Raw genomic sequence first — 57,671 nt, forward strand, 5'->3', positions numbered from 1 at the left:
AAGCTAATATCTTGGATCGCAAGTTGTTGTCGGGTTTCATACCCAAAACTAACATGCTTAAATTCGATATCCCCTTTTACACGCTCAATGTTAAGTTTACCCATGTCTTTTTCGACAGGTTGCTCCAAAATGGAAAAGAGTGTTTGACATGCCGCCATACCTTTTTGAAAACTCGCATTCACACTGGTCAAACTTTTAATAGGTTGCATAAGCGCAACTAAGGAAGAAAAAACAACCGTAAACTCACCCGCTGTGATATTTAAATCTGGATTACTTGCCGTTAATAAGACAAAAGCAATTGCAAATGAAATAACTAACTGAACAATTGGGGTAGAGAGCGCTGAAATAGAGACAAGTCTCATACCGTCACGACGAAACTTATTACTTATTTTAACAAAATTGTTCGACTCTTCGTCTTGTGCACCAAATACGATGATCTCACGATGTCCTTTTAACATTTGTTCAACAGACATGGTGACATTACCCATTGAATTTTGCATGTTTTTAGCTAATCGTCGGAATTTCACAGAAATAAACGTAATTAAACCAATAACAATGGGAGTAATGATGATCAGTGACAATGATAATTGCCAACTGTTATAAAACATCGTATAAAATAATCCACAAATAAACGCTGATTCACGAATAATGATAATTAAAGCATCGGATGATGACGAGGCTACCTGATCGGTATCGTAAGTTATACGAGACAATAATCGACCATTCGAATTTTGATCGTAATAACTAACCGGCACATCGACAAAATGGTTAAATAACCTTTGTCTAATCCGCATGACAATTTTTCCAGAGATAAATGCTAACGAAACCGAATAGCCGTAGTTAGCTATACCTCGTAATAAAACCAACCCAAAAATATAGAGGGGAGCCATAAGTAAAAAACTTTTATCACCATCACTAAACCCTCTATCTAAAAGGGGTTTTAATATTGCAATGAGTGATGTATCGGCAAATGCACTTAAGAAAAGTAATAATACAGAGACAAATAAAATGAGTTTATGCTCAATAATATATGGCCACAGTTTCAAAAACGTTTGCCATGTTGATGAATCTTTATCGAGATCATGCTTTTCTTGTTGATGTTTTTTAGTCATATTGTTCTTCATAAATAAATTAATGATATTACGCATTAAATTGCATTTTATGCATTTGAGAATAAATACCATTCAGCGCTAAAAGTGATTCATGATCGCCATCTTCAACGATTTTTCCCTCATCAATAACTAAAATTCGATCGGCTTTTTCAATGGTTGATAATCGATGAGCAATAATGATAGATGTACGATTTTTTTGCAAAATTTCAATCGCTTCCTGTACCAATCGTTCGGATTCATTATCTAATGCTGAAGTCGCTTCATCTAAAATTAAAATCGGGTTATTACGTAACAGAACTCTGGCAATTGCAATCCGTTGTCGCTGTCCTCCTGATAGCAATACGCCGTTATCACCAATTTCAGTATTAATACCTTGTTCTAATTTGTCAATAAACTCTAAAGCATTTGCTAATTTTGCAGCGTGCATAATGGCTTCTTGAGAATGTTTTCCTTTCTCTCCATAAGCAATATTATCGGCTATTGTTCCATTGAATAAATGCACGCGTTGCGATACATATCCAATCTGGCTTCGTAACGATTTTAACGTGTAATCTTTTATATTAATCGAATCTAACAGAATTTCGCCGTTTGTTACATCATAAAAACGAGGAATTAAACTGGCTATGGTGGATTTACCGGCTCCAGACCGTCCAACTAATGCAACCGTTTGCCCCGCTTTTATCGTAAAACTGATATCATTGAGTGAGGGTGTATTTCGAGTAGGATAAGTATAGGTAACATGTCTAAATTCTATATTACCATTAACTTTATCTTTCTCAATTTTACCTTCATCTTCTTCTAATGGTGAATTTAAGATCCCAAATAATGATTCACAAGCTACCGCACCTTTTTGTAATTCAACATGTAAACTGGTTAATTCACGTAGTGGGCGCATAACCGCAACCATAGCAGAAAATACCACGGTAAAAGATCCAGGCGTGATATCCAAACTTTCACTGGCAACCAGATACAAGATGCCACCTAAACCTAAAGTTGCAATCAACTGGATGATTGGTGTTGACAATCTTGAAACAAATTCAATTTTTAATACGCCACGTCGCACAGTATCCGTTATCTGGCTAAAATTACGTTTTTCGTAATCCTTGGCATTAAATATTAATACCTCTTTATGACCGTTTAACATTTCATCGGCAGCGGTGGTAATTTCACCCATCCCTTTTTGCATCGATTTAATGGTTTCTCTAAATTTTTTGGCAATAAATTGTGCGATAAAAATGATTAAAGGAACAATGATAAATAGCACTAATGCTAATTTCCAACTACCATAAAACATGACACAACAAAGTCCAATGGCGTAGGTAATTTCTCGAACCAAGATAATTAATGCATCAGATGAAGCTTTGGATAAGAGTTGTGTATTGAATGTGATAACTGACACAAGGTCACCCACAGAACTCTTATCATGGAAGCTAACGGGGCTTTTAACAAGATGATTGAAGATTAACTGCCTAAATTTGGTGACAACTTTGCCCGACAACCACGATAGACAGTAGGTCGATGCGTAGTTTGACAATCCTCTTAACAGTATTAAACCAATGATCGAACCAGCAATGATCATCAATAACGAATAATTTTTTCCCATTAAACCATGATCCAATAACGGTTTTGTAAGAGAAATTAGCGTAGCATCAGTAGCGGCATTTAATAGCAATCCAAACACGGCCGCAATTAATGCTTTTTTGTATGGTGCAACAAAAGGCCAAAGCAGTCTAAGTGTTTTCCAAGAGGTATATTTGTCCGACATAAAGTTAATTAAAAATTATCAAAATAATAGGTATTATACTACAAATAACGATGTCTCGTTAGTTTAATAAATGCTTAAAAGAGTCTTAGTTAATTATTCCTACAATAAAACTTCGTTCATTTAAAATAGAATAGAATCTTCGCATCAAAAAAAATGCATATCTGCTCGATATGCATTTAGATCACCCAATCGTCGATTATTTTTTACATTTAGCGACTAACTGAGAGGTTGAATAACCTTCTATACGTTCAAGAATAATGGCCTCGCCACCATAACTGACTACTTTTTGCGCTTCAGGCCAATTATCAATGGTGTAGCCTTCTTTCGCAATCACATCAGGTCGAAGTTCTTCCACAATATGGCACGCATTATCTTCACTAAATACGATGACATAATCAACAAATTCGAGTGAAGCCAGTAACGTGGCTCGAGTGTTTTGATCTTGAATAGGTCTATCAGCACCTTTATATTTTTTTATCGAATCGTCTGAGTTCACTCCCACAATGAGAATATCACAAACATTTTTAGCTTGTTGCAAAGAACTTAAATGCCCTAAATGTAACAAATCAAAACAGCCATTTGTAAATCCAATTTTTTTACCTTGTTTTTTTAATTCATCAATAATTGGCTTAGCATCGGATAAACTGATAATTTTATTTGTTCGAGTACACTTAATTTCACATTTTTTTGTCGTTAATTTTGCTTTTAACTCATTAAAAGAAACAGTGGCTGTGCCTAATTTTCCAACCACAATTCCTGATGCAATATTGGCTAATTGCATCGCTTCGGCAATTGGAGCTTTTGCACCTAAAGCAATACCTAATGTGGCTAAAGAGGTATCTCCCGCACCAGAAACATCGAAAACTTCTTTAGCTTCTGTTGGTATTTTGACAATGAAATTTTTATTTTCACATGAAATATAAGCCATTCCATATTCACTTAAGGTCACAATAATATTTTTAATACCATATTGTTTTAAGAAAATATCAGCACCTTGTTTCAATTCATCATCAAATTGTGGACTATCAGGATTGAGTTTAATACCTGTTGCATCAAAAAATTCTTTGATATTTGGCTTAATTAATGTCGCACCACGATACTTAGAATAATCATTACCTTTTGGATCAACAATAACTGGAATATTAAACTTATTACAAAGATTAATAATCATCTGAGTGGTTTCTTGATTAAAAATACCTTTATTGTAATCCGATAACAAAACAATATCGGTCATCTTAATGGCTTGCTTGACTAACTTAGAAAATTTAGGGAGTAATTCAGGTACAAACGGAAGTAGCTTTTCAGCATCAGCACGAAGTAAATGATTATGATTAGCGATGAATCGTGTTTTGATAATAGTTGGATGATTTTTTAATCGATAAAGATGACTATGGCTTCCTGCATTTTTTAAAAGTGAAGTAACAAGCTTACCGTTTGTGTCTAAACCAACAAATCCTAAAAAAGTAGGTTTACAGCCAAGAGACGCTAAATTTGCCGCCACATTACCTGCACCACCTAACATCACCTCTTCATGATCCAATCTGAAAATGGGTACGGGTGCTTCAGGAGAAATCCGCTCTACCGTTCCATACAAAAAACGATCCAACATAATATCCCCAATGACCGTTACTTTAGTATTTCTAAATCTATCAAGGTAAGAATAAAATTGATTCATATAAATATTTCCAGTTTGTGCTATTTCAATATTTTTTTAATTTCTTCGAAAATCGAATTTGGTTTGATACTTTTCATACAGATATGATTGTTGTTTTTATTGATACAATATGATGCCCATTTATTATTTATCCATTCGCATGTTAAAGGACACGCACTGGAAGAAATATTGACATTATCTGAATAACCATAAAAGTCTGCAGAGGTCGGACCAAAAATCACGACTGAAACACCACCTTCTAAAGACTTTCTTAAATGAACCATTCCACCTTCTCCGTCAATATGTAACATGGAATTTTTCAAAATAGCTTTCAACTGATTTAACGTCGTTTTTCCAACTAAGTTTAAATCCGTACCTTTAATTAACTGACATCTATCTGTCGATACACCTAATTGAACAATTTTGTATTCTGGAAACGCTGTTTTTATCAGCCTGACTAATTCATCATAGTATTCAAGCGGATATAATTTTGTGGATTCACTTTGAGGATTTGTCCCATCCACCCCACGATTAAGCGTAATAAACTTTGTATCGGCTAATTTTAGATCTTTTAAAACTTTTTCATCATCAGATAGTGCTGGTAAAAATTTATAATTATTGCGATCAATATTTAAAAAACCATAAATATCTGGTTGTTGCAATCTATTTTGATTATTGATTATAGAATACTGAATACTTAATGAGTCAATTTTAGGTGGATCGTACACAATTTTACCATTTATTCGATAAAATTCTTCATACAATTTAACCAATTTTTTTAATTTCAAATTTACATTTGACGGGAGTAAAACTAAATTATTTTTAACTATTAGTGGAAAACGATCTATTTTAAAATCAAGTAAGTAAGCTACTCGATCTTGATTCCACTCATCTTTATGATAGATATTAAAAACTGATTCCCCAATCAATTCTTTAACTAATTTGGTATTCTTTACGAAAATATCGATAGTTTTAATTTCATCTTTCAAATAATCCAAAAGATAACTACAGTAATTAAGATTAATTAAGATATCACCGATTCCCCCTGTAATGAAAAAAGATAAACGATCTAAGCGATATTCAATTTCATAGGGTTCATTAGTAATCGGATCAAATTTTTGCTTGTTTGATTTAAAGTCAAAAAGTTTACACAAATTCCACCACAACAATTTGATTGCAGCTTTTTTATACTTATTGGAATAAAGTGATTTATATTTGTTAACTTTTTGCTGTAATTTATCAAAATAGTTCATAATTGATTTCTTATTTACTCATATAGTTTCAATATTAAAATATATTTACATTAACCTAGCTTTTGGGCGGGGTATTATACCCTAAAATAAAGGAAAATTTTTAGAAAAATTTCTAATAATTAAAATTATTTTTATAGCAAAAAAACTGAATAAATAAGTAATTATATTTATAACTTGAGTAAACAATCGTGTTATTTAACTATGCTAGTTTAGTCTTTGACCTTTCCAATAAAGCGACTATTGATAATAATTAATTTATACTTTCATCATGCTTTAAAAATTTTTTGACTTGTTCAAAAACAAAATTTGTATCTATAGATTTCATGCAGATATGGTTGTTGAGACTATTGATGCAAGTTTTTGCCCATGTTTCATTTAACCATTCGCAACTAAATGGGCAAGCTTTAGAAGCAATATTAATATTGTCAGCATATCCATAAAAATCGGCAGAGGTAGGCCCAAAAATCACGACAGATACCCCTCCATTTAAAGCCTTTCTTAAATGTACCATTCCCCCTTCACTATCAATATGTAGTACAGAATGCTTAAGTAATACTTTAAGGGCGTCTAATGATGTTTCGCCAACCAAGTTTATATCAACATTATCAATCAGTTGACATCGATCGGTTGATGCGCCTAATTGAACAATTTTATAATTTGGATAATTGATTTTAATAAGATTCACTAAAGCATTATAATTGTGTAAGCTCCACAGTTTAGTGGACTCAATCACATTACCTTGATTATCAACGCCCCTGTTGATAGTGATATATTTACCTGGCTTGAGCCTTAAATTGTTTAATATTCGGTTTTCGTGAAATATTTTAGGGGTATACTTAAAATTACGACTAATATTTAATAAATTAGCTATATCAGGTTGTTGTATTCTTTTATGTCCATTGATAAGCGAAAACTGATTAGTCATGCCGTCCATAAAAGGTAAGTAATCAAAAAAACGGGTATTTTTCTTGTAAAAATCTTTGTAAACGTCAATAAGTTTAAGCAATTTTTTATTTTTGGAATGCTTTGAATAAATGAGATTATTTTCTAAAATTTGTGGGTATCTAACTAATCCTATTTTCAACAGATATTTATCATTTATTGGCTCTAAAACGGGAAAAATATTAAATTCAGCCCCACCATCTAAAGATTTCACCATACCAGCATTATTAACAAAAATATCGATAATAATGTTGTTAGGCTTTAAATATTCTCGTAAATAACAAGCGTAATTAAAACCAATTAAAATATCACCAATACCCCCTGATAAAATTAGGGCTATTTTATTTAGATTTTTCTTAGATATTTTATCTTTACTGGTTTTTAAACTAATTATTTGAACAATGTTCCACCAAATTAATTTAAGCGCAATTTTCTTATCATTAACTTTGTATTTTGTTTTATATTTATTAACTTTTCTCTGTAACTCTTTAAGATAACTCATAATTAATATTACCCCATGTATTAATTTGAATTTTTCCAGCCATTACAATTCGTAATTTAATAAACGCTATCAATTAAATGGGTTGCTACATTACATGCTTACATTAGAACGTTAAAAGCATTGACAATTTACTGCTTTTCTAACTTTCTAATCACTATATTACGTACTATTTTGCAATTGGGTTGAAACATTCAATTATTCGTTTGGTAAAATTAGCTAATATTTTAGTTAAAGGTTTGATATATTTTAATCACGCAAAAAAGGGATACTGATCATACAAGTGCCATTTATCACAAAGCTGATCCCATTTTTTCTATACTGTATCGTTTAACATTATAATATAACGTTTAAAATGAGCTTATCAATCATATGTCAAATAACATCAGTCATGATTAAACACCAAAATCAGTCTTCAAAGCACAACCAAACTTGGAATTTTCTAATGTTATTTAGTTTATAGCCAATTATTTAAAACAAAATGCCTTATTTCAATTATAATTCTTAATTCAACATTCTGTATTTTTTTATGCCAATCTATAGAAATCACACTCTACTAAAGATTTTTAGATTATTTCACGACACAACGATTTTATTGACTCTTAATACTTAAATTTTATTACAGTGTTATATTTAATAATTGATAACTGGTCAACATTATTTTTATAAAAAAGTTAACTAATAATTCCAAACTCAATATTGGATGGCGGTAAGTTTATACTATTAGTCACTGAATTGGGAATGAAAGTTGGTAAATATTGATTTTTGAAGTTCGTTTGTATAAAAATTGATTCATTTACTTAACAATTTCAACCAACATGACCTAAATTTAAACGATTATCGATAGCGTAAATTATCCTACGCTTAAATTACACCAAAGGTCTGAAACTTTTTAATGTTTCTTTAATCTGTTCGATAATCAATTGGATATCTAATTCAGCAATCGGATCACCTGCCTTTGTAATCTTGTTTTGTTGTGTAAATAAAAGTTTAGCGTTCGTGCCGATAGGTGCCCAAACTTTATTCAGATTAAAACCAGCATTAAAACGATTATTATAAACGGCTATCATTGGTTTATTAAAAGTTGATGCAACATGCACAACTGATGTATCCACACTGATGACTAAATGACATAGCGAAACAAGCGCTGATGCCACAATAAAAGATGGATTTCTATTGAGATGAATATTCGGTAATTCATCAATAGCACAAATTTGCTTCTGTTCCCCAACAATAATGGTAGTACAATTTTTTTGTTGTGATAAAAAAGCGTTAATTCGTTTTATTTGTTCATGCGAAAAACTTTTCGCTTCAGACGATCCAAACGGATTAAAAACAATAATAAATTTATCCGATCCATTACACACATCGTCGATAAACTTTTTAGCTGCTAATAATTCATCATGATAGATATTAAGATGATATTGAACACAATTATAACTAATTTTCAGAAGATCTAGAATCATACAGCTTCGTTTAGTGATATGAGCGTTCACCTCGTTGAAGTCAATTGAAGTATCATATTGTAAGAATTTAGATTGATTAAACCCTATGGTATGCGTCGGGTCAAAAGATGAGATAAGTTCAACTCTTCTAAGACTATTATCACCTTCATCATAAAGATCAATGGCAAGATCTATCTTGATATTTTTTTCGGTTTTGCAAAATTTTTTTATCTCTTTTTTATTAAAAAAGTAAGCATTGTCGACTTCAATAAAACCATTAAATAAAAAGCTTAACCGTTCATCCACAACAACATTCACTTGATAATTTTTCTGTCTTAATTCATTAATAAGAAAAGAAGCAACGATTGCATCACCAATACCAAAATCGCACATGACTATTAATAATGAGTGATATTTTTCAGCATCAAAAACGGTTTGATTTAATTTTCGTTTGTTAAATTGATTTGTTTTAAAATTATTCTTAATCTTTTTAATTAGAAAATTTCTATATCGATTAAGGCGTTTGAAGCATTCAATCATTCTTTATTGTCTCGTCAGTTTTCCATAATAAATAGTTCAACAATTTTGTCTTATAAAACAAATCAATCGTTATTTTTCAATTGGATTTTTTTCAAAATTAATCATCGATTCATACCATAATCCCGTAATTTATTGGCGATTGCCGTATGTGATACGCCTAACCGTTTCGCCAGTTTACGGGAACTTGGATATTTATCGTATAACTGTAATAAAATCTCTTTTTCAAACTGTTTGGTCATTTCATCTAATGTCTTATTTTCGATATTATCAATGCTAGATATTCTTGATGAAGTTTGCACTGGTAACTCAATATCATTGACGGTCAATTTAGTTGATGTCAACTGAGATAGAGCGCAATACAGAATATTTTTTAGTTGTCTTACATTCCCTGGCCATGAGTAGCGGGCTAAATAGTCAAAAACTTCATTATCGACATAAGGAGCAGGTATGCCTTGTTTATCGGCAAATTCATTGACAAACATCATGGTTAGCGGAGCAATGTCTTCTTTGCGTTCACGTAATGAAGGAAGATGTAATGAAAGCACATTGAGCCGATAATAGAGATCTTTTCTAAATTTTCCTTGTTCGACTAAATCGGCTAAATCAACTTTTGTGGCACAAATAATACGTACATCAACATACACCTCGTTATCATCGCCAACCCGACGAAAATAGCCATCATTAATGAAACGTAATAACTTGGTCTGCATTTGAAAAGACATTTCATCAATACCATCAAGTAGAACCGATCCGCCATTAGCCTGTTCAAAAAAACCTTTTTTACTTTCTATTACCCCTGGGTAAGCCCCTGCAGCATGACCGTAAAGTTCGCTTTCAACCACTTCATCTGGCATTGCAGCACAATTTAACGCTAGAAAAGTTTGCTCCCCTCGAGGACTGTATTGATGACAGGCATAAGCAAGCAGATCTTTACCAGTACCTGTTTCTCCCGAGATTAATAACGGTTCACGTTGCATCGAAAACGCTTTAGCTTGGGCAATTAATTTTTGCATGGCATTACTTTGGGTCGCAAAAATGTCAAAAGCCTGACTTGCCACAACATGAATTTTGGATAATCTTTTTTTAAGATATTCTATAGGTTGGATGATAAAAATAGTTTTTGATGTTTCATTAACTTTTTGCAACAGATAATACTGTGCATTAAGTACAATAATAGTATCATTTAGCTCATCAACACTTTGCGTCTTATCCAGATGAAATATTGCCTGAAAGTCAAAAGGTTGTTGTAACGTTAACAAAGTCGATGAAAGTAACGCTTTAGCCTTGTCATTATATGCTATCAGTCGTTTATTATGATCAATTTCAAGGATGGCTATTTGCATTATAATCCGCCCATTTTTCGTTTAGTTTCATCAAATTATTATATCGATTTTGCCAATCAGCTGTTTTGATTAAATCGTCATAGCTAATTTTGTTTTTTGTTAACAGCGATTGCGCTTTGGTTGATCTAAGGGAGTGTTGTTTATCTAAACTTTCCAATTGTTCTAAAATCGCAAAAGTTCCTTGACGGTTATTACACGCTAACAACAGATCACAACCTGCTGCTAATGCATTTTTTGCTCGCTCAGCATAATTTCCCATGACAGATGCACCTTCCATCGATAAATCATCCGAGAAAATGACACCACCAAAATGTAATTGTTGACGAAGCACTGTTTTAAGCCAATAGCTTGAACCGCTCGCTGGTTTATCATCAAACGCTGGATAGATAACATGCGCAGGCATAATTGCATCAAGTTTTTTATCAGCAATTAATCTGGAAAATATCTGCATATCATGTTCAATTAATGATTGATTGCGATGATCAACTGGCGTTTCTTTATGAGAATCAGCAATAACATGACCATGCCCCGGAAAATGTTTACCAGTTGTTTTCATTCCAGCACTATGCATACCATCAATCATTGCTGATGCAATTTGGTATGCGATATCGACATCTTGATGAAACGAACGTGAGCCGATAGCCAAACATTCATGACCTAAATCCAATACGGGCGCATAACTCAAATCAATATCAAAGGCAATTAGTTCCATTGCTAACAACCAACCGGCATCAAAAGCTAAGGATTTTGCTTGTTCAATATCATTCAGCAACGCATACGATTGTGCAGGGGGAATTAATGTAAAACCTTGTCTAAAACGCTGAACTCGTCCCCCTTCATGATCCACTGAAATTAATAATCGTTCTGGGGATACTGAACGAATCTCTTTTATTAATTGTGATAATTGTTCTACATTCTGAAAATTACGGCTAAATAAAATGACGCCCGCAACTAAAGGATTTTGTAATAGCGTTTGATCTTCTTTGGTTAAGGTCGTCCCCTCAAAATCAATTAATAGCGGTCCCATTACTCATTTGCCTCAGTTTGATTATTATCAGTTTGCGTCTTTGGCTGAGCAAAATCTTTTGAAGCTACTCTCTCTAAAATTTCGCCATTTTGGGTAGAAAGTAATTCTATTGAAAGATCAGCATCTGTGCCATTATCATCATTAGGTAATTGATAAAGTGTGGTAAACAATACATATTGCGCATTTATTGATTTAGCTAACCCAATCATTTTTCCTCGAGACACAAATTTATCATCTGAACCAATACCGATTGCTTGTTTAGCTTGATTAATTGATTGCTTATTAACAACTGAAAAAATGGGTTGCTTACTCATTAACTGGTGTAGCGCTTCATCAATTTGATTATTTGCGACAAATTCACCTGTGCGATTTTGTATATCACTGATTAATAATACTCTATTGCCTTCAGGGATTGATGAGGATTGTAGTATTTTAGTAATAAATGGCGATAAAATACTTCGCCAATCTGTTTTTTTAACAATTTGCGGTGGAGTTTCAATAATGCCTATTGGTGAATTATCAATTGGAGGAGTATCGACTGTTTTTTTAGAATCAAGAAGATGACACCCGACCAATAAACTGACAAATGCAATAAATGCTAATAACCTTATAATTTTTTTCATATTAAATTAACCTATTAATCGCCCCAAATTTTTTCCACCTAATAAATGCATATGAATATGAAAGACTTCTTGTCCCGCATCTTTATTACAATTCATGATTAATCGATAACCACTTTCATCAATTCCTTCTTGTTTAGCAATGTTAGCGGCCACAATCATCATATGTCCAAGTAACTGTTCATCTTGTTCAGTCACATGATTAACAGTTGGAATAAGTTTGTTTGGAATGATTAAAATGTGAGTGGGGGCTTGCGGTGAGATATCTCGAAAAGCGGTCACTTTATCATCTTGAAATACGATATCTGCAGGAATTTCATGTCGGATAATTTTACTAAAAATAGTTTCTTCTGCCATTATATTTTCCTTATATAAAACCCGATAAAAGTTAAATTAGAGAAAGCATAACATATTTTTATTATAAAAGTGTATAGATAACGTTACAATTTACAGAAACAAAAAATCTAAACTAAATTGTTTACCATTTCAAAAAAACAGAGTATAACGCTAAGAAATCATTAATTTTAATGCTAATACCAGTAAGAACATCCCAAACAACTTAATCAGTTTATCCACTGAAATTCTTTGTGCAATTAATACGCCCACTTTTGCCATAGGAATACTAGCTAGCATAATGGCTAATACAGCAGGAACATAAACAAAACCAACGCAATATTTTGGTAAAGGCATGACATGCCAACCAGAAATGATGTAACCTATCGTGCCAGCTATGGCAACTGGTAGCGTAAAAGCCGCTGATGTGCCGATTGCTTTACGCATACCAATACCGCATTTTTTTAGAAAAGGCACGACTAATACGCCTCCACCTACGCCAACTAAAGCGGCAAAAAGACCAATAACACCGCCCATTGCGATATAAATACTAGTATTCAACTTTACCACTTCAGTAGCGTGATTGTGCGCAACTTGACGGGTTTTAAAAACAAATTGACTACCAACATAAATCATGAAAATGACAAAAATCCATTTTAACCAAACACCCGGTATCAAAGGCGTAATGTAGGATCCTCCGATAGTACCAATAATACAACCTAAAACCATTCTTTTTAAAATAGACCACTCGATATTGTGGTTTTTATTATGCATCCAGCTTGAAGACAAACTCGTCCCAATGATTGTTGCTAAAGATGTGGCTATAGCGATATGGTTTGTCCAAACACTATTAACGGTAAAGTGGTTGAGTGTAAAAATTAGCGCTGGCACAATCAAAGCGCCCCCACCGATACCAAACATGCCGGCTAACAGACCTGCTGCCGCCCCAATGCAAAGAAACAGAATAAATTCTAGTATCATAAAGCATCCTTTTGTTTTAGTAGCTAACATTAAAATCGAGATCATAAATTCAGATTTTAAATAATATTTCAAATAATCATTTGGTTATACATCGAAATTGTACGGTTTTACAGGATTAATATTTGACAGACCACCTAAGTTTAACATGACAATGTATTTGGTCATGATCAAATAGTGACAGATGACAAAAAATCGCTTATTTTAATAGAAAATCAATGAATAAAATAAATTTCTAAAAATTAAAATGGTAAGGAGTACATCATGAAAGATCGATTAAAATGGGTTGATGAATTTTGTTTTATGGGCGAAACAGCAAGCGGTCATGCCTTAATCATGGATGGTGGCATTGAACACGGCGGTCGCAATCGAGGTGCTCGTCCAATGGAACTATTACTGCATGGTGCTGCTGGTTGCATGGCTTATGATATTGTCGCTATTTTAAAAACAGCTAAAAAAGATATACGGGATCTGTGGATTGATATCGATAAAACTCAAGCTGATTCTTCCCCTAAAGTTTACACCACAATTAACTTTCATATTGTCGTCACAGGTAAGAATATTGACAACGAAGCCGTCGATAAAGCCATAAAACTTGCATCTGGAAAATATTGTAGTGCCTCAATTATGTTAGGTAAAACAGCAAAAATGAGTTACACCTATGAAATAAGAGAGCACCATTAATCGTATAGATCGAAAAGTTATATATAAATAACAAGTTGATCTTAGCTGTATAACCATTCATCCATTAACATATTGAATGTAGGCTTTGATTTTATATGAGAATGGTTATGCCGCAGTTAACAAAGAGTATGCGATTTCGAGATCTGGTCATTCTTGGATTGCTTTTTATTGGACCCGCAGCCCCAGTTGGATTATTTGGGGTATTAGATGCAACGAGTGATGGCGCCACTGCGTTAGTGTATATAGTAGCGACATTAGTTATGGGGTTTACGGCATATTCTTATGCCAGAATGGCAAATGCGTTACCCCATGCTGGATCGGTGTATGCTTACTGCTCAGCGGGAATTCATCCTCATGCTGGTTTTTTAGTCGGTTGGTTATTATTGCTTGATTATTTGTTTATTCCAGCTGTAGCTTATTTATTTAGTGGAATATCCCTTAATGCCCTCATGCCTGATATTCCTGTTTGGCTATGGACGGGTTTAGCGGTTATTGTGACAACAGCACTGAATTTAATAGGGATTAAAAAATCGATTAATATCACTTTAGTTATATTAATTCTGGAAGTCTTAATTTTATTAGCGATTTTAACTGTAGGAATTTGGGTATTATTAACAAGTGATATTGAACGAGACTGGTTAAGCCCATTTACAGGGGGACAATTATTTACTTGGGAAAAATTATTTACAGCGGTATCCATTGCCGTATTATCGTATTTAGGTTTTGACGCCATCGCAACTTTTTCTGAAGAAAATCGTGGTGAACGCAATTTAGTCAGTCAAGCTATCCTAACTTGTTTATTCATAGCAGGGTTACTGTTTGTTATTCAAATTTATGTCGGTTCTTTACTCAGTCCCTACTCTCCCGAATATCTGCAAACGCATACAGAATTACAAGGAAAAGCCTTTTACAATATTGTTAACCAAGAGATAAGTCTATGGCTTGGATGGGCATTAGGTTTAATGAAAGCAATAGGTGCATCATTTGCTGCCATGGTCGGACAAGCTGCTTCAAGCCGTTTACTATTTAGTATGGGTCGAGATAAACGCTTACCTGCAATGTTTGCAAAGGTCGGTAAGCAAAGCGGTGTACCTACTATCGCAATTTTATTTGCAGCAATTTTTAATTTAGGCTTGGCAGCGATTGCCGCAATCAGTCCAAAAGGATTGCCAACTTTAATTTCATTTGTTGATGTTGGTGCACTCACTGCATTTATTATGTTACATCTTTCAGTGATCGGCTATTTCAAGTTTAAAAAACAGAATTTCAACTATGGGATTTCTTCTTTTATATTTGATATATGTTTGCCTATTATCGGTATCTTGGTCTTAATACCGGTATTACTGCATATTGATAATCAAGCCAAAATAGTGGGGATTATATGGTTAACGATAGGCATTGTTGTTTTGATTTTTAATCAAGGAAAATGCCAATTAACGGCATTCACTAAAGCGAATATATAACCTAATCAACTTTAATTTATATCAACGATGCTATAGTGTATTGAATAATAGAATGGAATATATCAAAATAACAATTAAATACATTTAAAGGATTATTACACTATGTTGGCGGAAATATTACGGGGAGCAATGATCTCCGGTAGTCTTATTATTGCTATAGGCGCACAAAATCTATTTGTACTAAAGCAAGGTTTATTAAAAAATCATATATTCTTTGTATCAGCTATCTGTTTTATATGTGATTTTACCTTAATGTCTATTGGCATCATGGGAGTCGGAACATTTATTAGTGCCAATCCTTTTATTACCAATATTCTTGCCATTTTAGGGGCACTTTTTTTAATATGGTATGGATTTAACGCATTAAAAAGTGCGATTAAAGGCACAAGTAGTATGCAAATTGAATCTCAAGATACAAAAAACAATAGTTTACTTAAAGTCATACTTGCGACTTTGGCTGTGACGTTACTCAATCCACACGTTTATTTAGATACGGTTGTTATTGTTGGGGGAATTGCAGGCACGTTAACCAGTGAGCAGAAAATAGCATTTCTAATTGGTACTGTTTGTGTTTCATTTATCTGGTTTTTTGGTATTGGTTACGGCGCCAGACTTTTAACCCCCCTATTCAAACAAAAAAGAATGTGGGTCATTTTAGATTGCTTGGTCGGTTTGGTGATGTTTTATATCGCTTATCGATTAATTATGTATGTTTACCAAGGTATTTAATTGACTTAAACCATTAATATACCATTATTGACCAACAAGATCGTTTCAACACTTGTGATCATTATAATGATTGCAAGTTAAGTTGAAATATTTGCAAATCTCGTCAAATTTTATTAGCCCACCTGATTAATCAAGCCTTTTTAATCTATAGCATAGTGGTCTTTCATTTTAAACAATGACTATGTTTGTATTGAAAACCTGCACTAATGCGTTTTATTACCTAAATATCTGCAAAATTAAAATCTTTAGCTTATTTTGTTATTTAGATTAGTGGATTGATAATAAATTCAAATGAAATTTACATATTATGCATGTCAAATTCGTTCCAGACGAATTTGTCGAACGCTTGCGTTCTCATCGCTTAGGTTTACTTAAATTTATCTTGTTAATTATGTTGAAAAACGAGGAAAGAAAGTGGTGGGTCGTGAGCGATTCGAACGCTCGACAAACGGATTAAAAGTCCGCTGCTCTACCGACTGAGCTAACAACCCATAGAAAATTACTAAAAGTGGTGGGTGATACCGGGTTCGAACCAGTGACCCCCTCCTTGTAAGGGAGGTGCTCTCCCAACTGAGCTAATCACCCCAAATGTTTTATTGCTAAAACGTCACGGTAAAGATTGGTGGGTGATACCGGGTTCGAACCAGTGACCCCCTCCTTGTAAGGGAGGTGCTCTCCCAACTGAGCTAATCACCCTTACCGTGTGGATGTGCATTATAAGGCACGTCTTATTTCAGTCAACCTTTTTTTTCATAATTTCGCAAAATTAACTTTGTTCGATTTAATTTTAATCTTATTTTGCGTAATACTTCGCAAAAATCCCTTTTTTTCATTTTTATTTAATCAATCCTTATTATGCTTGGTCATAAGGTAATTTAAAATCATAAGTACACAATCGATCATGTTTATCCGAAAATGTCGTATTAAAATATATATTGAACCCCAATGGTTACGGTATCAAATTATCTATTTGGTTAACACTCAAACAGCAAAACAAAATGAGACTACCGTTAACTACCCTTATCAAAACTTGAGTGATGTTGAACAACTGATTCTTGAGCTGAAGAACCGTATTCCAACACAATCGGTTTTTGAACTTTATCTTAATGAAAATGATTTCCAAACCAAACAACTCAAACTTCCACCACTTAATTTAGCCTTAGGCGAACTAGCTTTATATGTTGAAGCATCGATTTATCAATTATTTGAACTCACCGCTACAAACGTCTGTTATGATTTTATTTATTCTGCTGACAAATCTTATCTTAATGTAACAATATGTAAACGTGATTATGTCAATGAGTGGCTGGATTTATTTAAAAAACACAATTTAAGATTACACTGTATTGGTGGAGTAATTAATGAAGAGATAATCAATTTTTTACCCTGGCGACAAGAAAAACAGAAAAGGCAGAAATTTTCGTTACTTGTTACTATGGTGTGCATAATGGGGATTGCTTGCTGTTCTATGGGTTATTTATGGCATCAAACGCAACTTAAACTCAGTCATTACACCCTATTAAATGTCGAACAACAACATAACGAAAAACGGTTAACTCAACAATTAGCAACTTTTATTCCTAAGCTGTCGGTTAGCCAACAACAAATTTATCACGTTTTAACACTACTTTCAGAACAATTACCACCTGTTATATGGTTAGAATCATTCCATTATCAACCGCAACAAGTGATGATTTCTGGTTATAGCTTTCGTCATATTGAGATTATCAATTTTAATCAAACGTTATTACGACAGGATAACATCATAAAAAGTCAGATTCATGACATAACCAGACAAGAACACAATTTGTCATTTAAAATGGAAATCACATTCAATGAAGAGTGATTTTTTTAATCGCCCACTTTGGCAGCAATATACTATCGGTTTTGTTACTATCATCACAATGATCATCATTAGCTATCTATTTTTTATTGAGGATATTGCTAATCAAGCCAAACAGCAATTTAAACAGCATCAAATTCAGAGTGAAAAAATAAAACAGCTACAAACCCAAATTGACCGATATCAAACCCAAATGAATAGATCATTCGTTTTACTTTCAGAAAAAGATTTGGCTCATGCGATTACACAAAACCAGTTAACTTTACATGCATTCAGATACTATCGAACGGATAACAAAACGATGTGGGATATTGAGCTTCATGGACAATTTGCTAATTTTCTAAACTTATTATCGACCTTTAACCACAATAGCTATTATCTTGATTTATCTGATTTTAGGATTCTTCGACAAAATAATCATCTAATCATATCGTTTACATTATCTTTCGATAAGGAAACAACATGAATCATTATTTATTATCTAACTTAATTTTTATCATGATGATTTGCTTTAATGCTGATGCAAATCACCGTTTGGCACGCGATCCATTCAATCTGACTGATTCGATATCGTGTACCGAACAAACTAACCAATTATTAGCACAGATACAAAGCTGGCAACTTAACGGAATCATACAATCACAGCACAATAATTATTATCAAATCTGGTTAACGTCAACACAGCAATGGTTAGCAATAATCAATAGTGAGATTCCTCCAATGTTATTGCCTTGGCAAATCAAAACGCTTACGAATGATAACGTTGTTTGGCAAGCAAATCTGGCTCAATATTGTCAAGATAGTATTGTCTGGATGATGCCATTAAACAAGTGATATGAAGGAATTAACGTATGGCTAACATCCGATATCTTTTATTAAAACACCTCAAAAAATGGCAAATTATTAGCACTGTTTTATTCCTTGCTCAAGTCAATACTAGTTTAGCAACTAACAATCCATTATCTAAAGTAAACCATTCGGAACTTATCACGTTAAATTTTTATCAAACTGATATTGGTATTATTTTGCAAGCATTAGCTGACAGTAAGCAACTTAATTTGATTATGACTGAAGACATTGCACAAAAACAGACTATTAAGCTTCAAAATGTCGATTGGCATAAAGCATTAATGATTATAATCAATAGCGCTAACTTACAAGCCAAAATTGAGGACAATATCTTATTTATTTCAAAAGCGGAAGATCCCGACCAGATTAATCAAAAACAACGATTAGATAAATTATCACTTGAACAGCGTTTACCCTTAGATACTTTACCTATACGTATTGAGCATGCCGATCTGAACACATTATTGGATATCATCCATAAGCAAGCGCTATTGTCAGAACGTGGTAAAGTGATTGTTGATAAACGGACTAACTTGCTAATCATCACTGATATTCCCCCCAAATTGACAGCGATTAAAAGTCTTATCACATTGCTGGATAAAGCAATACCACAAGTCCATATTGCCGCTCATATTGTCAATATGAGTGATGAAAGTATGTCAGAACTGGGGATTAAATGGGGTTATGTGGGGCAGACTTCGCAGTTAATCAATAAGTTCGATGTAAAATTGGGTGCTGCCAGTTCAACAGCTAATCTGGGCTTTAATCTTGCGAAAATGTCTGGCAGTTTACTCAATTTAGAGTTATCTGCACTACAGGCGGAAAATCAACTTGAAATTATTGCCAGTCCTAACTTACTGACCGCCAATCAAAATATGGCTTCAATTAAACAAGGCACTGAAATTCCTTACGAAGTATCGAACGGTAGCAGTAACTCGACTTCCATTGAGTTCAAACAAGCCGTTTTAGGATTAGAAGTGACGTCTAAAATCATTGGTGAAGAGAGTATGATTTTAGATCTCCGTATCACTCAAAACACCGCTGGGCAAGCGATTAAACGCAGTGATGGCGGTGAAGCCCTCGCTATAGATACGCAAGAAATCAAAACCCAAGTCAAGGTAAAAAGTGGCGAAACAATTATACTTGGCGGTATTTTTCATCAAATAAATAGCAAAAACGATCATAATGTACCTTATGTTAGCCAAGTCCCTATTATTGGTAGTTTATTTAAGTACAAAAATAAAAAGCAACAAAAGCGAGAATTAGTCATTTTTATTACACCGCAATTAGTTGAGTAAATGTGTACAGAGTTGTATCATACCCTATATTTTATATTTTTACTTTGAGGTCAATAAAGGATTCAAAGTATTGTTTTTTAAATCATTGTGATTTTCACTTTTTACACTAGTAGAGAATATTATGTTTCATGTTGTCGCTTCAGATTTAGATGGCACCTTATTAACGCCTGAACACAGTCTTTCACCTTATACCAAACAAGTTTTGCAAGCATTACGTCAAAAAGGCATTCATTTTATTTTTGCTACAGGGCGACATCATATTGATGTTGCGCAAATGCGTGAAAATATGGAAATTGATGCATTTATGATAACGTCAAATGGCGCCCGAGTTCATGATAGTCATGGAAACTTAATTTTTAGCCAAAATGTCGAACCGACGCTCGCCAGTCAAATCGCCCAAGAGTGCACTGACGATCCATTAGTGTTTACACATATTTACCGAGGTGATCAGTGGTTAATTAACAAAGAAGATGCTTATTCTCTTAGCTTTCATCAAGAAAGCCGCTTTACTTATGAGTTTTTTAATCCTTTTGACTTTGAAACAGATGACATTGCTAAAATCTATTTCACAACAAGTGATGATGCCCTTCATCCACATTTAGTCAAATTAAAAAATCGGCTTGATGAAAAGTATGGTGATCAAGTCAGTATTGCCTTTTCATCATTAAATTGCCTTGAAATTATGGGCGCTAATGTTTCCAAAGGCAGTGCGTTAAAAAAAGTGGTCGATAAATTAGGATTAGCATTAAACGATAGTATTGCATTCGGTGATGGCATGAATGATTATGAAATGTTAAAAATGGTTGGAAAAGGGTGTATAATGCAAAACGCCACGCCAGATTTACGACAAAAATTACCTGAATTAGAAGTGATTGGTTCAAATGCTGATGATGCCGTACCGCATTATCTTGATAAACTTTTTTCAATTAATCCCTAACCAAATTATTGATAAAAATGAAAGCCGACAAAGAACTTAACACAATTGGATTACGCTGTCCTGAACCCATAATGATGGTTCGCAAAACGATGAGAGAGCTTGCTGTTGGGCAAGTTCTTCTTGTGATTGCTGATGATTTGGCAACAACTCGTGATATTCCCAGCTTTTGCCGGCATATGGATCATGAACTATTAAGTTCACAAATTGAATGCCCACCTTTCTATTACTGGATAAAAAAAACGCATTAAATGCAGGTCAACATGTCACTAAAGATAGATATGTTTATCAATTAAAATCAAGTTGATATAGATAATATCGAAGTGTTCGCCAATCGCTAGTTGTCAAATTATCGCTCATCAAAAAAAGGGTACAGTGTTGCCCTGTTCGCCTTGATTTCAAATTCAAAAATAGACTATAACGAAGTATTAAGGGTTTTCGCATTAAATGCCATCGCTGATTGTGCCAATAAATCTGATTAATGTGATGAAATAAAGCTAATTCACCAGTTATTGTTTGAAAATAGCTAAGACTGCGCCACCACTCAACTATCAATAAAATGATCACCACAAATGTATAGGCGTTAAATGAGGTATCGGCAAATAAAAATAGGCTAGCCATTATTAACAATAAATAAAAACTTGATGAAATGATGATTTGCAAGTAAGATTGCTTAAGTTTTGTACTCCACATAATGATCACCCAAAAATAATAACGTCTAATTTTCTCATACTTTGCTAGAAATATTTTAGAATTTATCAATAATTGTGAAACAACACGCACATAGAATCGTATACGATAAATCGTTATTTATTTAATATGGTTAACTTCAAAATTACGATAGATACACTAAAATCAAATTTTTAAGGTGCAATTGAAAAGGATTGAATGATTTTTAGAAAGAGTATTTTATTGTGTTGTTCGATTAAATTGAGTGCTAAGTATTGAAAACGAACAAAGGGACTTATCACTTTTTGTTTTATGCAATTTACTATAATTAGTATATACTCATCGACCTAAAAAAAGTTAAAAACCTTACAGGAAATAGAGTTTTTTTAATTATTTCCAAATTTACCTTAAATCAATTAGGTAGGAATGATTAGTGATGTTAGTTAGAGTAATAAAGTTTTTTCTCAAATTTTTTGCTGGTTGCTTACTGTGTGGCTTAGTCATCGGTATAGCTGGTTACGCCTATTATTCAAAGGATCTACCAGATGTTGCTACACTAAAAGATGTGCAATTACAAACACCGTTACAAGTACTCAGTAAAGATGGTGAGTTAATTGCTATTTTTGGTGAACGTCGACGTACGCCTCTTAAATATGATGAAATACCTAAAACGGTTATTAATGCGGTTATTGCCACCGAAGATTCCCGATTTTATGAACACTTTGGTATCGATCCAATCGGAATTATTCGCGCAATGTATATTGGATTAAAACAAAAAGGATTTTCACAAGGTGGAAGTACCATTACTCAACAAGTTGCTAAAAACTTCTTTTTAACTTCTGAAAAAAGTATTTCTCGAAAAGTAAAAGAAATGATCTTAGCGATCCGCATGGAAAAAGAGCTGTCCAAAGATGAGATCATGGCACTTTACTTAAACATGATTAACTTTGGTTCACGAGCTTATGGTGTTGCCGCAGCTTCCTATACTTTTTTTGGTAAAACACCTGATCAATTAACTTTAGATGAGGCCGCTTTATTGGCTGGTCTTCCGAATGCGCCTTCTGCATATAATCCAATTTCGCATCCTAATAAAGCATTAACAAGACGTAACTGGGTATTGGGACGAATGTTAGATCAATCCTACATTACGCAAGCGGAATATAATGAAGCCATAAAAAAACCTTTAAATGTCAGTTACCATTCTCCACAGATCGCCTTTTCTGCTCCTTATATTGCTGAAATGGCACGGCAATTTATGTTTGAAAAATTTGGCGAAAAAGCCTATACGGACGGTTATAAAGTTTATACAACTATCTCAAAACAAGACCAAATTGCCGCAACAGAATCAATCCAAAAATCGATCATTGATTACGACAAACGACATGGTTATCGTGGTGCTAATAAAATTTTATGGAAAGAAAATGAAACAGCTTGGGATGACGCAAAGATCCTTGAAACATTAAATAAATACACTTGTTATAGTGGAATCTGCCCAGCTGTTGTGCTGAAGTCTACGGATAAACAAGCATCAATTGTATTAACTGATAATAGTCATGTTGAGATTTTGTTCGATGGCATGAAATGGGCAAGACCATTTATCAATGATAATAAACAAGGCGCTTATCCACATAAAGTATCAGACGTGCTAAAAGCGGGCCAGCTTATCTGGGTGAGAAAAGTTAACGACTTATGGGAACTGTCTCAACTCCCCACTGTCAATGCGGCATTGGTTTCATTGGATTCTGAAAATGGTGCGATAAAAGCGATTGTCGGTGGTTTTGATTTCAATCTCAGTAAATTTAACCGTGCGACACAAGCACTGCGTCAATTAGGCTCAAACATAAAGCCATTTATTTATACTGCAACGTTAGAACATGGCTTAACAATGGCAACACTCCTTAATGATGCACCGATTGTTCGAACAACAGGCAGCACGACCTGGAAACCCAAAAACTCACCACCGCAATACGCAGGCCCTTTACGTCTACGCATTGGTTTAGGTATGTCTAAAAATGTCATGATGGTACGAGCCTTACGTGCGGTTGGAATCGACTATGCCGCCACTTATTTAGAACGATTTGGCTTTCCTAAAGAAAATATTTCGCATAACGAATCGCTTGCTTTAGGTTCTGCATCATTTACGCCTTTACAAGTAGCAAGAGCGTATTCTGTTATCGTTAATGGCGGCTATTTGATTACCCCTTACCTAATTGAAAAGATTGAATACACAAGTGACAAAAGTATTATCTATCAACATCAACCTGTTATCGCTTGTCACGACTGTCAAGATGATCTCATTATTACTGACTCAACACCTCAAACTAATAACGATGTGGAAAATGCTACCAATGAATCTGGCAGTGAAGAGCCTGAACAAGCGAATCTCAAAGCGGATGATAATATCATTATTCCTGACATTGAAATTAATCATGAAAATAATAATAAGCCTATCACACCAATTTATGCACCACATACATTAAGTAGTGATATTGCCTTCATTATGAAAGATGGGTTACGTTCAACGGTATTTGGAGGTTCAGATTGGCAAGGAACAGCATGGCGTGTTAAAGCTTTAGGTCGACGAGATGTAGGCGGTAAAACGGGGACAACCAATGCATCTAAAGATGTTTGGTTTTCTGGATTTGGTGCCAATATTGTCACAACTGTATGGATGGGTTTTGACGATCATCGTCGTGAATTAGGAAAAACCTTCCGCGCTGAAGGCGGAGCCAATACGGCCAATCCAATATGGGTTGACTATATGAAAGAAGCATTAAAAGATGTGCCTGTTGTTACCGATGTTCAACCAGAAAACGTAATTAGTGTTACAATCGACCAAAAAACAGGATTATTACCACAATCTGGTGCAAACACCATGACAGAATATTTTATTAAAGGCACTGAGCCTACCCGTTATGCAACTAAAGAAGTCGGTACCGAAACAACAGATTCGGACGGTAACATTTCTGAACTATTCTAATTGAGGTATGATAATGAATGGTTCAATCAGAATAATTGGCGGAAAATGGCGAGGACGTAAATTAGCTGTACTTGACAAGCAAGGGTTGCGTCCGACCACAGATCGCATTAAAGAAACCCTGTTTAACTGGCTAATGCCAGTTATTCATGACAGCACCTGTCTGGATTGTTTTTCAGGTAGTGGTTCATTGGGATTCGAAGCCGCTTCACGCGGGGCTAAAAGCGTGACGTTACTTGAAAAAGACAAGCAAGTCGCGAGCCAACTCAACAAAAATAAACAGCTTATAGCAAGTCATGCTATCGATATCTACCATACGGACACTTTAAATTGGTTGAATAAACCCGCCCAAAAAAAGTTTGATATCGTGTTCATCGATCCCCCCTTTCATCAAGGTTTAGTTGCCAATACGGTAAACTACCTTGAGAAAAATAACTGGCTAAACGCCTCATGCTACCTCTACATTGAGACGGAAATCGATCACAATGTATTGAGTTACATTCCGAATAACTGGCATTTACATCGCGAAAAAACCGCCGGTCAAGTTCATAGTTATCTATTTATACGAGAAGAAATTTGATGTTCATATTATTTGGTAAGATATTTTATTCTATAGTTTGGCTATTTTTATTCGTCAATTTAATCCACCCCTACCCAACTCCAGCCAATGTTGTTGCCTATGTAGGTTTACTCATTTTTACGCTTTTGCACGGTTTACAAGCTTGGATTCTTTACTCAACGATGACCAATCAAGAAAAGCGAGAGGATAAATTTAAACCACTTAGACTATTTATTTTTGGTTTTTTTGAATCACTTAGCTGGAAATATAAAAAATAGTTAAAAAAAAATCTTGCGACCTCAAAAATTTTTTGTATAATGCTCACCACTTCTTACGAAGAATTCCAAAAAGCGGGAATAGCTCAGTTGGTAGAGCGCAACCTTGCCAAGGTTGAGGTCGCGAGTTCGAACCTCGTTTCCCGCTCCAATTTCATCCTTATAAAAACTCTATACATACCCGTTTATTATATTATTTAATTGTGTTAATACTTATTACCCATTATATTGTCTGTGTAATTCCCTTTTGATAATCGTAGATGTTTTACTTATTAGTAAAGTGAAATGTACTTTGTCTTTTCTCAAAAGACAAACAAAAATAAAGCAAAATAAAAACTCAATTTATTTTGCCCTATATATCGTCGTATGCCTGCAATGCCAAGCGTTTACTTTACTAATATTATCCTGTTTACTAAACAACTAAAAACTATTTGTTGTTTTAAAACCACCTCCACCAGATGAGGAACTCGATCTAAATCCACTACTTCTTGAAGAAGAACTCCTTGACGAAGAACGGCTAGAAGATGAACTACTTACTGACCAACCTGAAGAATGCGTTTCTTGTCTGACTACTCTATAGGCTAACAGTGTTTGAATGATGCTTTCAGGAAAAACACGACTATTGAATAAGTTATTCAATAAATCATCAAGTTTTGATGATGATAGATTAAATTCATAAAGAGAACTCGGAATATTATTTTCTTTAAATATATAAAGTGCTTGTTCAAAGCGATGATAAGTATTCTCCAGTTCTCTAATCGTTTTTAGTAACGTGATAAGATAGGCTTCCGTATCCTTAATTTTTTGGTTTAGCTCTAAAATTCTTTCTAACAAAGCATCATCTTCTTTCGATTGAGTCTGCAAAGTTAAATCCGTTAACTTATTAAAAGTTTGTTCTTGGAACAATTTAGCAAGTTGATTTGAAATTGTCCTAAACTGAAAACTTTCGCCTTTTCGAACTTCTTCTAAGGTATTTTCAGTCTCCAGTTTTTGTTTTTTATAATCTGCTAAATCTTGCTCAGTTTGAGCTAATTCCATTTTTGTCTCGGGTAATTTTAAGCTTTTTTCAACTTCATATTCTTTTTGTTCTTTCTGTTTCGAAATTTGTTCGTAGACGTTTTTTTTATTTTCAAAACGCAATTTAGACTCTTTTATTAACGCCTCAAGTATTATCTGATTTTTGTAGTTTTCAGAAAAATTGACAAATCTGGCTACCCAAGCATCTAACTTACGAAATATCCCAAAAGCTTTATAATTACTTTCGCCAAATCGGCGATTAACCAAATAGTTGTAATAACGATTCTTATGATATTGTGCTAATTTGGTTATAAATTCTTGTTTAGACGCATTATAATTTTTTGTTTCGGAGGTTAACGCTAGTTTAGCTTCGTTATAATGATTAAAAATTGAGACATAATCAGCATCACTTTCAAGTTGCATAATCTTCTTTGTTGTTAGCTCATCTAATCGCAACAGCACTTCTGCCATTTTTTGATTATAGTCTTCAATGACATGATCTAATTGACCCGATTTATCTTCTAAATTACGGCATAACTCTTGTAATTGTCGGATGAACTTTTGAATCTGAACATCATCATTTTTAGGCGATTCTAATAAATAAATCGTTGCTATCTTTTGATATATTTCGACCTGTTCATTTTTCATATCCACAATTTTTTGACGAGAATCTTGCAACTCTTTTTTCGCTTTTGTTAATGAAACATTTACACCCGAAAGTTTATCCTCAATATTTCTTTCAATCTTTTTAGGTTGCATTTTTTACCACTCCAAAATCCGTCCTGACTTAACCGAATTTGGGCAAATAAACATTAAACGTCCTTTCGGTTTATTGCATAATTGGTTATTATCAATATGCCCATCATCAATTTTATCTGCTCTGACACTATTATAGGCTTTTTCAGTTACCTGTTGACCAAACATATCCACAAATTCTGTTTCGCCCGTTTCAATACTTTTTACCCATAGCGAAGTGGTATCTCCATTAGGCAATGTAGGAGTAACAATAATGTACCAAGATTTTCCATTCGTGTTTTCATGTGTCCGCTCAACACCCGATTTATAATACGGGTTATCAACAATCGTTAACGTCAAATTAGTTTGAGCAAGCTTAAGATAATAAGCTATCATTTTTTGATAGTTTTCTACATTATCAAAACTGAGATTTTTTAAATCTGCTTGTAACACATCTTGTAATGCAAGCACAGGCCTCATATCCGAATCAGGCACATTAAGTGCTAAAAATTGATTATTATCAGCTTGGATTTTATTTGCTATCGCCTTTGCCCTATCAATAGAATTGTAGAGCATTTCAATTTGACTAAAATCGACAACCTGTTGTCCTTGATTCAGATTGTCAATAACTGAATCAACCGCATGTTGTAATACAGGATATTGCTTACTTTCCTTGATAAATTGGTCACTTTTAATTAATTCTGCTAATCGTCTATCATCTTCAAGCAATGTATTTAACGTTTTCATTTGCAAACGTATTTCAGATAATTTATCACTTACGGTAAGACTGGCTTGCTTAAATTTATTATATGTTTCTTGTTCACTTTCGGTAATAAAAGAACCAGCAACCGTTGGTTTAACAAACGTCGGAATTAAATCTTGATTAAGCAGACTTGCAATAGAAGCTTTTAATTTTTTGGCGGGAATCTGTGCATAATGAATAGGATAATTATCAATTTTGGTAAACTGATTTTTTAACTCAGTTAAGGTGTTTTTAGACGTTAAAATCTGACTATAATAGTTATCGATGTTGGCTTTGATATCTTTTGTCACACTTAATTTACTGTAAACCACTATGACAGATAAAAACAAAATAACACCGACAACTATTGATATCACCTTTCTTTTAATATAACAGCGTACCAACAAATGCTGAAACCAAGAACGCTTAGGAGCATTAAAACGTAACCGATGATCAAACCATCGATTAATGCCTTCTTCAATGATTTGATTATCGACAATTTGCCCTTTAGCTTGATAGTAGGATTTAATACTTTCTTTTAAATTACTCCGTAATTTATCACGATCCAAATGCTCAAGTAACAGTTGCTGTTTTTGGTAAAGCTCATCAATTATTGCCATTGCACCTAATTGATCACTCAGTTTAATATCCTGCATCAACCCTCAACCTTCAAAATGATATTATTAAAGCGTTGTTTTCCTTCTTCAACAATCCGATCTATTTCTTTGGCGTTATCAATCGACTCATTTCTGAGTTCGGCAATTAATTGTTGGCTTGATTCTTGGTAATTTACAATTGATTCGACCAAAGCTCGCAATGAATCCGCTTTAATGGTTGAGCCATAACCTGCTTTTAAACCTTCTTCTAGTTGTTTATTACCAGAAGTCGCAATGCTTTCAATACCTTTACTCATACCTTCTTTCATTGCCTCTAAGGTTTTCGTACTTTCACTTAATCCTGTTAATGAAGTAATTGAAGCACTTAAAGCAGTAAATACAATTTCGTTGGTTGAAAAAAAGCTAACACTTTGTTGATAAACACGTTCTTTCACAGAAGTGGTTTGCTGTAATCGGGCAAAGACTGCTTCGGCAGAATTATAAGAAACAGTTAAATTATTGGCGAGATCTAACACAATTTGATAACGACTATCTTCTTGTTGAACATTACGTAATGCTTCATCTCGTAAAAGTTCTAGACGAGCACGTGCGACAGGATCATCAACATTAAAATTATCAACTTCAGCAATAGCCTCTGTTAATTTTTGTTTGCAGTCATCAAGGCGAGCAGTAGCAATTTGCAATACTTCTTGCGCAACAATTTGAGCTTGTTTTAAGCCAAAACGGAAATCTTGATAAGCATTTAAAATAACATGTTCACGTTGAACCTGATTGCCAGTTTCTTTCGAAACCTCTAAATAGGTTTTCTTAATCAAGTTAAATCGATCTGGAATAGAACCGCGTTGAAAGGTCATCCAACCCATTTTGATTTTTTCGATAAAATCTAATTTACCGTCATCTAGCCAACCCAACATTTTTTCCATATCCGTACGAATACTGTCAAAATGGCTGACAATTTTGGTATAGCGATCTGAAACGTGTACACCGTCTATTTGCTCCCGAACCACTTCATTAAAAGCACTTTGCTGTTGAAGTGTTCGCGCAATGGCAATAATACGATTTTTATCAATTTCAGCAATATTATCTAATAGTTTTAAAATCGGCGCATCGGCTTGAGGTTTAATCATAATTCCGATTTTATTTAACAATTGTACAGCTCTATCTACATATGAAACAACCTGACTAGACATCCTTTTTATTCCTTTAACCATTTTATCTTTAATATTAATCGCTTAAGCGAGCTGATTGAATTATATCTTAATAAAAAACTAATCACAATTTGAGATTAGTTTTAATTAAAGGTTAATAATTCAAATTTAATAATAAAAACGCAACCCCCGTTTTTGGCATAATATTCCCAATATATTTCAAAAATATGAGCAAAGATGTAATTTCTGTTTTGACATATCGCCATTTTGAGAATGGGAGTAATTGGCTATCGCTGACAATAAGGTTGCAGTTAATTTTTTTATAAAAAAATGACTAAGAAAATGGATTCAATCTATTGGATAAAAAAATAAACTATTTAAATGAATATCAAAAGTAAACAATTTAACTCATCATGATTGCTTATTTTTTGATTGCCAATTTTATTGCTATATGGTAAAAAAAGCTTAGTTACTTCTTTTTTAGTTTTATTTTTTTAAGTAAAAAAACAAACAAATTACAATTTTACACTTTCCCATTTTTAGTAATATAAACTGTTTTCATATTTAGCATTAACAATAATCTGTTGCTAGTCAAAAAAATCGTTTCCAATTATTAGTTATATAAGTAGGTATATGTTCAAAAAATTAAGCTCTACTTTGTTTTTTAACATAATTGCCAGATTCACGTAATGAGTTCTCAGCTGTCATTTTCAACTATTTGCTCTGTCGATTCAGAGTTCTGTTTAATTGTTAATATAAATGAGAGATTACCATGAATAAAATATATAAGTTGGTATGGAATGCACAGCGTCAAGCTTTTATCGTAACTTCAGAAAAAGCACAATCTAAGAGTAAATTATTTTTCACCAATTTACTGTCAATAACAACATTAACGTTAGCCTCGATTTCCATAAGCTATGCACAATGTATTGATAATCTTTCAGACAGTAATACGAATTGCCAGCAGCAGAGTGATCAACAACCATACGACAATCATCAAGTTAGCCAGCAAACTCCAAAATATTTTCAATATCCTTACTCAATAACTAATTTAAACAATTCGGTGGAAATCACACTGCCAAATCATATTGAATCGAATGACGATGGTTATGATTACTCAAGTAGTTCTGATGTCGATAATTTAACTGTGAATCAGCCAGCGGGTGAAATCATTGGCGGTAAATTTGGCATTAACATCAATCATAATGGTAAAGGCTCTACAAATCTTACCATTTCTGGCAGTGTTATTGGAAAGACAAATGCGGGGATACAAGTCACACATGCAATTGATGCCCAAGATTTAAATATTACAGAATTAGTTGGTGCTAATATTCATGGACAAGAATTTGGTATCCAGGCAATAAATAACGGGCGTGGGGTAACAACAATTACCACCTCAGAATCCGTGATCGCTGATAAGGGGATTGCTATTAATGTGGAAAATAACGTTGATACTAAAGGTTTAAATATCACGCAATCGGCTGGCGTCATTCATGGTATATTAGCGATTAGAGCTATGCATAATGGTAAAGGTTCATTGAACATCTCAACGTCGGGAGAAGTCATTTCTGACTCAGGAGATGGAGTCTACGGAATCAACAATTCAAACGCAAGTGATATTACTATTGGTCAATATGGCGGTTCAATCAAAGGTGCTCTAAATGGGATTTTTGCTAATAATGCAGGCAACGGGTCAACTACAATCACAACGGCTGGAAACATAACAGCACAAACACAATATGGCATATTCGCTCATAATGATTACAATACTCATGACTTAACAGTTACCCAGTCTAATGGACATATCACTAGTCAATCCCACGGTATGAAATTGGAAAACTATGGTAATGGTTCAACAGTCGTAACCACGTCGGGGGATATTATTAGTCAGGAAGGAGATGGGATAATAATCGATAATTTAAGCAATACCAAAAAACTTACATTTAACCAATTAAAAGGCAGTATAACTGGCTATCATCAAGGTATTAATTTAATCCACACTGGTAATGATGCTATGTCAATTACCGCCAATGGGGATATTATTGGTCAACAATCAAATGGTATAGCCGCTTTTGGCGCTGCAAATACTCAAGAATTAACTATCAATCAATTGAAAGGCAATATTATTGGTTACACTATTGGTATTTTTGCTCAAAATCGCGGCACAAATTCAACACTGATAACCACTTCTGGTAACGTAACAGGACAAAATTTAAGCGGAATATCTGTTCAGAATGATACTAATACGCATGATATCACCATTAACCAAGCATCCGGTACAATCCATGGGAATTTAAATGGGATTGAAACTTTCAATATGGGTAATGGCACAACGCTAATTACAACTGCAGGTGAAATAACCTCAAGCTCATCAAGTGGTATCTATTCGATAAATTATAACAATGCGAAAGATATTAATGTGATTCAGTCACTTGGAAACATTTCTGGAAAAAACTATGGTGTTTATCTTGATAATAACGGTAATGGTTCAAGCTCTATCACTGTAGCTGGCAACGTTACTGGCGTTAGTAAAGATGGTTTATTTGTTAATAATCATACTAATACTAAAAATCTAACCGCTAAACAATCTTCGGGTATGATTCAAGGAAAAGAGAATGGTATCAATTATAACAATTCTGGTAATGGCTCAACCTATATAACAACTTCAGGCACTGTAAGTGGTGAAGAAAATGATGGTATATATGCAATTAACGATATTCATACACATGATTTGAATGTTATGCAAACGAAAGGTAGCATTAATGGATATCTAAATGGAATCAATATACAAAATAAAGGCAGTGGCTCAACATCAATAATTTCATCGGGTGATGTGGTTGGTAGCCAAAAAAATGGTATTCATGCATTAAATGATCAATCAAGTACTAACTTTGTTGTTTCGCAAACATCGGGATTGATTAAAGGGTTAATTTATGGCGTTTACATTGAAAATAATGGAACAGGATCAACATCAATTAATTCATCTGGAGATATTGTTGGCGGTCAAGAAGACGGCCTTTATGCAGTAGGAAATGATAATACACAAGAAATAAAAATTGGTCAATTAGACGGCAATATCACAGGATCAAATCATGGCATTAATATTTTAAATAATGGTCAAAATTCCAGTACCATTACCACATTAGGTAAGGTTAATGGATTAGAAGGTCATGGTATTAATGCTATCAATAATTCTCATGCTAAAGATCTGACTGTGATTCAATCATCTGGCGAAATTAATGGTAAATTAAATGGCATTAAAATGCTCAACAATGGAACACGTTCAACCCTAGTCAGTATAGCCAATAACGTTACCGGTAACTCGCTTGATGGAGTAGAAGTTATAGGACAGTCTTCAACCAATAATTTGATATTTGGACAGATAAAAAACAGTGAAATTAAGGGATATATTAACGGCGTTAATTTATTAAATAATGGACAAGGTTCAACAGGATTAAAAGTGGCAGGGAAAATAAATAGCCAAACCCGAGATGCTGTCCTTGTGGTTAATGATACCAACACGAACAATCTTTCGTTTAAACAAGAGAAAGAAGGCAATATAGAAGGCGCTTTAAATGGTGTTTACCTCACCAATCAGGGACGTGGATTTACGCATATTGTTAATGAAGGTTCAATTCTTTCTAATGGTGGTAATGGTATTTTCGTGGTAAATAAAAATTTGACACAAAACCTCAAAATTGAATCGTCTGGTAATATTAAAAGTTTTGATAATGGTATTAATACCCTAAATGAAGGAAAAGGCTTTACCTCATTATCATCTTCATCAAATATTACAGCTAACATGGGTTCAGGAATTCATTTAATTAATGGAGAAACAGCAACCGATATGACAATTACTCAATTAAATGGCGTAATCTCAGGTTTTGATAGTGGTATTAAAGCGATAAATAATGGTTCAGGCTTCACGCAAATTGATATATCGGGCAAAGTGATTAGCCAAGATAATGTATCTGGGAATGGTATTTATACTTCAGGTAAAGAAAACGCGAAAACCTATATTAATCTTAATCAAGGTGCTGATGTTTCATCAGCAAATAATATTGCGATAAGAAATGAATCAACCGATTCCATCGTCTCACTAAATAATGGTTCTAAAGTAAGTGGAGAAATCAGATTAGGTTCGGGCAATGATACCTTGATCATGAATCAAGGTGCCGATATTTCTGCACTCACTATCATTGATGGTAGCGAGAAAAAAAATCAAATCAGGCGCGCATCTGAACTTGATACGCTCATACTGAATTTACATCTTACAGGTTCTTCAACCTCTGATGGTGCCATTAATAATGTTGCTATTTATAATTGGGAAGATATTACACTTAAAAATACAGGTAGATTAACATTAACCGGTGATCTTAACACCAACAAGCTAACGCTTGAATCTGGTGCTGTAGTTGACCTGCACCCTTCTCTTCATCAAGTTAAAGTTAATGGTAACGTCTACAATGGTGGAACAATCACTTTAAGCAACACTATTGCCGGCGATAACATGACAATAAGTGGTGATTACATAGGTAATAATGGTAAATTAATACTCGACACCGTTGTTCAAGACAGTGATAGTCCAACAGATAAATTGATTGTAAACGGTAACACATCGGGCAATACATTTATCAGCATCAATAATATTAATGGATTAGGTGCGGATACAGGTAATACCAATGGCATTGAAGTCGTTCATGTTGATGGTACGAGCACGAATGATGCATTTAGCATTGAAAATCAACATATCGATGTGGGTGCTTACGAATATATCCTATATAAAGGCGATATTAATAAACAAAATAATAATTGGTATTTACGATCATTTCTGATTAAAGATCCAGAGCAACCAATCAATCCGGACAACCCAACCAACCCCGAAAATCCGACTAATCCAACTAATCCGGATAACCCGAACAATCCAGATAACCATACAGAACCTACCGACCCGATTATCGACCCTGACCCGCAAGATCCTAATGTAACCCCTGGAACAATAACATACCGAAAAGAAGTCCCAATGTTTGCTGCCATTCCCGCCCTATTACGTCAAGCTGATAATATAATGCAAGGCAATATGCACCAACGTATCGGCAATACGCCATTTTTAGATTCACCGATGACTTGGGGCCGATTCATCAATAAACGGATCAATTTACAACAGAGCGGTATAGCTAACGCACATAGCAAAGGGAATTATACAGGCTTACAGTTAGGTAGTGATATTTTGCAGAATAAAGAATGGCGTATGGGGGCTTATTTTGGTTATTTGCGTGGAGATTTAAGTGTTGATGGCTTTGCGAGTGGCAAAAATGGTCGAGTGGGAAGTAACAAAATCGATTCATACTTTTTAGGTGCATATGGTACCTATATGCAAGACAATGGCACATATGTGGATATTGTTTTACAAGGTGCACATCATCATACCGATGTAAAACCGAATGGAAATAAAAACAGCAAACAAAAAGGATACGGTTTCAGTGCATCGATCGAAACAGGCAAACCCTTTAACTTATCGGATAGTGGCTGGAAGTTAGAACCACAAGCTCAAATCATTCACCAATGGTTAAATTTGGATGATAGTCATGTGAGTGGAAACACTAAAATTAAACAAAGTCATATCAATAAATGGTTATTCCGTGTTGGTGGTCGATTTGAAGGTCTATTCCAAACTGAAACCGGTATTTTACGTCCCTATGCAAGGGCGAATTTATTCTATTCACCTAATGGTGCCGATCGTATTAACTTTGCCAGCCAGAGTGCATCAACAAAATTCAGTAATGGCGCAAAATACCTCAGCTCAGAAATTGCACTTGGTGGCAGTTATGAATTAAACAATCAAATGAGTATTTACACTGAAGTTGGGCATACGTGGACTAATGGCGGAAAAGCGAGAGTTAAAGCGCCATTCAGTAGTTCAATAGGTATTAAAGCCAACTGGTAATATTACTGAGCATCCTAATTCAAAAACAGATAAAACCGATAACGTTGTTGCTATCGGTTTTATCTTGAAATTTGTTTACTACTTTTATAATTTAGCCCAATCATTCATCCAATCACGCTTCCAAATCGATAAAAAATAAAAATACATTTTTAGACTTTGTGATATTAATTATCATCTTCTAGCAACGATTTAAAATCGCTTTCACATCACTGCGTAATTAATCTTAATAATTATCTCAAGCGCTATATAAAAAAACATTATGATAATGATTATTTTCTATAAAGATACTAATGAATTATGGTACTGTTTCGGCTTGTTATACAGATTTTGTTTCAAAATAGGAAAACAATTATGAGTCAATCATCCAATCCATTAGTTCGTTTCTATCTGAAAGTGGGATTAATACCACAGATACTATTAGGATTAATTTTAGGCATTATTTTGGCTGCCGTCTCAAAAGAAACCGCCTTAGATATGTCTTTGATTGGAGAACTATTTATCAATGCGCTTAAATCCGTTGCGCCAATATTAGTATTGATTCTCGTTATTGCCTCAATTGCCAATCACCAACAAGGCAAGCAAGCAAACATGAAACCCTTAATTGCACTTTATTTGACTGGAATGATGTTAGCAGCATTATTAGCCACGGTTGCCAGCTTTCTATTTCCGTCGCAAATCTCATTTGGTGATACACTTGAAAATTTAACCTTTACTCCACCTAATGGCATTTCTGCGGTATTAAAAACCTTATTAGAAAAGATGATCGATAATCCAGTTAGTGCCCTTATCAACGCCAACTATATTGGCTTAATTATATGGGGTGTGGGCATTGGTTTAGCCTTAAGGCACTCAAGTGAAACAACCAAAACCATGATGAGCGATTTATCTTATGCTATCTCATTTATTGTGAGAATTATCATCCGTTTTGCGCCCTTAGGTGTATTTGGACTTGTAGCATCAACACTGGCAAAAACAGGCTTTGGCGAATTATTAAAATATGCGCATTTACTGATTGTTTTAGTCGCTTGTATGCTGATTGTCGCATTAGTGATTAATCCCCTACTCGCATTTTTGGTTATGCGTAAAAACCCTTATCCATTAGTATTTACATCTTTAAAAGAAAGTGCGATCCCCGCCTTTTTTACCCGTAGCTCTGCCGCCAATATTCCTGTTAATATTGAAATCTGTAAAAAATATAAAATGGATGAAGATACCTATTCGGTTGCTGTGCCACTTGGTGCTGCGATTAATATGTCTGGGGCGGCAATCACCATAACCGTTTTGACACTTGCCACTGTCAACTCAATGCCAGCAAGTGCGAATATCCATGTCGATATCTACTCCGCACTTTTACTCTGTATTATTACTTCTATATGTGCTTGTGGTGCATCAGGTATTGCCGGTGGCTCACTGCTTCTTATTCCGGTTGCCTGTAGTATGTTTGGCATACCGAATGAAATTTCAGCAAATGTAATTGGTATTGGCATTGCAATAGGTGTCATTCAAGACTCCGTTGAAACCGCATTAAATTCCTCCAGCGATGTGGTGTTTATCGGTGCTGTATCATCAGCAGCGCAAAAGAAACAATCGGCATTAAATTAACATCTTATTTTTTAATGAAGGATTATTTAAACAATAAGTTAATCAAACAAAATACTTCACTGCTTCAATACCTCCCAAAAGCATGATAATCTAACCATTATCATGCTAAGCGGTGAAAGTCACATTTTAACAATGTTATGTGACACCATTCATTTTGGTGTCTATAACCCACATGCACAATAAGATTGCTTTTATTAAAACGACTCATTATTATGAGAATCTTTTTAACAATTTGACAACCCCCTATAAATCACTATGTCAACACAGTCATTCTCAAAAAAAGGTAACGACACTAAAGCAGCATTGATCCGTAGTGGCATGGCGTTAATGACAACTTATGGCTACCTATCCTCAAATCTAGAAAGTATATTGAAACAGGTTGGTGTACCCAAAGGGTCATTTTATTACTACTTCAAAAGTAAAGAAGATTTTGGGCGAGCCATTATCGCGTCTTATGATAGCTTTTTTAGTCATAAATTAGATAAACATCTAACCGACAGCTTGATATCATCACCACTCGCTAGAATCAAAGCTTTTTATGAAGATGCTAAACAAGGCATGGCAAAATATGATTTTAATCGTGGTTGCTTAATTGGCGAACTAATCCAAGAAGAATCGTTATTACCGGAAGGGTATGCACAACTACTTGAACAGATTTTACAAAATTGGCAGGCCAAACTAGAACACTGTTTATTACAGGCACAACAATGCGGAGAACTGAGTTCAGCGGTAAACTGTAAAGCCCTTGCAGAATTTTTTTGGATTGGTTGGGAAGGCGCCGTAACTCGTAGTAAATTAATAAAAAAATCGGCACCTTTAGATCTGTTTATTCAACTTTTTTTAGATAAAATAATTCAATAATACCAATGGTTAATTTTGATTTATTCCTTCCTAACCAATTCATGTTACGCACGCTTAAATAACCTTTAAAAGACAATTTATATTATTTTGATTGCCTATCACTAGGCAATATGATACAAATAATAGCGAATTATCGTACTATCTTTTCAAGCAAAAAATAATCGATAATTTCAATAGACAATCTTTCCACCTTGTACTTCGTTTCATCATTTTATTTGTAAATAACGCAATTTTATTTTTATTCATAAATATCTTTACATAATGCATTAAATTTTCATAAGTTTTTTGTATCTCGTTACAATAAAAACAAAATATTCGTTGGTTAATTTTCTATCAGCATTTTCATTTAAATTACAAGCTATATTTTACATAAATATAAATATCTCTGATTAAGTGAGAGGAAATAATGAACAAAATTTATAGGCTTATTTGGGATGCAGTACGTCAAAGTTATGTACCAACTTCGGAAAATACCCAATCAAAAGGTAAAAGTTTTTCGGTCAAATTGCTTACTGTTGTTAGTTTGAGTTTTGTATTAACACATTACAGTTATGCAAGTGACACGGCAAACGATTTAAATAATGCAATTGTTTCACAAAAACATTATATTAATCAATCATTAAACTTTCCATACAGCGGTAATCCTCTACAGAATTTTATTAATCACAGCGCTGGCATAAGTATTTTTGCCACCTCAAAAAACATCACTATATCAAACGATATTACCAACTCGAATGATGGATACGATTACACAACCGACAGTAACACCAGTGATTTTACTTTTAACCAAGCGGCTGGCTCCATAACTGGAGAAGCCAGTGGAGTGAATATTACTCACGGCGGTATTGGTTCAAGTAACATCATGCTATCAGGCGTGATTACAGGAAAAGCTGAGAATGGGCTCGCGGTAAACAATACCGAAACCACAAAAGATTTAAAAGTATCACAAATGGGTAACAGTAGCATTCAGGGTAAAAAAAATGGGATCAAAGTCGAGAATAAAGGTAACGGAACCACAACACTAACCACTTCTGGACGCGTTGTTGGTGAAGCAGCCAACGGAATACAAGCTGATAATGCGACAAGTGCAAAGGATCTTAAGGTTATCCAACTGATAGGAAGTATATCGGGCAGAACAAATGGTATTTATGCAAACAATAGCGGAACGGGCTCGACAACGGTCACTACCTCTGGCGAAGTCATTGGTAGCCAACATGAAGGAATTTACATATTTAATGATACCACAGCCAAAGACATCACCGTTACACAAATGAATGGCAGTAGTATTAAAGGCCACGCAAATGGTGTCAATATTATAAACAACGGTATAGGATCGACGTTGATTAATGCATCAGGAAGTGTTGAAGGTCAAACAGCAAATGGCATGTTTGTCGTCAACAAAGAAAATACAGAAGATCTCACCGTTAACCAATTAGAAGGCACGATTCATGGTAGTACAAATGGTATTAACATGACAAATAATGGTAACGGTTCAACACTGGTCACGACTTCAGGTGATGTCATTGGTGATCAAAATGACGGGTTATTCAATGCTAATCATGCCAATGCCCATGACCTCACACTTAATCAGTTATCCGGCAAGATTCAAGGTAAGCAAAACGGGATCAATATGGCGAATAATGGTAAAGGCTCAACCTTTATCACCACCTTAGGTAATATTATTGGTACTGAAAATGATGGGCTATACTCCTATAACGGTAACAATACGCATGACCTTACTGTGCATCAATCTGGGGGCTCTATAAATGGCAAGCTTAATGGCATCAATCTTGCCAACCAAGGAAACGGATCAACCACCATTAACTCAGTGGGTGATGTCATAGGCGAAAATAATGATGGCATGTATGTGGCGAATGATGTCAACACGCAAGATCTGACGATTAAACAAAACGGTGGCAAAATCAGTGGCAATATGAACGGGATTAATCTTGCTAATAAAGGAAAGGGATCCACATTCATAACCACACAAGGAAAAGTGTTAGGCAACCAAAATGATGGTATGTTTGCCCTTAATAATACTACCACTCAGCATCTTACCGTCGAACAATCAGACGGAAGTATTCAAGGTAATAAAAATGGCATAAACATGGCGAACAAAGGCAACGGTTCAACCCAAATTACCACATCGGGTGAAGTCATTGGGAAAAATAATGATGGCATGTATGCCTTTAATGATATCAACACGCAAAACATTACCGTCAACCAAAAAGGTGGAAAAATTTCTGGTAATTTAAATGGAATAAACATGGCCAATAGCGGTAAAGGTTCAACCACTATTACCACATCAGGCGAAGTATTTGGCAATAATAACGACGGTTTATATGCCGCGAATCAATCAAACACTCAAAATTTATCTATTACACAATCGGCAGGCATCATTAACGGGAATGCCAATGGGATCAACATTGCCAATCATGGCAATGGATCGACTTCTATTTCAACATCAGGTGTGATAAAAGGACAGAAAAATGACGGTATGTACGCCTTAAATGGCACCAATTCACATGATCTAACCGTTAAGCAATCATCAGGAAATATTTATGGTGCATTAAACGGTATCAATATGGCGAACAGTGGTCTAGGTGAAACCAACATTACCACGTCGGGAAATGTAATCGGTGCAAAATACGATGGGTTATATGCTGTTAACGATGTCCATACAACAGATATGAAGATAAATCATATACAAGGTAACATTACAGGCCAAAAAAACGGTATCAATATTACCAACAAAGGTAAAGGTTCATCTTATATAACATTAACCGGTAATGTAACCGGTTCAACTTATGATGCAATCGTTGCTTCAAATGATTCAACCGCTAATGATTTATCTGTAATACTTGATAATAATGCCACCATTACAGGACAACTCAATGGCATCAATTTAGTGAATAAAGGTCGTGGTTCAACCTCTATTAACATTAATGGATCTGTCCTAAGCCATTCTTTAGATGCAATCATTGTGGCTAATGATGTTACAACAAAAGATCTGATCTTTTCGCTCCAAAATCAGGCACATATTCAAGGAAGTAAAAATGGGATCAATCTGACTAACCAAGGATTAGGATCGACAAGCATTACTATCGAAGGTAACATTCAAGCAGGGCGTGGAGATGCGATCTCAGCGTCCAATAAAAATAAAGCTCAACATTTATATATTGAACAAAAGGCAACCAGTAGCGTAACCAGTTCAGATAATGGTATCAATGTGAGTAATTTAGGAACAGGAATTTCATCTATTACTGTATCAGGAAATATTAATGGTGATAACGGTTCGGGAATACTAGTTAAAAACGGCAATACATCAAGCGATCTCATCTTATCCCAAAAGGCTGGTAGCATAATTGGACTAAATAGTGGGATTAATGTCACCAATAACGGGACAGGCATAACTAAAATTGATATCGCAGGCACGGTAGTTGGTAAGGGGCAAAATCAACTTAACCTTCCTGGTGCTGGCATTTACTCATCAGGTAATGTTGGGACAAAAACCTATATCAATCTTAATGCAGGATCGGATGTTTCAGCCCTAATAGGCGCATCAATTAAAAATGAAATTAGTGATGCGATAATTACTCTTAATGATGGTTCAAAAATCAGTGGACAAATCCTACTTGGAACGGGTAATGATACCCTCACCATTCATAAAAATGCGAATATTACCGACCTCACGATTATTGATGGTGGTAGTGATACAATGCGCAGTTCACAATCATCGTCAACCGATACACTGAATCTTTACCAAGATCTGACAGGATCATCAACAAGTACGGGGCGTAGTGGCGATGTATCTGTGCTAAATTGGGAAAATATCAACGTAGGGCAAGGGATAACATTTACATTAACAGGCGATTTAGATACTCAAAACCTTAACTTAAACGCTGATTCTGTTTTGAAATTACAAACATCATTAAATCAAGCTACGGTAAACGGTACCATCAATAACGCAGGAACCATAACGCTGAGTAATTCAAAGGCTGGCGAAAATTTAATAATTAACGGTGACTATGTCGGCAACAATGGTAAATTAATACTGGATACCGTGGTACAAGGTAGTGAAAGTGATACCGATAGATTAAATGTGAATGGTCATGTAACTGGACAAACACAATTACAGATAAATAATGTCAATGGAATTGGGGCGGACACCACAAATACAAATGGCATTAAAGTGGTAAATGTGACCGGTAGTAGTACCAATGACGCATTCAATCTTCAAGGTGGACATTTAGATGTCGGCGCTTTCGAATATTATCTTTATAAAGGTGATCTCAATCATCAAAATGATAATTGGTATTTACGCTCCTATTTGGACAACCTATATGAAGATCAAAATACCGACAAGAATAATACTCATTCAAAGAATGAAGAAAATAATCCGGGAACAACTGATTCTAACAATGATGAAAATAATCACGATTTGAACCCTATTATTGATTCAAATCATCAAAAAGAAGAAAAGCATAATACCAACAACAAACGCTTAACTTACCGAAAAGAAGCCCCACTTTATTCAGCGGTGAGTGAGCAATTACGTCAAGCGGATATTATCATGCTCAGCAATCTACACCAACGCATAGGTAATACGCCAAGCAACGATGTCACTAACACATGGGGTAGATTCATTGCAGCACGCAAAGATATCAAACAAAACGGCGTATTAAATACTCACAGCAAAGGAAATTACACCGGTTTACAATTAGGTAGTGATATCTGGCAAGATAATGATTGGCGTATAGGCGCTTATTTTGGTTACCTATACGGTGACTTAAAAGTTAACGGGTTTGCTAGTGGTATAAATGGACATGTTGGAAAAAATACGACTGACACGTATTTTATTGGTGCTTATGGGACTTACACGCATGATGACGGCAGTTATCTGGATTTAGTGGTGCAAGCTGCACGACATAAAGTCAATATCAAACCAAACAGTAACACCAACAGCAAACAAAAAGGCTATGGCGCTACCGCTTCACTCGAATTAGGTAAACCGTTTACATTCAGTGATATGGGTTGGAAGCTAGAACCTCAAGCACAGATTATACACCAGTGGCTCGATCTGGATAAAAGCCATATAAATGGTAACACAACCGTCAAACATAGTAATAATAATGCTTGGCTATTCCGTATTGGGGGTAGACTCGAAAACGATTTTGCTATGGTTTTTGGCACATTAAGACCCTATGCGCGAGTAAATCTGTTCTATTCGCCAAATGGTGCTGATCGTACCCACTTCGCTACACCAAGTTATACCAAGACAATCCGTAGTGGTGCGTCACAGACCAGTACCGAATTAGCGATTGGTGGAAGCGTTGACATCAACACGCAATTTACCGCCTACGGTGAATTGGGTCACACTTGGTCAAATGGTGGCAATGCCAGAGTCAAAGCCCCAATAAATGGGTCAATAGGCATCAAAGCCAACTGGTAAATTAATATAACAACCCAATTAAAACCGATATTATGTGATCAAACCAATATCGGTTTTTTTATATTAAAGCCATCATACAAGTTTAGGCTGACTGAAATAACCGTAAAATTAACCCGATTGATTAATACGATTGATGGCGATTTTAGCGCTTCAATAGCTTGATTAATATCTGTTGCAATAGACTAGACAATCGGTCTATAATTTTTAGACCGACTGTCTAGCAACATTAAATCAGCCTGTTCGCTGACTACCTGTTCTACCAATTCAGTGAGTAAACATACCTTAGATTGCCAAATGTAATAAGGAATAACCATGTCATTCAAAGCTATTGTATTAGAAAAAGATGAAAACCACGGTTTTACAAGTTCTATAAAAACCCTTTCCCAACAACAATTACTTGCTCAACAAGGTGACACATTAATCGAAGTTCACTACTCAAGCATTAACTATAAAGATGCATTAGCACTCACTAACAAAAGCCCCGTTGTCCGGCAATGGCCAATGATACCGGGCATTGATGGTGTGGGCTGTGTTATTGAGTGTGCAAATGGTCACTATCAAAAAGGGGATATGGTCATCTTAAACGGTTGGGGATGTGGTGAAACCCACTGGGGATGTTTAGGACAATATGCCTACTTAAAATCAGAATGGTTAATTCCGTTACCACAAAATATCACGCCTTATCAATCAATGGTTTTGGGTACTGCCGGCTATACCGCCGCCTTATGTGTAAAACGACTGCTTGATTTCGGCATCAAACCGCAAAATGGCGCTATTCTTGTAACGGGTGCAAGTGGTGGCGTGGGTTCCGTTGCCGTTGCCCTGCTAAGCAAATTAGGTTATAACGTAACAGCCTCGACCAGCAAAATGGATGATCAAGACTACCTAAGCAAACTTGGTGCAACCAATATCATTGACAGCCAACCATTAAAACAAGCAGGCAAACCACTCCAAAAAGAACAATGGGCTGCCGTTGTCGATGTCGTTGGGTCACACACACTTGCAAATGCGTGTGCACAAACACAATATGGTGGTATAGTGGCTTGCTGTGGATTGGCACAAGGTATGGACTTACCTGCAACGGTTGCACCATTTATTTTGCGTGGCGTAACATTAGCCGGTGTTGATAGTGTAATGGCAACTTATCAAAATCGTTTAGCGGCATGGCAGTTATTATCCCAACATCTTGATGCATCAATGCTATCCCATATTGGCAAGACCATCACTTTAAATGACTGTAATGATATCGCCACTAAAATGATAGCAGGGCAAATAAAAGGTCGTTATGTGGTTGATGTGAAAAAATAAAGTTAATCTTGACGCCTTAAAAGCATTCAAATTAAGATAATTAAGCCAGTCAATACCGACAAAAAAAATGTTGACCTTAAATACATTATGTAAGTGTTGACTATGGCTTAATATGATACTTTTGTTTGATGTCGGCTAGCTCGTCATGCGTGGTGGCATTAAACGCTTCGACCATCCAGTCTGGCCAACCTTGACCTTCTATAATCTCTTTTTTAAATTGGGTTTCTTGTTCCCATTTATATTTGCCGTCGTTAAAACTGAATAAATTATCTTCATAATACATAAAATTATTTAACCATCCCCATGAACAATTAGATCCATAATATAAGACTGATGGTTGAAATATAATATGATCGACTGTTTTATAGGTATCGGGTTTACATACCATTAATACAATCATATATGACGAAAATCTTGAAGACCTAAACTGCAACACAACACCTTGCAAATCTGCCCAATCATATTCCTTAATTCGTTTTTTTAAAGGATAAAACATATAAAGCGGGTTATAAAACAATTTAAAGTTAAAAAAATAACCTTCATTGATATAGACCTTACCCGTTTTACGGTTAAAAATAATCGGACTTCCACCAAACGTTAACAGATTACGACACACTCCCGGAACAGCAAATAAATACATTAAAAAAATTAAAAGTAACAAAATGGTAACATTAAAAAGGCAAAAATAAATATCAATCGGTTTATTAGCGAACAATAACTCACAACATAATTGACTAAACATAAAAATGACATAACTATTAACAAAGAATAAAAACAAATAAAACAAACCATTTATTAAACTTTCTAAGTTATCATGACGAATAAACGCACAATAATTATCGTTGGCATATAATAAGGAATCCTTCTCAAATGAGCTATATTGTTCCCCTTTTTTAAAATCACGATGCCAACCGTATAGTTGGGGACGATATTTGGATTTCATGTTCACTCCTTGTTATTATTTTATATCTTAACTGACTATATTAAATTGAATATGTGATTATTGATTATCAATATCTGGCGTAAAACCACGTTCATCAATCACCTCGACCCAATCCGGTACGATTGGCGTTCGACAGTAATAAGTAGCTTTAGCGTCTCGTATTTTGATTCGTTCAAATTCGGGGGTTTGTGGATCGTCATACAACTCAGGATCGCCCGAGCGATTTAATTTTTTAAAACGCTCATGTTCAACTGACGTATCATGAGACCAAGGTTTAGGATAGCCTAAGGTGGCAAAAATGCGATTACCGATAAAAGAGTAACGACCTCCTGCTAGTAAAAAAAACATAATTGTTAAAACAAAAAACACAATAAAAGTGATTAAAGCAAAAGAAACCAATTCGTATAAAAAATCTTCATACGAACCAGCGAAGAAAACAACTAAAATAATTATTAAATAATTAAAGAAACAAAGTGCACCCGCTATTATAGCTGAATACTTTAACCGGCGAAAAGTCGGTGTATCCACTGCGTGAGGAAAGTATAAAGCATGGGTTTTCGGTATTCGAACCGCATAAGATTGATAATAGTTATCATCATCGCTTTTATCCACGACCATTTCCACATAATCGCCATTGTTAAAGCTAATATGGGTTAATTTGCCTTCGACAAATTTACGCCCGACATAGCAACTGAATTTTTTGCCCTCTAAGGTAATGCTGCCCACTGACAGCGTAGTCAATAACGCGGCCGCTACGCCAAATGCCCCAGTAATTAGCGCCCCTATCATGGCGATTAAGCCGACATTATTGTCCGAGCCTAGCTCTTTTGAGTCATCGATAATTTGTAGCTGGCTGACCGTGCCTTTTAAAATGCGATACTGTTTTGCCATACTGTTACTGTTCCGTGTGATTTAATTTGGGCGGTTGATTATCAATATCTGACGTAAAACCCCGTTCATCAATCACCTCGACCCAATCCGGTATAATGGGCGTACGGCAGTAATAAGTGGCATTACGATCGCGTATTTTGATTCGTTCAAATTCGGGGGTTTGCGGATCGTCATACAACTCAGGATCGCCAGAGCGATTTAATTTTTTAAAACGCTCATGTTCAACTGACGTATCATGTGACCAAGGTTTAGGATAGCCTAAGGTGGCAAAAATGCGATTACCAATAAAAGAGTAAACACCACCGATTAATAAAAAAATGATAGTTGTAAAAACAAAAAATAAAAAAACAGTGACAGCAGTGAATAATGCAAAATAGTAAAAAAAATCGTCACTAAAATTTGTGAATAACAAAATTAAGTAGATTAGATAAATAAATAAAGAAAATGCACCCGCTATAAAAGCTGAATATTTTAACGCAAGCAAAGTTGACATGCTTACTGAACGAGGAAAATATAAAGCATGGGTTTTCGGTATTCGAACCGCATAAGATTGATAATAGTTATCATCATCACTTTTATCCACGACCATTTCCACATAATCGCCATTTTTAAATCTAATATGGATTAATTTGCCTTCGACAAATTTACGCCCGACATAGCAACTAAATTTTTTGCCTTCTAAGGTAATGCTGCCCAATGACAGCGTGGTCAATAACGCGGCCGCCACGCCAAACGCCCCGGTAATTAGCGATCCTATCATGGCGATTAAGCCGACATTATTATCCGAACCTAGCTCTTTTGGGTCATCAATGATTTGTAGCTGGCTGACCGTGCCTTTTAAAATGCGATACCGTTTAGCCATACTGTTACTGTTCCGTGTGATTTAATTTGGGTAGTGGGTTATCCATATCTGGCATAAAACCCCGTTCATCAATCACCTCGACCCAATCCGGTATAATGGGTGTTCGGCAGTAATAAGTGGCATTGCGATCATGTATTTTGATGCGTTCAAATTCGGGGGTTTGTGGATCGTCATACAGCTCAGGATCGCCCGAGCGGTTTAATTTTTTAAAACGCAAATGTTCATCTAACGTGTCATGTAACCAAGGTTTAGGGTAGCCTAATGTGGCAAAAATGCGATTACCAATAAAAGAATAACGACCACCGGTTAATAAAAAAAACATAATTGTTAAAACGAAAAACAAAAAAACAGTGGCAGCAGTAAATAAAGTAAAATAATAAAAAGAATCGTCATTTAAATCTGTTAATATCAAAATTAAGTAGATTAGATAAATTAAAAAAGAAAATGCACCTGCTATTATGGCTGAATATTTTAAACGAAGAAAAGTAGGTGTATCTACTGCGTGAGGAAAATATAAGGCATGAGCTTTGGGGATTCTGACCGCATACGATTGGTAATATTGATCATCAATTTTATCCACGACCATTTCAATATAATCGCCATTTTTAAAACCAACGTGGGTTAATTTGCCTTCGACAAATTTTCGCCCCACATAGCAACTAAAATGTTTTCCTTGCAAGGTAATGCTGCCCACTGACAGCGTGGTCAATAAGGCGGCCGCCACGCCAAACGCCCCGGTAATCAACGCCCCTATCATGGCGATTAAGCCGACATTATTTGACCCTAGCTCTTTTGGGTCATCAATGATTTGTAGCTGGCTGACCGTGCCTTTTAAAATGCGATACTGTTTTGCCATACTGTTACTATTCCGTGTGATTTAATTTGGGCGGTTGATCATCAATATCTGACGTAAAACCCCGCTCATCAATCACCTCGACCCAATCCGGTATAATGGGCGTTCGGCAATAATAAGTGGCATTACGATCATGTATTTTGATTCGTTCAAATTCGGGGGTTTGTGGATCGTCATAAAGCTCAGGATCGCCCGAGCGGTTTAATTTTTTAAAACGCAAATGTTCATCTAACGTTTCATGTAACCAAGGTTTAGGATAGCCTAAGGTGGCAAAAATACGATTACCGATAAAAGAGTAACGACCACCCGTTAAGAAAAAAAGCATAATCAAAATAGCAGAAAAACCAATAAGAGTGGATATAGTAAAAATAGCCAAATTGAAAAAAAAATCTTCATTTAAATCAGTTAAAAGCATAATAAAGAAAAATAAATAAGCTAATAAACTTAATACACCAGCGACTATTGCTGAATACTTTAACCGAAGCAAAGTCGGTGTATCCACTGCGTGAGGAAAGTATAAAGCGTGGGTTTTCGGTATTCGAACCGCATACGATTGATACTGGTTATCATCATCGCTTTTATCCACAACCATTTCCACATAATCGCCATTTTTAAAACTAATATGGGTTAATTTTCCTTCGACAAATTTACGCCCGACATAGCAACTAAATTTTTTGCCTTCTAAGGTAATGCTGCCCACTGACAACGTGGTCAATAAGGCGGCCGCCACGCCAAACGCCCCAGTAATTAGCGCCCCTATCATGGCGATTAAGCCAACATTATTCGAGCCTATCTCTTTTGGGTCATCGATAATTTGTAGCTGGCTGACTGTGCCTTTTAAAATGCGATACCGTTTAGACATGTAAAAAACCCCTTTTATGTAAATCTTGTTCGATTAGTGCTAATGCTTCGTCAACATCAATGGCGTTGGTGTTGTCTTTATTTGCTTGATTGTTATTGGTTTGTGCTTCATCGTCAATATTAAACATTTCTTTTAATACGTCATTTTTAAACGCTGCGCTTTGTTGTTCGGGCAGTTGATAAATTTTTGCTTTATTATGTGGCATTAAATATTTATCGGTACGCAGTGCACAGCGTTTTAACCAGGTTTCAAAGTTATCATCGCTAAAATAATCAATGGTAAAACCAAAGACCATAAGTGCCAGTCCTATCCAACCCGCTGATCGCATCAAGACTAACCGTGCAGCCGCAATCGAAGCCACTTCTTTAACACCGACACGGTGTCCTACAAATTTAAGAATACTTAACATTGTTTTCGAGGTTAAAAAATTTCGACACCAAACAAAATGATGAGATGCACCCACCAATACACTAGCTAAGCCTATTGAGAATAAAGAAAATCCATCTAAAGCAAATAAAATTTTTAAAAATATACTGTCACTTTCTCTTAATTTATAATAATCTATTGGAATCAGACAAAAAGATGCTATCCCCCCTAATACCCCTGATAAAGCTTTACCTAGACCAAAAAATACATTCTGCGTTCCTTTAGACACGGCGGTGATCATTGCCATAAGTTCAACCGAAGCCGCCGCTAAGGCAAAACCGGCTGATGTTTTTAAATTACTGTAAAACTCATCCTTTTCTAGATTAGGATTGGTTTTACTGATCGAATTAAAGTTATATAGTTCGAACATGGCAACTACGGCTGACATGCGCATCGATTTAAGTGACCTTGACAGGGTTTTTGATATCCCTGGGTCGGCATCGCTGGCTTTAAAAATAAAATGAAACACTTTGTTGGCTTTATCTTGTGACAACGTGCGATTAAACAAAATATTAAGACGCCTATCCAGACTAACAATAGCGTCATTTAATAGTGTTCGGGCTTTGTTCACCGCTCTTCGGGTGGCAAGCTTCCAACGTGGATGATACAGCGGTACGGTTGCTGTGCCAAAATTAGGCCCCGGGTCTAAATTAATCAATCCGGCAATGAGTTGAAATTCTAAATGTAAATAAGTTATCGCCGTTGTTTTTAATACCCCAGCTGTGGTTAATGATAAGGCTTTATAGATTACGGTACTGGCATGGTATAACGAGTTAGCAATGCGGTCAAAAATGGGTTGCAGTAATTTTGTTTGTTTCAGCATTTTTAATTCACCGCCTGTCAACCCTTTGATTTTAAGGGTGATTGGAATGCCCAACAGTTTAACCGAAAACAAGTTTTCTTTTATTAGACCCAATGGATCATTACGTTTAAGTTCGCCCAAGGTCAACAGCACATCATGTACTTTTTTATATCTTAAGGCTATTTTATTAAAAGGTAGGTGTTCAAGCTTTTCCATCAATAGATCAACTGATGTTTCAACAACAGATTTGTTTTCTGGCTTTACGGCTTCGTTCAAGACTTGGTTGATCATGCTTAACATGTCATCATTATGATAAGCAAACATTCGCCATAACATGCCGTTGACGTTGTCATCTGTCGTTTTGGCATAATCCAAATTTGTAAAGGCATCTAAAAAAGCTTTACCCTGTTCACATAATTCTAGCCCTTGAGTCGCATTAGTAATGGTAAATAAAAATATTATGCCTTCGATATTTACTTTTCTAAGTTCTTCTAAATCGTCTGACGTTATTTCATTATGCTTTAGGGCTTCTTGAAGCACGTTTTCAAATGTTTGCTTATATTCTTTGATTTTAGGATGAAAATCTTCGTCCAACTCATAAAGTTTGTTACCGTCAAGATCATGGTAGGCGGTGGAATAAAAATTACTATCTTTAATCCAATTAATCAGCTGTTTTGAACGGCTTTGGTATTTTTTGTCGACTAATTCGAGTAGCTCTTTTTGCCTGTCTTCAAAGGGTTTAGTATTGACTAATTCATCGTATTTTTTTAAAAATTTTTGAGTATCGATTTCGCGTTTTGCTTTTAACGCCGATTCTTGGCTATAAAAGTCTTTAAGGGTGTTTGTATATTTTTGTACTAAATTTGATTGAAGTTCTTTGATTTTTTCCGCTTGACCTGGTCTATGAAGGACTTGCTGCCCCCTTGAAGCATTAAGTGCTTCGCTATTAACATACATGTCATATATAGTCAGTTCAGGATAAGGACTTTTTAGATCTGCAGTACAAAAACTTTCAAACTCGTGAAAATAAGCATAGCTGCCTGCTTTACCATATAGTTCATTACGGATTAATGCTTGCAACCCATTACGGGTATTGGTCATGGGTCTATCAGGGTTGTCGTCTATTTTGCCTGATTTCATGATGCCCTTTATATGATAATATTCTTCAGGTGGAAAAGAATAATCATCGGAAAATTTTTTTAATCCTGCTAAATGTTTTCCATGTTCAATACAGGCTAAGGCTTCATATTCTAGTCGGCGTTCTTGCTGAAATTGTAAAACCCTGACATAAGCGTCGTTATAATAACCATTGAGTTCGGTTGTGACGCCAATCGGATCTTCAATAGCAATAATCATGGGTTTTTTGCTTGGGCTATATTTGGCTAGCGTTTTGGCTAAGTGTTCGCTTGAATCCGATGTTAAACGCCCCCACGGTTCACACGTGCTATTTTTATCTAATAGTGTTTTGTCAAATTGGTATTGTTTGTCACGACTTTGGCTAAAGGTGTCGTGAAATGTTACCCAATTTTGACCATGTTTATTATCTTTACTGAAAATAAGCTGTCGATTTTCATCATAAGGCAGTTGTTCTCTGTCCACGTTAGGATCAAAGTCTAATATACTTTGTATATTGCTTAGGTTAGCAATCGTTGCACTTTCGGCGTTACCTTCCCATTGTGAAATGTCAATCATTTGCATGCGTTGTTCGGGATTGTTTTCGTATTTTTGGATGGTGTTATCCGACCATTTGTATTCACTAAAAGCAAAATAGACTTTGGTTAAGTGTTCAGGATAAGCTAAAGTGATAAACGCATCATGACATGGATTGGATTTTACTTCAGGACAATGATAATCCGAATTTTGTTCTGAGTCAGCAATCGGTTGAGCGTCATAATGTGAAGATTGTTTAATAATATGTCCTTTACTATCAATCGAATAGATTTGCCATTTGCTACCCAGTTTGTCGGGTATGTAAAGGTATAAAAAACCTTCACGTAATGTTCTTACATGATACTGATAACCTTCAGATAAGGGTAAATTGATTACATTTGATGAGTTTGCCCAATGGGGTTGGGTACTTTTTAGGTATTTAGGCACAACGGTGTATCTAACCGGTAATATTGCTATCCCCTGTGTTTGGCATCCACAATTTGATGTTTTATTCGAATCTGTCATACATTTTCTTCCTTATTTTTTAACGCTAATGTTTGCCAATCTTGAGGGCTTATAGCTTGTAATTTTTTTAATATTGAAATATATTCACTTACCGTTGATAAATCTTTAATTTTGTCATCAATGTGTGAGGCGATATCAAAATCTTTCCCAAATTTTAGCGCTAATTTTGCCCACTCCAAATGAAAATCATTATCCTCAATTTTTTTTGCCTTCAAACGGAGCAGACAAGGCATAATAGTTTGTAGATTTTCAATTTCATCTGTATTTTTTTGAGGATTGGTTAATTTGTCTGCTTGGATAAGCATGTTATTAATTCCAATACATTGCAGTTGTTGATACTGTTCATGGGTAATAAGCAGTTCGCCGTTATAGTTAGAATGAATTTCGCCTTCATTTTGGTGAATGTTTAATTCACCCTGCCGATTTAATACTGCCCACATCTCTATAATGCCGAATAACCGGCTTTTTTGAGCAGGATTGAGTAGATGTAACAACTGAAAAAACACAGCTGGATCGTAATAACGTAACAGTATTTTGTTATTTAGTTGTAAGGTCATGTTACTTAGTTGATGTATTATGGATTTGGTTTTTTCTGAACTAAATAACCAAGCACAATATTGTTGACCTCGACCCGATGCAATAGATTGTGGGGTTAATTGTTTTAATGCTTTATCTACCATATAGGTTAATACGGCATGTTCATATTTATCCGTCAGATCAAGTTCAATTAACCATGGATACCTTTTTGATAAAACGGATTGATGATAGATTGGAATCTTATATAAACGAACTCGAAATTGATAATACTGCATAAACGCTTCGTTAATCGGGTTTAAAAAGGGATCCAGTATCACTAAGCAACGGTTTTTATAATCCCGTGAAACATCGATCAGTTGCTTTGCAATATTCATTGCTTGTTCTGATATTGATGTTAAATCAATCGGCGTTTGCCCACACTTTAGCATTTTTACAACATTCCTTTATTTTGATTAATCCAGACTAAAACAACCAGTTTGATCTTTCACTTGTTGCCCTTGTGTTCCCTGACAATCGACAGAATCACTTAACTGACCGGAGTGATTCATGCTATGTGGTGACATTTTTTGCATTGCATTACATTTAAGATAAACGTTATCTGGCGAGCCGAGTTCAATCCCTGCCTTGCTGATTTTAATGTACGAGCCGCCACAAATAAACGTCATGTCTTGCGCTGCGGCAAACTCAACGTTGCTCTCAACACTGTTTATTTGTATATCTTGTTTTGCCGCCAAGGCTATTTGGTCGTTTTGGGCTTGTACATCAATATCATCTTGATTGGCAAACACTTTCATCCCCGATTTTTGTGCCAGTAAGCTAATCGCTTCTGAAGAAGATACGGTAATGTTTTTTAACGCCGTGATATCCGTCTGGTTTGACGTTGTCACCGTTACACTGTTGGCACTGGTAAGCTGGATATTTTCAGGACTGGTTAACGCTATGCCTTGTTGGGCATAAGCAAGTATCCCCGATTGATTCATGTCTTTTAACGAACTTTGTAATTGTTGTTGTGAATCAACATCTGGCGCATGACTTTGTGCTTGTTCCGCCGCATTTTGGAGTGCCTTAGCTATCGATAACGCATTTTCCAGTTCGGCAATTGCCCCTTGCATATCCAGTTGTTTGCCTTGCGCTTTCGGCTCGGTCTGACTGGTCAAATACAATCCTCGATTCGCCGCAATCGCCCCCCATTCATCGGTACGCAGTTCAAACCCTTCCCCCCGTTGCTCTTTGTTATTGTTAACAAGATGCCCGATATTGAGTTGTGTTTTACCGTATTCGGTCGCCAGCTTGATATGCTCTTGCCCCCGTTTGTCATCCATACGTAACTTGTTATTGGTTGGGGTACGAATCACATTACGGTGTTTGTTTATTGTCGTCACATGGTCGGGGTGCGCACTGTCATGCAAAGCATGCGCAATATACGGGCGGTCAGGGTTGCCATTGGTAAAGGCTATGGCAACTTCTGTGCCGTCAATCAGCGGAAAATGGAAGCCATATTGATTGCCGGCATAACTTCGGGCCAGTCTGACCCATAAACTTTCTTCACCACTGCGCCACTGTGCTAAGTCGAAGTTAAACTTGACCCGATAACGACCGTGTATATCAATGTAACCATACGTATCATTGTCAGGACTGGTCACTCTGGCCGGTAGTGTCCCTTTTATTTCCGGAAAAGGTAACACTTGTGGGCGGTAAGGAATTAATACATTAAACGGTATTGCCGTAAATTCGATTCGATAAGGTTGACTGCGGTCTCCCCTGCCCCGTGTGGTTAAGATGATTACGCCGTCTTTAATGTTATCTAAAGGACTGTTTTCGATAAACACCTGTTGACCCGGTGCCAGCGTAAAATCATTACAATATCCATAAATAATCTGTTGGTGGCTGATTGCCTGCTGATGCCGAATTTTGGCATACCATTCCCCACTTTCTACGACATTTTCTTCTTTGTCTTGTCGTCGGTTTTTGTAATGTTCATCGTATCGGTAATCGTTACCATATGTCGTGGTTGAATTGACAGCCGTGTTGGCAGTCGATAGCATGTTATCTTTTGCCTGACGATAATTGTAATCGTTTACTGTGACAGTTTGTAATGTAGTGTGCGTGGTTTGCGATAATGCCCATATGCTGTCACAACTGCGGTCTCCCATTCCGCTTGGGGTCTGGTATAGTATGCTGCCATGTTTGGTAAAGGCTTGTTGTTCATCCCCCAGTACAATCACCCCACAATGATGTTCAGCATGCGTTTCAAAACGTAGCCATATCCCGACATCTGCCAGTAAGCGCAAGATAAAGTTTAAATCACTTTCTTTCCACTGCGTTATCAGCTCTCTTATCGGGTAGGTTTGCATTAATTCTAAGCGGTAGTCTATGCCAGTAAAACCATGTTGGCGTAAGATTGATTCCACCACACTAACAACACTTTGATTTTGATATATGGCACAACCTATATTGTTGTTTAATAAGGCTAATTTAGGTTGTAACACGATTTGATAGCGGGCTTCATCTTTACTGGTCGACAGTAAACTAAACTCGGTTACCACGCCATGAACGGTGCGTGTTGACGGTCGTTTATCCAGTGAACTTATTCCACCAACCAGTGCATTCATTGACGCCGGTAAAAACGAAAACGATGCCGGTTGTTTTAAGATTGCATCGGTTGACAGTGAGCGGTTAGCGGTCGTAAATATAATGGTATATTGCCACAGGTTATCGAGCTGTTCTTGAAGGTCGACCGAATAAATGGAAATATCATCTAATTCGCTGGATTTATCAAGCTTAAGAATGTAACGATTTTGAGAAGTGTCACTACCGTTAAAGGCATTAAGACCGGCAGAAACTAGATTAAGCAAAGACTGATTTGAAATTGACATCCGAGTATTCCTTACAAAGCATATCCCACACAAAATAATGTTTGTAAATATTTATTAAAGTTATTAAATGCAAAAAAAGATTAATGAGTAATCAATAAGTTTATAAATTACCTTTTTTTTAGTGATAAATCAACCAATAAATTAATAATATAGATTAGTGGTTTCATTGGTTGATTACTTAATTTATCAATCAATTTGTACATTGTTATTGTAAATTTACATTAGACGTTAATGTGGTTACTTAGTTAATTTTACTTAATAGTCGTCATTTAATATTTAATTAGGTGAGATATTGGTATTTAATTAAACCTAATTTTTGGGGAAAACTGTGTTTTTAACATTGTGTAGTATCGATGTAATTTGTGGTTTTATTGTCAATGGAGACATATTTAAATACTTTCATACATCGGTTTAGAGATTATGATTGATTATTTTTTGTTAATTCCTTATTGTATTAAATGCGTAAAACTCTAATGTTCAGTAATCTTTTTCAGACGCTATTTACCCACCATTAATTTTGCAATTATGTATAATTCATTTTTAAAGGGGATGTGATATGCCATACAAAACACGCAATGATTTACCTGAATCCGTACGTCATGTACTGCCAGAACATGCTCAAGATATATTTAAAGAGGCATTTAATAGTGCGATTAAGGAATACCAAGATCCGAAAAAACGCCGAGACAATAGTCCGCCTGAGCAAGTTGCCTTTCGTGTTGCTTGGTCGGCAGTTGAAAAGCTTTATCATAAAGATGAAAACGGCAAATGGGTCGCTAAATAATATTATCAATATGATTTGAGTATTAGAACAATACAAAAGCCAACTCTGATAGTTGGCTTATTCATATGTTCAATCTAGTGTGATATTTCGTCAAATCTGAAGCTCTTACTCAGTCAAATAGACTCTTTTATGGTTAATACCGATTTCTATTGTGATGATCAATATATAGTGTGAATTTCTTTTAGCGTTTTGGTTGATATCTGGCAACTATAATTAATTTATTTTCCTCATGTTTTATTTTCTCCTTTCTTGTATTTGCTGTTTTGCTAAACCTGCCATATTGCACTGATATTTTCCTTATCAATACGGAAAATGTTGGTTAGTAATTCTTTATTTTTCCTTTTATACTAAATTTGAATCGTCAATAAACATAGGTGCTTGATTATGAATAATAAAGGTTTACCAAAAGATTTTTTATGGGGAGGAGCCGTTGCTGCTCA

Annotated in this window: 42 protein-coding genes and 4 tRNA genes (2 of these 46 running past the window's edge); 20 read left to right on the forward strand and 26 right to left on the reverse strand. The window is 35.3% G+C overall.

The features are described 5' to 3' along the window. From msbA (ACGH47_RS02985) to ACGH47_RS03035, 11 genes are all read right to left on the reverse strand, one after another. Positions 1–1,112, reverse strand: partial view of a lipid A ABC transporter ATP-binding protein/permease MsbA gene (gene msbA, locus ACGH47_RS02985; protein ID WP_411622687.1) — the 5' portion only. 658 nt of this gene lie to the left of the window's left edge; the window shows 1,112 of its 1,770 coding nt (coding positions 1–1,112); the start codon lies at positions 1,110–1,112; the stop codon falls past the left edge of the window. A gap of 28 nt (positions 1,113–1,140) precedes the next feature. Next, a complete protein-coding gene (msbA, locus tag ACGH47_RS02990) occupies positions 1,141–2,877 on the reverse strand; it encodes a lipid A export permease/ATP-binding protein MsbA (protein WP_267361167.1) in 1,737 nt (578 codons plus the stop codon). Positions 2,878–3,073: 196 nt separating this feature from the next. Beyond that, positions 3,074–4,552, reverse strand: a complete 1,479-nt coding sequence (gene rfaE1 / locus ACGH47_RS02995; protein WP_267351283.1) for a D-glycero-beta-D-manno-heptose-7-phosphate kinase — start codon at positions 4,550–4,552, stop codon at positions 3,074–3,076. 20 nt (positions 4,553–4,572) lie between these two features. Continuing rightward, a complete protein-coding gene (locus ACGH47_RS03000) occupies positions 4,573–5,784 on the reverse strand; it encodes a glycosyltransferase family 9 protein (protein WP_267351281.1) in 1,212 nt (403 codons plus the stop codon). A gap of 250 nt (positions 5,785–6,034) precedes the next feature. Then, a complete protein-coding gene (locus ACGH47_RS03005) occupies positions 6,035–7,228 on the reverse strand; it encodes a glycosyltransferase family 9 protein (protein ID WP_267351280.1) in 1,194 nt (397 codons plus the stop codon). An 866-nt stretch (positions 7,229–8,094) separates the two neighbouring features. Next, positions 8,095–9,210, reverse strand: coding sequence for a glycosyltransferase family 9 protein (locus tag ACGH47_RS03010; protein ID WP_411622688.1), 1,116 nt, complete (start codon positions 9,208–9,210; stop codon positions 8,095–8,097). A gap of 101 nt (positions 9,211–9,311) precedes the next feature. Beyond that, positions 9,312–10,553, reverse strand: a complete 1,242-nt coding sequence (locus ACGH47_RS03015; protein WP_411622689.1) for a sigma 54-interacting transcriptional regulator — start codon at positions 10,551–10,553, stop codon at positions 9,312–9,314. Then, positions 10,534–11,580, reverse strand: a complete 1,047-nt coding sequence (nagZ, locus tag ACGH47_RS03020; RefSeq protein WP_411622690.1) for a beta-N-acetylhexosaminidase — start codon at positions 11,578–11,580, stop codon at positions 10,534–10,536. The genes ACGH47_RS03015 and nagZ overlap by 20 nt, the downstream gene beginning before the upstream one ends. Then, positions 11,580–12,203: a hypothetical protein gene (locus ACGH47_RS03025; protein WP_411622691.1), complete on the reverse strand. Its 624-nt coding sequence runs from the start codon at positions 12,201–12,203 to the stop codon at positions 11,580–11,582. Before ACGH47_RS03025 ends, nagZ begins: the two co-directional genes overlap by 1 nt. A gap of 6 nt (positions 12,204–12,209) precedes the next feature. Then, the gene (locus ACGH47_RS03030) at positions 12,210–12,557 is read right to left on the reverse strand and encodes an HIT domain-containing protein (protein ID WP_267361157.1); all 348 of its coding nucleotides are present in this window, start codon (positions 12,555–12,557) and stop codon (positions 12,210–12,212) included. A 150-nt stretch (positions 12,558–12,707) separates the two neighbouring features. Then, a complete protein-coding gene (locus ACGH47_RS03035; RefSeq protein ID WP_267351273.1) occupies positions 12,708–13,514 on the reverse strand; it encodes a sulfite exporter TauE/SafE family protein in 807 nt (268 codons plus the stop codon). 261 nt (positions 13,515–13,775) lie between these two features. Between ACGH47_RS03035 and ACGH47_RS03040 the strand changes: the two genes are divergently transcribed. The 3 genes from ACGH47_RS03040 (at position 13,776) to ACGH47_RS03050 (ending at position 16,387) form a co-directional block, all read left to right on the forward strand. Beyond that, positions 13,776–14,195: an OsmC family protein gene (locus ACGH47_RS03040; RefSeq protein ID WP_411622692.1), complete on the forward strand. Its 420-nt coding sequence runs from the start codon at positions 13,776–13,778 to the stop codon at positions 14,193–14,195. A 107-nt stretch (positions 14,196–14,302) separates the two neighbouring features. After that, on the forward strand, positions 14,303–15,658 hold the full coding sequence (locus ACGH47_RS03045) for an APC family permease (RefSeq protein WP_411622694.1): 1,356 nt from the start codon (positions 14,303–14,305) through the stop codon (positions 15,656–15,658). A 102-nt stretch (positions 15,659–15,760) separates the two neighbouring features. Beyond that, positions 15,761–16,387 (forward strand): LysE/ArgO family amino acid transporter, encoded by a 627-nt coding sequence (locus ACGH47_RS03050; RefSeq protein WP_411622696.1) that lies wholly within the window; start codon positions 15,761–15,763, stop codon positions 16,385–16,387. A gap of 415 nt (positions 16,388–16,802) precedes the next feature. Here the strand turns inward: ACGH47_RS03050 and ACGH47_RS03055 are convergent. The 3 genes from ACGH47_RS03055 to ACGH47_RS03065 all read right to left on the reverse strand — a co-directional run bounded on the left by ACGH47_RS03055 (position 16,803) and on the right by ACGH47_RS03065 (position 17,083). Continuing rightward, positions 16,803–16,878 (reverse strand) — tRNA-Lys (locus ACGH47_RS03055). A gap of 18 nt (positions 16,879–16,896) precedes the next feature. Further along, positions 16,897–16,972 (reverse strand) — tRNA-Val (locus ACGH47_RS03060). A gap of 35 nt (positions 16,973–17,007) precedes the next feature. Next, positions 17,008–17,083 (reverse strand) — tRNA-Val (locus ACGH47_RS03065). A gap of 205 nt (positions 17,084–17,288) precedes the next feature. Here ACGH47_RS03065 and ACGH47_RS03070 point away from each other — a divergent pair. The 6 genes from ACGH47_RS03070 (at position 17,289) to tusA (ending at position 21,562) form a co-directional block, all read left to right on the forward strand. Beyond that, a complete protein-coding gene (locus ACGH47_RS03070; protein ID WP_411622698.1) occupies positions 17,289–18,233 on the forward strand; it encodes a PilN domain-containing protein in 945 nt (314 codons plus the stop codon). Beyond that, positions 18,223–18,696 carry a hypothetical protein gene (locus ACGH47_RS03075; protein WP_411622700.1) on the forward strand — a complete coding sequence of 158 codons (474 nt, stop codon included), beginning with the start codon at positions 18,223–18,225 and terminating at the stop codon, positions 18,694–18,696. Before ACGH47_RS03070 ends, ACGH47_RS03075 begins: the two co-directional genes overlap by 11 nt. Beyond that, positions 18,693–19,064, forward strand: a complete 372-nt coding sequence (locus ACGH47_RS03080) for a hypothetical protein (RefSeq protein WP_411622702.1) — start codon at positions 18,693–18,695, stop codon at positions 19,062–19,064. The genes ACGH47_RS03075 and ACGH47_RS03080 overlap by 4 nt, the downstream gene beginning before the upstream one ends. A gap of 17 nt (positions 19,065–19,081) precedes the next feature. Next, positions 19,082–20,377, forward strand: a complete 1,296-nt coding sequence (locus tag ACGH47_RS03085) for a secretin N-terminal domain-containing protein (protein ID WP_411622703.1) — start codon at positions 19,082–19,084, stop codon at positions 20,375–20,377. A 121-nt stretch (positions 20,378–20,498) separates the two neighbouring features. Beyond that, positions 20,499–21,314, forward strand: coding sequence for a Cof-type HAD-IIB family hydrolase (locus tag ACGH47_RS03090; RefSeq protein WP_267351257.1), 816 nt, complete (start codon positions 20,499–20,501; stop codon positions 21,312–21,314). Between the two features lie 8 nt (positions 21,315–21,322). Then, on the forward strand, positions 21,323–21,562 hold the full coding sequence (gene tusA / locus ACGH47_RS03095; protein ID WP_411597448.1) for a sulfurtransferase TusA: 240 nt from the start codon (positions 21,323–21,325) through the stop codon (positions 21,560–21,562). A gap of 37 nt (positions 21,563–21,599) precedes the next feature. On the opposite strand, the gene ACGH47_RS03100 is transcribed toward tusA, so the two are convergent. After that, positions 21,600–22,004 (reverse strand): protein YgfX, encoded by a 405-nt coding sequence (locus tag ACGH47_RS03100; protein WP_267360425.1) that lies wholly within the window; start codon positions 22,002–22,004, stop codon positions 21,600–21,602. 412 nt (positions 22,005–22,416) lie between these two features. On the opposite strand from ACGH47_RS03100, the gene ACGH47_RS03105 reads away from it, so the two are divergent. The 4 genes from ACGH47_RS03105 (at position 22,417) to ACGH47_RS03120 (ending at position 25,942) form a co-directional block, all read left to right on the forward strand. Beyond that, positions 22,417–24,960, forward strand: a complete 2,544-nt coding sequence (locus tag ACGH47_RS03105) for a penicillin-binding protein 1A (RefSeq protein WP_411622829.1) — start codon at positions 22,417–22,419, stop codon at positions 24,958–24,960. Positions 24,961–24,973: 13 nt separating this feature from the next. Beyond that, entirely contained in the window at positions 24,974–25,537 is a 564-nt protein-coding gene (gene rsmD, locus ACGH47_RS03110) for a 16S rRNA (guanine(966)-N(2))-methyltransferase RsmD (protein WP_411622704.1), read from the forward strand. Next, complete coding sequence (locus tag ACGH47_RS03115; protein ID WP_267351250.1) at positions 25,537–25,794, forward strand: DUF1145 domain-containing protein; 258 nt, start codon at positions 25,537–25,539, stop codon at positions 25,792–25,794. Before rsmD ends, ACGH47_RS03115 begins: the two co-directional genes overlap by 1 nt. Before the next feature lie 72 nt (positions 25,795–25,866). Then, positions 25,867–25,942: transfer RNA gene (locus tag ACGH47_RS03120), tRNA-Gly, on the forward strand. 269 nt (positions 25,943–26,211) lie between these two features. On the opposite strand, the gene ACGH47_RS03125 is transcribed toward ACGH47_RS03120, so the two are convergent. From ACGH47_RS03125 to ACGH47_RS03135, 3 genes are read right to left on the reverse strand one after another with little or no spacing between them, the layout of a single operon-like run. Further along, positions 26,212–27,567 carry a hypothetical protein gene (locus ACGH47_RS03125; protein WP_411622705.1) on the reverse strand — a complete coding sequence of 452 codons (1,356 nt, stop codon included), beginning with the start codon at positions 27,565–27,567 and terminating at the stop codon, positions 26,212–26,214. A 3-nt stretch (positions 27,568–27,570) separates the two neighbouring features. After that, positions 27,571–28,941 (reverse strand): DUF6384 family protein, encoded by a 1,371-nt coding sequence (locus ACGH47_RS03130; RefSeq protein ID WP_411622707.1) that lies wholly within the window; start codon positions 28,939–28,941, stop codon positions 27,571–27,573. After that, positions 28,941–30,092: a hypothetical protein gene (locus tag ACGH47_RS03135; protein WP_267360493.1), complete on the reverse strand. Its 1,152-nt coding sequence runs from the start codon at positions 30,090–30,092 to the stop codon at positions 28,941–28,943. The genes ACGH47_RS03130 and ACGH47_RS03135 overlap by 1 nt, the downstream gene beginning before the upstream one ends. 730 nt (positions 30,093–30,822) lie before the next feature. On the opposite strand from ACGH47_RS03135, the gene ACGH47_RS03140 reads away from it, so the two are divergent. The 5 genes from ACGH47_RS03140 to ACGH47_RS03160 all read left to right on the forward strand — a co-directional run bounded on the left by ACGH47_RS03140 (position 30,823) and on the right by ACGH47_RS03160 (position 45,220). Beyond that, positions 30,823–35,997, forward strand: a complete 5,175-nt coding sequence (locus ACGH47_RS03140; protein ID WP_411622709.1) for an autotransporter outer membrane beta-barrel domain-containing protein — start codon at positions 30,823–30,825, stop codon at positions 35,995–35,997. Between the two features lie 351 nt (positions 35,998–36,348). Further along, positions 36,349–37,599 carry a serine/threonine transporter SstT gene (gene sstT / locus ACGH47_RS03145; RefSeq protein ID WP_267351241.1) on the forward strand — a complete coding sequence of 417 codons (1,251 nt, stop codon included), beginning with the start codon at positions 36,349–36,351 and terminating at the stop codon, positions 37,597–37,599. Positions 37,600–37,854: 255 nt separating this feature from the next. Next, positions 37,855–38,460, forward strand: a complete 606-nt coding sequence (locus ACGH47_RS03150; RefSeq protein ID WP_411622710.1) for a TetR/AcrR family transcriptional regulator — start codon at positions 37,855–37,857, stop codon at positions 38,458–38,460. A gap of 406 nt (positions 38,461–38,866) precedes the next feature. Then, entirely contained in the window at positions 38,867–43,912 is a 5,046-nt protein-coding gene (locus ACGH47_RS03155) for an autotransporter outer membrane beta-barrel domain-containing protein (RefSeq protein WP_411622711.1), read from the forward strand. 312 nt (positions 43,913–44,224) lie between these two features. After that, positions 44,225–45,220, forward strand: coding sequence for an MDR family oxidoreductase (locus ACGH47_RS03160; RefSeq protein ID WP_411622713.1), 996 nt, complete (start codon positions 44,225–44,227; stop codon positions 45,218–45,220). Between the two features lie 100 nt (positions 45,221–45,320). Here the strand turns inward: ACGH47_RS03160 and ACGH47_RS03165 are convergent, their stop codons facing one another. From ACGH47_RS03165 to ACGH47_RS03200, 8 genes are read right to left on the reverse strand one after another with little or no spacing between them, the layout of a single operon-like run. Continuing rightward, complete coding sequence (locus ACGH47_RS03165) at positions 45,321–46,163, reverse strand: DUF6708 domain-containing protein (RefSeq protein WP_411622715.1); 843 nt, start codon at positions 46,161–46,163, stop codon at positions 45,321–45,323. Positions 46,164–46,220: 57 nt separating this feature from the next. After that, complete coding sequence (locus ACGH47_RS03170; protein WP_411622716.1) at positions 46,221–47,054, reverse strand: putative type VI secretion system effector; 834 nt, start codon at positions 47,052–47,054, stop codon at positions 46,221–46,223. A gap of 4 nt (positions 47,055–47,058) precedes the next feature. Then, positions 47,059–47,916 (reverse strand): putative type VI secretion system effector, encoded by an 858-nt coding sequence (locus ACGH47_RS03175; RefSeq protein WP_411622717.1) that lies wholly within the window; start codon positions 47,914–47,916, stop codon positions 47,059–47,061. 4 nt (positions 47,917–47,920) lie between these two features. Then, positions 47,921–48,772: a hypothetical protein gene (locus ACGH47_RS03180; RefSeq protein ID WP_411622718.1), complete on the reverse strand. Its 852-nt coding sequence runs from the start codon at positions 48,770–48,772 to the stop codon at positions 47,921–47,923. Positions 48,773–48,779: 7 nt separating this feature from the next. Further along, complete coding sequence (locus tag ACGH47_RS03185) at positions 48,780–49,631, reverse strand: hypothetical protein (protein ID WP_411622719.1); 852 nt, start codon at positions 49,629–49,631, stop codon at positions 48,780–48,782. Further along, the gene (locus tag ACGH47_RS03190) at positions 49,624–53,034 is read right to left on the reverse strand and encodes a T6SS effector BTH_I2691 family protein (RefSeq protein ID WP_411622720.1); all 3,411 of its coding nucleotides are present in this window, start codon (positions 53,032–53,034) and stop codon (positions 49,624–49,626) included. The genes ACGH47_RS03185 and ACGH47_RS03190 overlap by 8 nt, the downstream gene beginning before the upstream one ends. Beyond that, positions 53,031–53,999 carry a DUF4123 domain-containing protein gene (locus ACGH47_RS03195; RefSeq protein ID WP_411622721.1) on the reverse strand — a complete coding sequence of 323 codons (969 nt, stop codon included), beginning with the start codon at positions 53,997–53,999 and terminating at the stop codon, positions 53,031–53,033. Before ACGH47_RS03195 ends, ACGH47_RS03190 begins: the two co-directional genes overlap by 4 nt. A gap of 24 nt (positions 54,000–54,023) precedes the next feature. Continuing rightward, entirely contained in the window at positions 54,024–56,447 is a 2,424-nt protein-coding gene (locus ACGH47_RS03200; RefSeq protein WP_411622722.1) for a type VI secretion system Vgr family protein, read from the reverse strand. A gap of 556 nt (positions 56,448–57,003) precedes the next feature. Between ACGH47_RS03200 and ACGH47_RS03205 the strand changes: the two genes are divergently transcribed. Then, complete coding sequence (locus ACGH47_RS03205) at positions 57,004–57,231, forward strand: ChaB family protein (RefSeq protein ID WP_220216686.1); 228 nt, start codon at positions 57,004–57,006, stop codon at positions 57,229–57,231. A gap of 384 nt (positions 57,232–57,615) precedes the next feature. Then, on the forward strand, positions 57,616–57,671 hold the start of the coding sequence (locus tag ACGH47_RS03210) for a 6-phospho-beta-glucosidase (RefSeq protein WP_267359201.1). 1,381 nt of this gene lie beyond the right edge of the window; the window shows 56 of its 1,437 coding nt (coding positions 1–56); its start codon is at positions 57,616–57,618; its stop codon lies beyond the right edge, outside the window.

It is taken from the genome of Gilliamella sp. CG16, from assembly GCF_046635785.1.
Taxonomy (GTDB): Bacteria; Pseudomonadota; Gammaproteobacteria; order Enterobacterales; family Orbaceae; genus Gilliamella; species Gilliamella apicola_I.

Excerpts from the sequence above, each read along its gene's own strand:
- msbA (WP_267361167.1), bottom strand. The coding sequence starts at position 2,877 with ATGTCGGACAAATATACCTCTTGGAAAACACTTAGACTGCTTTGGCCT.
- rfaE1 (WP_267351283.1), bottom strand. The coding sequence starts at position 4,552 with ATGAATCAATTTTATTCTTACCTTGATAGATTTAGAAATACTAAAGTA.
- ACGH47_RS03000 (WP_267351281.1), bottom strand. The coding sequence starts at position 5,784 with ATGAACTATTTTGATAAATTACAGCAAAAAGTTAACAAATATAAATCA.
- ACGH47_RS03005 (WP_267351280.1), bottom strand. The coding sequence starts at position 7,228 with ATGAGTTATCTTAAAGAGTTACAGAGAAAAGTTAATAAATATAAAACA.
- ACGH47_RS03010 (WP_411622688.1), bottom strand. The coding sequence starts at position 9,210 with ATGATTGAATGCTTCAAACGCCTTAATCGATATAGAAATTTTCTAATT.
- ACGH47_RS03015 (WP_411622689.1), bottom strand. The coding sequence starts at position 10,553 with ATGCAAATAGCCATCCTTGAAATTGATCATAATAAACGACTGATAGCA.
- nagZ (WP_411622690.1), bottom strand. The coding sequence starts at position 11,580 with ATGGGACCGCTATTAATTGATTTTGAGGGGACGACCTTAACCAAAGAA.
- ACGH47_RS03025 (WP_411622691.1), bottom strand. The coding sequence starts at position 12,203 with ATGAAAAAAATTATAAGGTTATTAGCATTTATTGCATTTGTCAGTTTA.
- ACGH47_RS03030 (WP_267361157.1), bottom strand. The coding sequence starts at position 12,557 with ATGGCAGAAGAAACTATTTTTAGTAAAATTATCCGACATGAAATTCCT.
- ACGH47_RS03035 (WP_267351273.1), bottom strand. The coding sequence starts at position 13,514 with ATGATACTAGAATTTATTCTGTTTCTTTGCATTGGGGCGGCAGCAGGT.
- ACGH47_RS03040 (WP_411622692.1), top strand. The coding sequence starts at position 13,776 with ATGAAAGATCGATTAAAATGGGTTGATGAATTTTGTTTTATGGGCGAA.
- ACGH47_RS03045 (WP_411622694.1), top strand. The coding sequence starts at position 14,303 with ATGCCGCAGTTAACAAAGAGTATGCGATTTCGAGATCTGGTCATTCTT.
- ACGH47_RS03050 (WP_411622696.1), top strand. The coding sequence starts at position 15,761 with ATGTTGGCGGAAATATTACGGGGAGCAATGATCTCCGGTAGTCTTATT.
- ACGH47_RS03070 (WP_411622698.1), top strand. The coding sequence starts at position 17,289 with ATGTTTATCCGAAAATGTCGTATTAAAATATATATTGAACCCCAATGG.
- ACGH47_RS03075 (WP_411622700.1), top strand. The coding sequence starts at position 18,223 with ATGAAGAGTGATTTTTTTAATCGCCCACTTTGGCAGCAATATACTATC.
- ACGH47_RS03080 (WP_411622702.1), top strand. The coding sequence starts at position 18,693 with ATGAATCATTATTTATTATCTAACTTAATTTTTATCATGATGATTTGC.
- ACGH47_RS03085 (WP_411622703.1), top strand. The coding sequence starts at position 19,082 with ATGGCTAACATCCGATATCTTTTATTAAAACACCTCAAAAAATGGCAA.
- ACGH47_RS03090 (WP_267351257.1), top strand. The coding sequence starts at position 20,499 with ATGTTTCATGTTGTCGCTTCAGATTTAGATGGCACCTTATTAACGCCT.
- ACGH47_RS03100 (WP_267360425.1), bottom strand. The coding sequence starts at position 22,004 with ATGTGGAGTACAAAACTTAAGCAATCTTACTTGCAAATCATCATTTCA.
- ACGH47_RS03105 (WP_411622829.1), top strand. The coding sequence starts at position 22,417 with ATGTTAGTTAGAGTAATAAAGTTTTTTCTCAAATTTTTTGCTGGTTGC.
- rsmD (WP_411622704.1), top strand. The coding sequence starts at position 24,974 with ATGAATGGTTCAATCAGAATAATTGGCGGAAAATGGCGAGGACGTAAA.
- ACGH47_RS03115 (WP_267351250.1), top strand. The coding sequence starts at position 25,537 with ATGTTCATATTATTTGGTAAGATATTTTATTCTATAGTTTGGCTATTT.
- ACGH47_RS03125 (WP_411622705.1), bottom strand. The coding sequence starts at position 27,567 with ATGCAACCTAAAAAGATTGAAAGAAATATTGAGGATAAACTTTCGGGT.
- ACGH47_RS03130 (WP_411622707.1), bottom strand. The coding sequence starts at position 28,941 with ATGCAGGATATTAAACTGAGTGATCAATTAGGTGCAATGGCAATAATT.
- ACGH47_RS03135 (WP_267360493.1), bottom strand. The coding sequence starts at position 30,092 with ATGTCTAGTCAGGTTGTTTCATATGTAGATAGAGCTGTACAATTGTTA.
- ACGH47_RS03140 (WP_411622709.1), top strand. The coding sequence starts at position 30,823 with ATGAATAAAATATATAAGTTGGTATGGAATGCACAGCGTCAAGCTTTT.
- sstT (WP_267351241.1), top strand. The coding sequence starts at position 36,349 with ATGAGTCAATCATCCAATCCATTAGTTCGTTTCTATCTGAAAGTGGGA.
- ACGH47_RS03150 (WP_411622710.1), top strand. The coding sequence starts at position 37,855 with ATGTCAACACAGTCATTCTCAAAAAAAGGTAACGACACTAAAGCAGCA.
- ACGH47_RS03155 (WP_411622711.1), top strand. The coding sequence starts at position 38,867 with ATGAACAAAATTTATAGGCTTATTTGGGATGCAGTACGTCAAAGTTAT.
- ACGH47_RS03160 (WP_411622713.1), top strand. The coding sequence starts at position 44,225 with ATGTCATTCAAAGCTATTGTATTAGAAAAAGATGAAAACCACGGTTTT.
- ACGH47_RS03165 (WP_411622715.1), bottom strand. The coding sequence starts at position 46,163 with ATGAAATCCAAATATCGTCCCCAACTATACGGTTGGCATCGTGATTTT.
- ACGH47_RS03170 (WP_411622716.1), bottom strand. The coding sequence starts at position 47,054 with ATGGCAAAACAGTATCGCATTTTAAAAGGCACGGTCAGCCAGCTACAA.
- ACGH47_RS03175 (WP_411622717.1), bottom strand. The coding sequence starts at position 47,916 with ATGGCTAAACGGTATCGCATTTTAAAAGGCACGGTCAGCCAGCTACAA.
- ACGH47_RS03180 (WP_411622718.1), bottom strand. The coding sequence starts at position 48,772 with ATGGCAAAACAGTATCGCATTTTAAAAGGCACGGTCAGCCAGCTACAA.
- ACGH47_RS03185 (WP_411622719.1), bottom strand. The coding sequence starts at position 49,631 with ATGTCTAAACGGTATCGCATTTTAAAAGGCACAGTCAGCCAGCTACAA.
- ACGH47_RS03190 (WP_411622720.1), bottom strand. The coding sequence starts at position 53,034 with ATGACAGATTCGAATAAAACATCAAATTGTGGATGCCAAACACAGGGG.
- ACGH47_RS03195 (WP_411622721.1), bottom strand. The coding sequence starts at position 53,999 with ATGCTAAAGTGTGGGCAAACGCCGATTGATTTAACATCAATATCAGAA.
- ACGH47_RS03200 (WP_411622722.1), bottom strand. The coding sequence starts at position 56,447 with ATGTCAATTTCAAATCAGTCTTTGCTTAATCTAGTTTCTGCCGGTCTT.
- ACGH47_RS03205 (WP_220216686.1), top strand. The coding sequence starts at position 57,004 with ATGCCATACAAAACACGCAATGATTTACCTGAATCCGTACGTCATGTA.